Origin of the sequence: Flavobacterium sp. B183 (genome assembly GCF_023539155.1) — a bacterium.
Taxonomy (GTDB): domain Bacteria; phylum Bacteroidota; class Bacteroidia; order Flavobacteriales; family Flavobacteriaceae; genus Flavobacterium; species Flavobacterium tructae.
In genome coordinates this window covers 2824613-2882283 of sequence record NZ_CP097434.1, presented here as the reverse complement: position 1 = coordinate 2882283, position 57671 = coordinate 2824613, and the positions used below count along the sequence as shown (strand labels likewise).

Here is a 57671-nt window from a genome sequence, read left to right as displayed (position 1 = left end):
TCTTCTCATTCTTCTATAGTGTTAAAATTCAAATTAATCCGAAAAAATAAATACCGAGGCATTCTAATTACAAATTATTACTCCGTTTTAGGTTTTGAATCGGCCTGATAACTACTTTTAGGATCACTCATATTAACTTCCTTTGTTAATTTTCCTTTAAAGTAAAACTGCCACATCCCGGATTTCTTCCCTCTGGTAAATTTTCCTTTAGAAGCTACTACTCCATCAGAGTCATAAAAAACAGCATCACCATTGTATTCGTTATTTTTAAAAGTACTTTGTTCCAATAGAATTCCGTTTTGCCCGTACTTCTTATAAATACCCTCTTTCAAACCTTCTTTATAAGTCATTTCCTCAGCAATTTTAGAATCCGGATAATACACGATTCTCGCTCCCTCTAATTTTCCGGCTTTGTATTTTTCAAGCGTCATAATTGCTTTCGAAGCCTTATGATAGTATTTCCACTCACCTTCACGTGATTTTCCGATTTCCTTACCTTCGCTTACTTTATTTTTATTCTGATCGTAAAAAATAGTATAAGAACTTCCATCGTTTGCTGTAAAATCACGAGTTGCTACAACATCTCCTTTTTTAGTATCATCAAAAAATTTAAACACTCCGGTTTCTTTTCCGTGACTAAAAGTTCCTTCATAACGAGGACGTTTAGAAACTTCATAAATTCCTTTCCAAACTCCCTCTTTTTTTCCGTTAGAATCCAATTTATTGACCTCTTGCGCTACTGCAAAAAAGGTATTTAATAAAAGTAATCCGGCTATTATTTTTTTAGAAATCATATCTTTTATATTCTATTTTAAACTTTAACGATTCTGACTTTGATTAAGTATATTTCAGATATAAAAAAATCCCGAAGAATCGAGATTTTTTTATTGGTATTATTTCTTTTTATTCTGAGCTTTCGCAGCTTCTTGCTGTTCCATTACTTCCTGAAGACGTTGTTGAAACTTACTTTGCTTTTTAGGCTCTTTTAATTTGTTTTCCTGAATCTGAGCGTGAATTTTATCACTATCAACAATGTAATTTTTAATTACATACATGATTCCGATTGTAATTAAGTTCGAAATAAAGTTATACAAACTCAATCCGGCACCATAACTATTGAAGAAAATTAACATCATTAATGGCGAAACATAAATCATGATTTTCATCATTTTTGCCATATCCGGCATACCTTCTTGCTGAGGCGCTGCCATTTGCTGATCTCCGGATGTCATTTTCATGTAGAAGAAAATCGCAATTGCTGCCAAAATTGGGAACAAACTGATATGATCTCCATATAACGGAATATGGAATGGCAATTTTACCACCGAGTCAAAAGAAGACAAATCATCTGCCCAAAGGAAACCTTTTTGTCTTAACTCAAAAGCTGAAGGGAAGAACTGGAATGAAGCATACATAAAAGGAAGCTGAATCAACGCCGGAATACATCCTGCCATTGGGTTTACTCCTGCTTTGTTGTACAGTTTCATCGTTTCCTGTTGTTTTTTCATTGGGTCTTTTTTGAATTTTTCTCCCAATTCTGTAATCTCCGGACGTAAAACTTTCATTTTAGCCTGAGACAGGAATGACTTATAGGTAATTGGCGACATAGCCAATTTGATAATAATCGTAAAGATAATAATCGCAATTCCTAATGATAATCCAATTGTTGAGCTTAAAAATCCAAACAAAGGAATAAAAATCAATCGGTTAATCCAGCCAAAAATACCCCAACCTAATGGAATAATTTTTTCAAAATTCTTATCGTAAGATTTTAAAATTTTATAATCTGCCGGTCCAAAATACCAGCTCATTTTATAATCTATTTCTCCATTAGAGAAAGCCAAAGGAACATTCGCTCTAAACTGTTTTGTATAAACAGTATCTATTTTTTCGTCTTTTACTAAGTTTTGAGAAACAAGCTGTGACTTTTCAAAAGAAGTATTGGTTTGTAAAATTGTAGCAAAGAAATGTTGCTTAAATGCAATATAATCTACCTTTTCAGGTGTTTCTTCTTTATGATCGCCCTGACCTACATAACTTTCTTTACCATCCTTATAATTATAGTAAATTTCAGCATAACGGTTTTCATACGAAATACTCTTTTCGTTTCTGTACGTTTTTAAATCCCACTGTAAATCTAATGGCTTTCCAGTATTTAAAACTTTGTTTAATCCCTGAGAACGAACATCAAAACCAACTAAATAATCATTTGGTTTAAGAACATATTTGTATTCTAAGAATTCATTAGCACCTGCTTTCAAACGCATTGTTAAAATTTGATCTGCGCCATTTTTAGTTAGCGTAGGTTCAAAAAACAAATCTTTAGAATTTAAAGTTCTGTTATCAGCAGTTTGTAACTGAATGTTTAAATTAGCATTATTATCTTTAATCAATTCAACTAATTGTCCTGAATTTTTTTCAAACTTTTTGAACTCTTTCAACGTAGCTTCTACTATATACCCCCCTTTGTTAGCGATTTTAAGTTTAATCTTTTCGTTTTCAATAGTTGTAAAACCTTCTTTAGCAGAAGGCAGTGTAGCTGAATAAGCAAAACCACCTAATGTTTTTTGTAATTGTGCCAACTGCACTGTATCACCAGGAGTTGCAGCTGCAGCAACTGGTAAAACAGCTGTTTTAGTTTTATCCGCTTTCGCTTGTGCTTCTTGCTTGGCAATTAGTTCTTTTTTGGCTTTTTCAGCAGCAATCTCTTTATCAGAAGGCTGATTTTGGTACATAATCCAAATCAAAATTCCAAATATCAATACAAAACCAATGATTGAATTAAGATCAAATTTTTTTTCTTCCATTACAGTTTAAAAAGTTATTCGTTAAAAAGGTATTAGTGCTGAATTAGATTCAAACGTTACACTTTTCAGAATATTAATTATTATTTTTTATGCGCATTCACTGCAGCAGCCACAAAGTTTACAAAAATCGGATGTGGATTTGCTACTGTACTTTTGTATTCAGGATGGTATTGTACCCCAATGAAAAACGGATGATTTTCAAGTTCTACAATTTCTACCAAACCTGTATCCGGGTTTACCCCTGAAGCTTTTAAACCGGCATTTTGCAGTTCATCAGCATATTTGTTATTGTATTCATAACGATGACGGTGACGCTCTGAAATTGTTTTCTGTCCGTAGATTTTATACGCCAAAGTATCAGGCTTAATATCACATTTCCACGCTCCTAAACGCATAGTTCCGCCTTTATCTGTCACTGTTTTTTGCTCTTCCATCAAATTCACAACCGGATGAGGCGTTTTGTCGTTCATCTCAGTAGAATTCGCCTCTTTGTAACCTAGAATATTTCTTGAATATTCGATTACAGACATTTGCATTCCTAAACAAATTCCGAAAAACGGAATGTTGTTTTCACGTACATAACGAACGGCTTCGATTTTTCCTTCAATACCTCTTTCTCCAAAACCAGGAGCAACCAGAACTCCATCCAAACCTGCTAATTTTTCTACAATATTTTCAGCATTAATATGTTCTGAATGTATCGAAATTACATTTACTTTCGTTTCGTTTGCTGCACCAGCATGTATAAATGCTTCTAAAATAGATTTGTAACAATCTTGCATTTCTACATATTTCCCAACCAAACCAATATTTACGGTATGCTTTGGATTTTTCAGTCTTTTCAAAAACGTATTCCAATTTTTAAGATCCGGTAATGCTTTTTTAGGCAAATCTAATTTTTTCAAAGCCACTACATCTAATCCTTCTTCAAGCATTAAATTTGGAACTTCGTATATCGTTGAAGCATCAATAGACTGAATAACGGCTTCTTTCTTAACATTACAGAATAAAGCCAGTTTCTGACGCAGTTCCTGAGACAATTCATGCTCGGTTCTACAAACCAAAATATCTGCTTTGATTCCGCTTTCCATCAACGTTTTTACAGAGTGCTGTGTTGGTTTTGTTTTCAACTCACCCGCAGCAGCCAAATATGGAACCAATGTTAAATGAATAACGATTCCGTTATTTTCACCCAATTCCCAAACTAACTGACGAACAGATTCTATATAAGGTAATGATTCGATATCACCAACGGTTCCACCAATTTCAGTAATGACAATGTCATAATCGCCGGATTTACCCAACAATTGCATTCTGTCTTTGATTTCGTTTGTAATATGAGGAACTACCTGAACTGTTTTTCCTAAAAACTCTCCTCTTCTTTCTTTTTCGATTACAGAAAGATATACTCTTCCGGTTGTAACGTTATTCGCCTGAGAGGTAGGAACGTTCAAAAAACGTTCGTAATGACCTAAATCTAAATCTGTTTCAGCACCATCATCTGTTACATAACATTCTCCGTGCTCGTATGGATTCAACGTACCCGGATCCACATTGATATACGGATCAAATTTCTGAATAGTTGTACGGTATCCTCTTCCTTGTAACAATTTTGCTAAAGATGCCGCGATAATTCCTTTTCCTAACGAAGAAGTCACACCGCCTGTAACAAAAATATATTTTGTTTGATTCATTCTGTTGTTGTTTGTATGTAGTTGTGTAAAAAACTTGGCAAAAGTACAAATTTAATTAGATAATTTATCAATTAGAGAATGAGATAATTTGCAAATTTTTAATTAGAACGATTACATCATTTCGCAATCGGTATTTTTAACTTTTAATTGGGTATTTTTTTATGAATACTCCTAAATCGGTTTCGGGTATTGTTTTTTGATATTCCGAATTAATTCTTCCAGTCCATTCAACTTTAATTCATATACAAGTTGCAACTGTTGTCCCAATTCTCCTTTTGGAAACCCTTTGTTTTGATACCAAACGACATAATATTCGGGTAAATCAATTAAAAAATAACCTTCGTATTTTCCGAAAGGCATTTTGGTATGAGCTAATTTGATGAGAAGTTTTTTGTCTGATTCCATTTTTTTTAAGAAAAAAGAAGCAAGAGGAAAGAATATAGACTCATTCTCTTCTCTTGCTTCTTGTTGCGCAAAGCTATTATTATTTTTTTTCTTTTGCCAGAGATTAAAAAATAGTTTTCAGTCGCAATTTTCAGTCGCAAGACCTTAACCTCTTTTTAAAACGCACTGCCAAACTAACGATTAATAAAAAACAACTATTAGGGCAAATGATTTCGCCACGAATTCACGAATTATACTTAGAATAATTCGTGAATTCGTGGCGAATATAAAACTTAGTATCTCTGAGTCTTTGGGCCTCTAAAAAACCTTAGCACCTCAGAACCTTTGCTCCTTTGAACCTTAATAATGCCATCTCACAAAAGCTTCCATCGCAGCATAGGTGGCTAAACCTAACTGCTGATACAAAGCAGCTGTTTCCGCATTTCTGTCTTCGGCTCTTTGCCAAAATTCTCTGGCATCGGTTCCCTGGAAAACAACACCGTCTTTTTGAGACTGGTGCTTGAAGATTCCGTGACGTTTTGCCAAAACCTGATCGGGGCTCATTGGCACCGCCATTTCCACTTCGTCAATTCCCCATTCCTGCCATGCTCCACGGTACAACCACAACCAGCAATCGTCCATAAATGATTTTGGTTTCAGCGCTTTTACAGCTTCAAAAATAGCGTCCAGACATACTTTATGTGTTCCGTGTGGATCCGCTAAATCACCTGCTGCGTAAATTTGATGCGGTTTGATTTTTTCAATTAAATCCATCGTCAATTGAATATCTTCTTTTCCGATTGGTTTTTTCTCGATGGTTCCGGTTTCGTAGAATGGTAATTCCATAAAATGAATCTGATCATCGGATAAACCTACAAAATGACTGGTTGCTCTCGCCTCTCCTTTTCTGATTAATCCTTTGATGTAACGAACTTCAGGAATATCAATTTCGCTGTTCTTTTTATTGGTTAAGAAAGTCGCCGCTTTTTGGTAAATATTATCTGCCTCTTCGCTCTTGATTCCGAATTTTTCATTGTAATCAATTACGAATCTTGCAAAACGCAAAGCTTCATCATCGGCTACGGCAATATTCCCAGACGTTTGATACGCCACGTGTACTTCATGTCCCTGCTCTTGCAAACGCATAAAAGTTCCCCCCATACTGATGATATCGTCATCGGGATGCGGGCTAAAAATCAATACTCTCTTCTTAGCCGGTTCTGCTCTTTCCGGACGGTTGGTATCTTCCGCATTTGGCTTACCACCCGGCCATCCTGTGATTGTATTTTGAAGTTTGTTGAATATTTTAATGTTAATATCGTATGCAGGACCTGAATCAGCTAATAAATCGCTCATTCCGTTTTCGATATAATCAGCATCGGTAAGCATTAAGATTGGTTTTTTAAGCTGAAGTGCTAATCCTAAAACAGCTTTACGAGTCAGTTTATCCGTCCATATTACTTTTTCTACCAACCAAGGTTTGTTGATTCTGGTAAGTTTTGAAGAAGCTTCTTTGTCTAAAACAAATACCGCATTGTTATGCTCCTGTAAGAAGGAAGCCGGTACACGATTGGTTACTTCATCTTCTACCGATTTCTTTACAATATTTGATTTTCCTTCTCCCCAAGCCAGTAAAATTACCTGCTTGGCTTCCATAATCTTTTTTACCCCAAGTGTTATAGCTGTTCTTGGCGTATTACTCAATCCGAAGAAATCTTTACTTGCCGCAACTCTGGTAATATGATCTAAAGCCACTAAACGTGTTTTAGAGTTTTGTAACGATCCTGATTCGTTGAAACCAATATGTCCGTTACCTCCAATTCCAAGAATCTGCAAATCAATTCCGCCAAGAGCTTCAATCTTTGCCTCATAATCATGGCAATAATCTGCGATTTGTTCTTTGGTTAAAAGTCCGTCCGGAACGTGGTAATTTTCAGGTAAAATATCGACATGATCAAACAGCAATTCTTTCATAAAACGAACGTAACTGTTGATCGAATTTGGCTCCATTGGATAATATTCATCCAGGTTAAAACTAATTACATTTTTAAAGCTCAAGCCTTCTTCTTTGTGTAAACGAACCAATTCAGCATATAGTCCTTTTGGAGAAGATCCTGTTGCTAATCCTAAAATACAAGGTTTGTTTTCTTTTTGTTTGGATTGAATTAAAGCCGCAATTTCCTGAGCTACTTCTTTTGATGCATCGCCGGAATTTTCAAAAACGACCGTATTGATGTTTTCGAAACGTTTTTCGAACCCCGTTGCTTTGTCGATTTTACTTTTTAACATGATATAGTTTTTTAATTTTACTCGTTACATCTTACCACTTTCGATATTTATGTCCTTTTACTGCATAGAAAAGAATCATTAAATAGGATGGCAGCAGCATTAAATAAGCAATCTGATTTCCGCTTTTTGAAACTCCCACGGTACCATTTGCCGTATTTGCTGCATTTATATTTTCTGTGATCATTCCGTAGAACAAAGGAAAAATTGCTCCTCCGATGATCCCCATGATCAAAATTGCACTTCCAATTTTTGTATAACCTCCCAAATCCTCTAATGCCATCGGCCAGATTGCCGGCCAGCAAAGCGCGTTGGCCAAGCCTAATAATGCTACTAAAAGTATCACCACCGGTAAGTTTGGAATCCCAGGTAACTGAATCATTATTTTTGGCGAAATCAATACTATTGCCAACACTAAAATGACTCCCAAAACTCCGGATCCTTTCAAAGCTGTTACTTGTGAAAGGTATTTTGGAATTAATGTGATCCCTAATATATACCCTACTACCATTGCCGACATGGTAAAAGAAGTTAGTTTTAAATAAAAATTCCCTTCAGTTCCATATACGCCTAATTGTTTTCCGAATCCTCCAATAGAATCTCCAGCCAGAACTTCGGCTGCTAAATACAGCATCAAAGTGATTACTCCTAAAACCAATTGCGGGCGTCTGAAAGCATTTCTAATTTGCTTAAAAATACTCAGATGTGCTACATTTCCTTCTTCATCCAAATCAATTTCCGGAAGTGGAGACAGTTTTACCAAAAGTGCTAAAACCATTATAATCAATCCCATATAAAGATAGGGTCTTTGCAATTGTAATGCAAGTGAATTTAAAGCATTTGTTTTTGAAACGGCGTCTAAAACCGCAATCTTATCTGCTGTAAATTCCTGCATGTTAGACAGTACCAATGCCGTTAATATCAATGGCGCTACAAAACCTGCCAGTTTATTGGCAATACCCAGCACACTAATTCTGGCTGCTGCACTTTCTCTTGGTCCAATTACTACTACATAAGGATTGGAAGCTGTCTGCAAAATTGCCAGACCGGTTCCCATCACAAACAAAGCAATTAAAAACAGTAAAAAGGTTCGGCTTTCGGCGGCCGGATAAAACATAAATGCTCCGGCTGCAATGATTAATAATCCCAAAGAAATACCATTTTTATACCCTACCTTTTCAATGACCCAGGATGATGGAACTGCCATTACAAAATAGGCAATATAAAAAGCAAAAGTTACAAAATAGGCTTGAGAAGAAGACAACTCGCACGCTAATTCAAAAAAAGGAATTAAAGGTCCGTTTAACCAGGTGACAAATCCCAATATAAAAAACAATGCGGTAAGAATAATCATCGGAATGATTGAACTCCTCTTTTCTATATGTATTGCAGTCTCAATTTTTGACATAATTTTATCGGTTGATTGTTAATAGATTAGTTGTTTGATTCCTCTAAAATAACACCAACACTTTTTGCAAATATATCGCAATTTACCCGCAATTCAGTGCGTATTTTTTGCAATTTTAAAACAAAAGTAGTCTAATAAGTTATACTTATCTGTAAATTAGATATCAATATTTTGTTAATTTTTCCTAAATACTCCAGTCTAAAACCGGATAATATTGCTTCAAATACTCCTTCACATCAGCAATATCTTCTTTAGCAGTCAGATCCGGAACATGCTCTGAAAACGGAATACCTATCGTTGTATTTGGATTTTCTTTTACAGCATTTAACAGCACTGTAGGCAGCTCTTTTTCGTCACGCTCAGGATGAACGGGACAATTTTTCAAATGGGTATATAAAGTGCTTCCGTTGAATTTAAAAGCATTCATACTTACTCTGATTTTCCCTTCTACATCTTTATAGTCGGCTAAAACATCGGCTGAAGGTTTTTCTAAAATATCCAACAACTGATTGTTCTGATCTAATTTAGCAATGGCGAAACGCGAAATCCTTTCGGAAGGAAATTCCAAAGCATCGCGATCGTAAGCAATAAAAGCGTTTGGACTGTTGGCCTCTCTAAGCGCCAATAACGCTGCGGCCGAATACAAGTTGTCGCTGTTGCAAACCGAATACTGCTGCTTGTTTAATTCCGGAAACTGTTCTACCGCCTGAAACAAAGCATCTGCCGTACCAAAGGGTTTCACTCTGCCTTCGGGAATGTATTGCACAGCAAATGAAATAGTAAGCCCGTGAAAATCGTTATCGGTATTCTGACTGCCGTAAAACTCTTTAAAAAGCTCTCCCTGCTCGCCAATAATAATGTAGATGTTTTTATACCCTGCTTTTTTAGCATTCAGCAGAAGATAATCCAGCAAAGGTCTCCCGCTTGCCCCAACTCCAATTAACCCTTTACTTCTTTCATTTGCCTGCGCAATTTCTTCCGCAGATAAATTATTTGAAATGGCTTCTTTTTTCATGCGCGAGGATGCTCCACCCGCAAGAATAACTAAATTGTTATGCATATTTATATATTTTCATTTTGAATTTCCTTAAATCTATTTTAGGTCTGGAATTGTTTCAGGTTTCAGGTTTCATGTTTCAGGTTTCAGGTTCCCAAAACTCACCTATCACCTCTCACCTCTCACAACTTAAATCTCAACATTTTCAATAACCCTTACACCTGGATCAACAGCTACGGCATAGGCTTCCTGAGCTCCTGCTTCGAGAATGGCTTCGATCACCAGATCTTCTTTTTCCGGATTTGCGATAACGACTATACTTCCGCCTCCGCCTGAACCTACAATTTTTGCTCCGTAAGCACCAGCGCGCAAAGCAGCATTGACCATAGCGTCAATTCGGGGTACGGTAATTTTTAATAAATCACGTAAAACTTCATGATGCTGGTTCATCAATCCGCCTATTTTTTTAAGATCTAAAACCGGTTTTTCAAACTCTTTCAGAGCTTCTTTGGTATAATGATAGTTTTTTAATGCGGCTTCGAAGAAAGGAATCAATCGGTCCGGTAAACAACTTCTGTATCGGTCCAGGTCTTCTATTTTGGAAGCATGCAGATCAAAATCCGGGAAATTTTGCTTTACGATATCAATAGAAATTAAAGCATTTCCTTTTAATTCCCCCAACAAACCTATCGTTTCTTTTGGAACTCCCGAAACTCCTGTTATCAGGCCTTTCAAGCTCGTTCCTATTACTTTATACGAAAAGGGATCTTTGGTATTGATGTACACAATATTCCCCACCCCAATGCTAAAATGATCCATCATTCCACCCGGTTCTCCGTGTTCCAATACTTCAGATTCATAACCCAATTTGGAAATAAACTCAGGTGTAACTTCACGATCAATACCATAAGCATCGATCAAAAAACGAATCCATGCCATTAATAAAGCCGAAGAACTCGAGGTTCCGGAGTTTATTGGAATATCTCCCGTGATCGTAATGTCGTATCCAACGTTTGGCACACAGCCATACCTGCGCAATACGCGTAAGGAGGATGCAAAATAATCTCTGGGTTCTAATTTGTCGAAAGTGGCGTCAATATCAATGGTACGGGTCTCATTAATATCAATCATATTTAAAACAAAGGTCTGAGTCAGATTTTGTTCGGCAATTAGTTGTATATTCCGATCGATTGCACAGGCGATAACCGGCAATCCTAAATAATCCTGATGATCTCCAAAGAGACAGGTTCTGCCCGGGGCTAATGAGGTAATTTTTTTCACTTGAAAATTTTATAATAAAACACTGTAAAACAATAAATTACAATGAAAATTGGTTAAAAATTGGTTTTATTCTTTTGATTTTGATTCTACGAAACTATTGATTATATTTTTATAAAACAAGAAAAAACAAAAAAATGTGCTCGAACACACTATTAAAATGTTCTCGAGCACACTAATTAATTCTTACAGGATTTTTAAATAATCAAATCAAAGTTTCTATATTTGCCAATATGGATAAAAAGTACACCATTAAGGATATAGCAAAAATGGCCGGAGTTTCGAAAGGGACTGTCGACAGGGTTTTGCATAACAGAGGAAAAGTTTCTCCTACAGCACTGGACAAAATAAATGAAGTTTTAAACGTCATTAATTACGAACCGAACTTAATTGCACGAAATTTAAAGAACACCAAAGTTTACAGAATTTGTGTTTTGCTGCCTGATCCGGAAATTGACCCGTACTGGCTTCCTTGCATTAATGGAATCCAGGATGCTAAAACTGAATTTAAAGCGTATAGTGTTATTATTGAAACACACTTCTTTAATCCGGAAAGCACCAAATCGTTCTTAAGTGCTCATGATATCATTATCCAAAAATCGCCTGATGCTGTTTTAATTGCTCCATTATTTCACAAAGAAACAGTAGAAATTGTAAAGCAATATGACGATTTAAACATCATCGTAAATACATTCAACAACCAAATTGAAGGTGAATCTATAAAAAGTTTTGTTGGACAGGATTTACATAAAAGCGGTCGTGTAGCTGCCAGCCTAATGAATCTGATTTTGACAGAAGGACAGATCGCCATCATACACATTGACGAAAGCCTTAAGAATGCGGTACACATGCAGGAAAAAGAAAAAGGCTTTAAAAGTTACTTTGACGAGAAAAAGATTAGCGGTTTTTCACTCACTACTCTAAAACTAAAACATCAGAATGTAGAAACTAAATTTTCTGCGTTTTTAGACGAAAATCCAAATCTTAAAGGTATTTTTATCACGACCTCAAAAGCGTACCAAATTGCCTCTATACTGTCTACCGTAAAGGATAAAAAGATTGCGATTATCGGTTATGATTTAGTAGAAAAAAATGTGAATTTCCTGAATCAGGGATTGGTTCATTTTTTAATTCATCAAAATCAAAAAAGACAGGCTTACTTAGGGGTGAGCACTTTAGTTGAACACTTTTTATTCCGAAAAGATATTCCGGAAACGATTTTACTTCCGATAGATATTATTAATGTAGAAAATGCTTCTTTCTATGTTTCTTAAATAACGCTCCACTGTCGAAAAATTCCACAGAGTTACACAAAGATACACAAAAAATGTTTAAAAAAAACTTTGTGAAGCTTTGTGCTTACTTTGCGAAAAAACCATTACATCCTGTAAACCCCTATTCCATCAAAATAAATTTCCCGAAAGAAGAGGCAATATGAAAATTAGGAGTTTCGGTATCAGGATTCACCCAGGAAATCCAGGTGGGTTCATACTGTCGCTTTTCATTCTCCAAAAACTTAGCTCTAAAAACACCCGCTTCTATAGTATTGTTGTGTATTAAATTTAATTCTTTTAAGGATTTTATACTGATTCGTCCTTCAACTGTAAAAGAAATTTCATCTTTTGAGGTTTTGATTTCGAAATCGTTTTTAGGCCATTTCCATTCAAAATCAAATTCTTTGTTGGGACGCGCTCTAAAATCCATTAAACGCCCGGCGGTATCCATTTCCAGACAATAATAAGGATCTAAGGATTCGTTGGTTCTAAAAAACAATTCTACACGATCTGAATTTCCAATACTATCAAAACTATCGTCTTTTTGATCGATATAGATCCCGGTATCAAAAACTCTGAAATTAAAAAAGAAATTTTCAAGATCCCAGAGCGCTCTGAATTCTATTTTTAAAAGTGGATCACTTTTCCATGGCGAGCAAAAATCAGTTAAGCAATTTGCGTTTTCCCAAAATGGTACCGTAGAATTTTGCTCTTCTTTTTCCTGACTTTTATCTTGTAAAACTACCTGATATTCTTTCACTACTATTTATTTTTTATTTTGTTAATTTTTTAACATTTCAAAGTCTGAAAAGTTGCTTCAATTCTAATCTCCTTTATTTTTTTTGAATCATGAATGTAGGTTAAAATTTAATAAAATAAAATACTGTCTTTTTTAACTTAAATCAAAATAGAAACAGATTTTACGTCTTTAACAAACAAGAAACAAAGCAGACGATTAACCATTATTTTAACAATAATACATTCAATATATCAACACAATGCGATTTTATCAAAAATACATCAAAACAAAAAACATTATTTCTATCATTCATATTCGTTATAATCTCACAAATTTAAGTAAAAAAAAGTGTTTCAATTAAAAAAATGTGCTCGAGAACATAAAATTCATGTGTTCGAGCACATTTTTATTCATTTTTCTTGTTTTATAAAAATATAATCTATAGCTTCGTTTCATAATAATCTTAAAACCAAGTTAATTAATACATTTTTCAGTCGTTTTTCACCTCCCCAAAAAAACAGAAAAACTAAAAAAAATACCACATACAAAAAGAGTAAAACAGAACGGCAGTTGTTTTTAAACCATTTCGTCAGAAGATAAATTATAAATCAAAAATTATCTAATAAAAGAATTCCAAAAGCTTACAAACGAAAAAAAACAAATAAACATTAACCAAACTCAATTTTTAAGTATGAAATTTTTAACCAAAAAAAGACCAGAAGATTTTAGGCTAAAAAATCTTCCCGGTGCAGAGATTAAACTCACACTTTTTTTAGTATTCGTTTTTACCGTCCAGGTTTCAGCAGCCTCAACCGTAAGAATAAATCGCAGAACTGATATTGCATTCTTTTTTGAAAAAACAGTGAAGGGTAAAGTAACAGATCAAAACGGACTTCCTATCGCCGGAGCAAATGTTGTTGTAAAAGGAAGCCGCACCGGAGTACAGACAGATGCCGACGGTAGTTTTGCCATTACTGTTGCTGATAATGTAACGAAACTTATCATTTCCTACGTTGGTATGGAAGATCAGGAAGTAACTGTTGGAAGTTCGCCTTTAAAAATTGTTTTAAAAGAGGCAGGGCAAAAATTAGAAGAAATAGTTATAGGATACGGAAAAGCCAAGAAAAAAGACCTTACGGGTTCTGTAAGTTCTATCGGTAAAGACAATTTAAACTTAGGAGGTACTATCTCTAACGTTGGTCAGGCTCTGCAAGGGCGTGCTTCGGGAGTTCAGGTACAGCAAAACAGCTACGCTCCGGGAACCAATCCTTCGATTGTTATTAGAGGAGGAAATTCTCTTAACAATTCTAATTCGCCTTTGTATGTTGTCGACGGTTTCATTACCAGTACAGGAGCCTCTATAAGTCCGAACGACATTGAGAATATTCAAATTCTAAAAGACGCCTCCTCGACCGCTATTTATGGCTCGAGAGGTGCAAATGGGGTGATCCTGATTACGACTAAAAAAGGAAAATCAGGTAAAATGCAGATTGAAGCCGAAATCTCAGATGGTTTTCAAAGCATTATCAAGGAACCTTCTCTTATCAACGGACAGCAATATGCCGACATTCAAAATGCTATTGCGAAAGAGAATGGAAGACCTCCTGTTTTTTCTTCCGATTTCCCTGTTGCCAATACCAATTGGTTTAAGGCCGCAACACGCCCCGGAGAAGTAATAAACAGAACCATTACTTTTAGCGGAAGCGACAAAACCTCTAAATTTTTCCTTTCCGGAAACTACATCAAACAAACCGGAGCTATCGAAAATACTGATTTTAAAAGATACAGTGTGAGAATGGGAGGCGAAAAAAGATTTAATGACAAACTAAACGTTGGTACGAACATTTACGGAGCTGCCAGTGAGGGAAATAACAGTGATTTTGGAGATAATATTTTATCCCCGTTATTTTCTATCCAGACTGCCCCACCAACTATTCCAATTTACAATCCCGACGGGTCTTATTACAAATTTCAGGGAAAAGATAATGCTTTGGCACTTTTATTAGAACCAACCGATCATATCATCAACAGATTGGTTAACGGAAATATGTTCTTAGACTACGAAATCATTAAAGGACTTACCTATCATTTTGGAGCGGGTGCGGAATGGCAGGAAAATATTGAAGGAAGATACACACCAAGAACTTTGGTTGCAGGAGCTGCTTTAAAAGGATCAGGATCTGAAGAAAACAAAACTTATTTCAGATGGAGTACGGAGCAATACCTAACCTATAAATTCAATATTAACGAACATTCGATGAGTGCCATGATTGGTACGTCTAATCAAAAAGATACGTATGAATTTTTGAGAGCGGCCGGAACCGGTTTTTCTAACGATGCATTAACCTATCACAACCTTGACGCGGCAGCGGTTTATTTGAAACCTGAGACTGAAAAAATCGAAACAAAACTAACTTCCTATTTTGGAAGGCTAAATTATTCTTTCAGTGATCGATATCTGGCTGCATTTACCTTAAGAAAAGATGGTTCTTCCCGTTTTGGAAGCAATAACTCTTTCGGAATATTCCCTTCAGGAGCAGTAGCATGGAAAATATCTAACGAATCTTTTATGCAAAACTCCAAAACGGTCTCTGATCTTAAGTTAAGAGTTAGCTATGGAGTTACAGGAGCAGATGGTATTGGAGATTATGCCTTCATGCCAACCTTAAGAGCGTGGGGAGTAACTATTGGAGATGGAAATTTTGTTAATGGTACGGAACCTGCCAATTTAGCCAATAAGGACTTGAAATGGGAACAAACCACTCAGGCTGATATTGGGTTGGACATGGGATTTTTTAATGACAGAATAACCGCAACAATCGATGTGTATAAAAAAAGAACTACTGATGCCCTTATCAGAGTTCCTATTGGCGGATGGTGGGGTTTTAACACACAAACCATCAACTCCGGGGTGATTGATAACAAAGGTATTGAATTGGGAATTACCAGTACTAATTTCAGAAACGATCATTTCTTGTGGACCACCTCACTAAATGTGGCTTACAACAAACAAGAAGTAGTTTCACTTGCCGATAATGTGTCTATCATCAGTCAAAATACTTCTAATCCAAGCGGAACGGTTTCGGGACGCGAATTTACTAGACTGGAACCGGGCAGAGAAATGGGCGTTTTATATGGTTTTAAATATGCCGGAGTAATCAAAACCGGAGAAGTATATGCTCCGCAGCCTTTGTCTAAACCGGGTGATCCAAAATACGAAGACTTAGACGGAGACGGTGCAATTACCGTAAACGACAGAACTTACTTAGGCAATTCAACACCTCATTATACTCTTGGGCTTAACAATGATTTTAAAATTGGAAACTTCGATCTGAACATCTTTTTTCAGGGAGCTTTTGATTATTCGGTTTACAACATGACCCGAATGGTTGGAGAATCAACAACCAGTACAGATGCTTTAAACCGCTGGGTAGCCGGTACCAATGAAAATACGGATGTTCCAAGAGACGGCTATTACAAAAGTACTTACGGAAGTTATGTCAATTCAAAATTTGTAGAGGAAGCTTCTTACCTGCGCCTAAAAAACCTTTCGATCGGATATACTATTCCTGAAAGTGTTTTAAAACCACTCAAATTTGTAGATAATATCAGATTGTATGCCATTGGACAAAACTTACTGACGATCACGAATTATTCCGGAAATGATCCTGAGGTAAACGGACATTTCACCAACGATACAACCAAACAAAATCTGGGAGGAGGAATCGATTTCAATTCATTCCCGGCTTCACGCACCATCATTTTGGGTATTAAGGTTGCCATTCATTAGTCTAAAAGCTTTTTTAGTAACATAAAATTTATTAAAATGAAAAAATATACAATCATATTCCTCTTACTGACGGCAGGTTTGCAATTTTCATGCAATGACGATCTTGATCCTACCGTATACAGCAGTTTGACCGATACTAATGGATTTCAAACCAAATCGGATGCTATTGCTTCTATTAATTCTATTTATGGAAGACTAAAAGGCCCTTCTGTGGGAGACAACTTCTCGTATTGGGCAACAAGACACTTTGCTTTAACTGATATTGCTACAGATTTAGGACATTGCCAGTATGGCGGTGACCCGGGACAATTATCTTTAGGACTTTGGAATTCTGCCAACGGTCTGCTTCTGGAAGACTGGAATGCCATGTACAAACTGGTAGCCAACGCCAATTTTGCGATTTTTAATATTTCAAAAATGAGCGGCATTACAGAAGCAGAAAAAACTCAGTTTATAGCCGAGGCCAAATTTTTAAGAGCTTCTGCTTATATGGATTTAACAGACGCGTGGGGACCTGTTATCCTTGTAACAGAAGCCAACTTAGACAATCCAAACTATCTGGAACAGACACCTCCTTCTCCTGTTGAAACCATAGAAACTCTTTTAATTAAAGATTTGAATGATGCCGCTGCTGTTTTACCGGTGAACTACAAGAAAAATGCAATCTATGAGAGTAATGATGTAGGGCGTGCTACGAAAGGTGCAGCTTTAACGTTATTGGCAAAATTATATTTGCGAAATCATGACTGGCAAAAAGTAGCCTCGCTTACACAACAAGTTATGAACCTCAACGAATACAGCCTGTTTCCTACTTATTTGGGGCTTTTTAAAGAAAGTAACAAATGGTGCAGCGAAAACATCTTTTCTTCTCTGAGTGATGCCAATGTAAACGGAACGGAACTTCTGAACCACTTTGGTCCTATCGATCATCCGGTTGTCGAAAACAGATGGCAGTATTATACCGTAAACTGGGACTTCTACAATACTTTTGGAAATGAAGACGATCGAAAAAAATGCTTCTTCCCGGAGTTTATGGGTACTGATAAATTGCTTCACAAACAAGCACCTTCCTTAGGAGCACAGCCACCAAAAGGAGAGTTTTATATGCCTGACGTATCGACTCGAAAATATGCCGATGATGAAACTACTACTTATTATGATGGTCACAGCGTAAACATATTGCGTTATGCTGATGTATTGCTGAGCAGAGCCGAAGCCTTAAACGAAATAAGCGGCCCGACTGCCGAAGCCATAGACCTCATCAATCAGGTAAAAGGAAGGTCACATGCTAAACTGTTGGTTTTATCCGATTATAATAAAACTTCGTTACGAGATGCTATTTTACAGGAAAGAGGATGGGAATTGTTCTATGAAGGAAAGCGCCGTCAGGACTTAATCCGAATGAATAAGTTTGATGTTCTGGTAAATGCCTATCACGTAAGAGTTGGAGAAACCGCACCTATCACCATGCCTAAAAACAAATATTACACCTATCCGCAAAGTCAGGTCGACTTAAATCCGAACCTGAGTAATGCCGACAGATAATGAAAAACAGATCGGGAACAAACGTTATTTTCACGTTCTGTTCCTGATTTTTAAGTATTAATAGTATGATCCCGGAAAACGTTGAACTACAATATAAATAAACTTGATACAACTTTTCTGTTTCCTAAAAGACCCCTTTCAGATGATTAAAAATGTAATAGTAAAAGGAATTTTTATTTGGATACTGCTAATTGTGGTAAGCTGTTCTAAAAAACAGGGAACTCCTGTAACGAACATCAATATTGGCATTCATGGCAACAACGAATTGAAAATTCAGATCGATGTGACCACGAATGAAAATGTTCAGGTCTATGCCGAGTATTGGCCTGCTCAAAAAGACACAAAAAATAGAATAAGCTCTCCAGTTTCAAAAGCTGGTTTGTCTCATTCTTTAGTCCTTTGCAACATTACTCCTGAAACTCAATATCATTTTCAGTTAATCACGAGCAATGGGAAAGAAAAAGACAGCAGTAAAATATATACCTTCAAATCTAGAAAATTACCGGAATGGCTGCAAAAGCAATTCAAAGCCAACTGTCCGAAACCTGAACTGGTGCCGGAAAATTTCAAAAAAGGATTTATGCTTTTGGCCAAAAGAGAAACTCCGGGCGTTGCTTATATTGTAGATTATAAAGGCAACTTAAGATGGTATCATACCGTTGAAGGAACCGGGTTTAAAGTAACTCATTTTACCAAAGAACAAAGCATTATTGCTATTCTGGGAAAAAATGACGAACCCACAAGTTATGGAAGTGAAATTCTCGAAATCAACTTGCAAGGCGATACGCTAACCCATATCAAAAAAGGACAAGGCGATCTGAAACAGGTGATTCATCACGAAATCATTAAAAAATCGGCCAATGAAATTGTGACTTTATTTGTCGATCAAAGAATAACCGATCTAAGTTCTATTGGCGGAAAACAAAAAGATACGATTAATGGCGACGGGATTCTGATTTTGGACAAAAAAGGAAAACAACTCTGGAAATGGAGCGTTTTTGACGATTTAGACCCCATGAAAGACAAAAAACTACTCAAAACCAAGAAAGACTGGATGCATGCCAACAGTTTAAACTATGATAAAGACGGTAATTTCCTGATCTCGTTTTACAACAACGGTCAAATCTGGAAAATAGATGCCAGAACCGGAAAGGTACTCTGGAAATTAGGGAGAGGAGGAAATCTTAAAATGTCACAAGACAGCGATTTCTCTCAGGCACACGCCGCCCACATCAATCCCGAAGGCAGTCTGATGTTTTTTGATAACGGAGTCGACAAAAAGCAATCTTCTGTTTTTGCACTTAAAGTAGATGAAAAAGGCAAAACCGTAAAACTGGATTTCCACATACTATTACCAAAAGACGTTTACAACGACAGAATGGGAAGTGCTTATATGATAAATAAAGAACTCATTTTGGCTTGTTGTTCCAAAAGGCATATTACGGTTTTGACCAATAAAAAAGGAGTTTTACTGTGGGCATTAGAATCTGAAATTCCGCCTTATCGGGTGCAATTCATTTCTGAAGAAAACTTAAAACCGTTTCTGTTGAATTAAAGGCAGTCTTTAAAAAATAAAAAACATGAAAAAAATAATCCTTATTGGTCTGTTTGCAACATTGCCAATTGTTGTTTTCAATTCGTGCAATACTACCAACTCGCAGACTTTAGCAAACAAAACTACCGACGATGATTCGTATATTACCATTGACACCTCAAAAATTCCGGACGATCCATTTGGAGAATCCGTTCGTTATGGAAGAGAGTTAATGCTAAAAACCGCATATTATATTGGTCCAAACGGAATCAAAGGAAAATATTTAGGCAACAAAATGAATTGTACCAACTGTCATCAGGATGCAGGAACAAAACCTCACGCCTTTAATTTAATGGCATCACACGACAATTATCCGCAGTATCGCGGACGTGAAAATAAAGTTCTTACCCTGGCCGAAAGGGTTAATAATTGTATCATGCGCCCGCATTCCGGGAAACCGCTTCCGCTGGACAGCAAAGAAATGGTCGCTTTTTTATCCTACTTTAAATGGATCAGCAAATTTGTTCCGAAAGATGGCGATTTTAAAGGCGCTAAAAATCTGGAAATTGAATTTCCTGATGTAGCCGCAAGCCCCGAACGAGGAAAGACCCTTTTTATCGAAAATTGTGCCCGCTGCCACGGAAACAACGGAGAAGGTCAGTACAATGCCGATCAATCAGGCTACACCTACCCACCGCTTTGGGGACAATACGGATATCAGCCCGGTTCAAGCATGCACAGAGTAATCAAACAAGCACAATGGCTAAAAAGCAATATGCCATACGATAAAGTCAGTCCGGGGAAACCGTATCTCACCGACTTGCAGGCACTCGATATTGCGGCCTATGTAAATGATGATTCCGTACACGACAGACCGAACCCCAAAACATTTGATTACCCTAATAAAATGGGGAAACCAATTGACTATGCACACAGTCCTTTCAGTGATAACTTCTCAGAAAAACAACACAAATACGGCCCCTATAAACCCATAATTGCCTATTGGAAAAAAAATGGCTGGAAAGCGGTATATTAGTATGGTTAATCGGTTAATCGTTTAATCGTTTAATCGTTTAATCGTTTAATTGTTTATTGTTTATTGTTTATTGTTTATTGTTTATCGTTTATTGTCCGAAACCTATAACTCTAAAATATAAACCGTTTGTAGCTTATCCTCTATAACTCAAAACTAATAACTAATAACTAATAACTCAAAACCCACAACTCACATAATAAAACAATGAAAACAAACCTAAAAAACAAACCTATTTTGAATAGATTATTGATGCTGTGCCTATTCGTTTTCAGCATTTCGTTAACCGCACAAATAAAATACTCAGACGGTAACGACAGCTGGAACCCGAATGTATTAGGAAACCATCGTGTTGCAGTAAGCTTTACCGGTACCGGAGATGTTGCCAAAACCACGATCGAATGGCGCAGAAGAGACGAAAAACCCGAACTGAAAAAGATCATTGTTCAGGATGCTTCAGGCAAAACCATTCAAAACATAAAAACAACTGACATCAACAGAGAAAATGGTACTATTTTCTTCGAACCAATTTCAGGCAAAGGAACGTATTATGTGTATTATATGCCCTACATCGACGAAGGTGACGCTAACTATCCAAAAGGAGTTTACGCTAAACCAGAAGATAAAGCAGACGTACAATGGCTTGCTAAAATCAAATCCAATTTAGCTGACAATTGTACGGTTACCGAAATTCAGAGTGTCAATGCTTTCAATAGTTTTTATCCGATGGAAGTAATCGCAACTGCGGCCGAAACTAAAGATCTTATCGCCAAAAACGGCGGCAGTTCCTTCCTGGTTTTCCCAGAAGACCGCTTGTATTCTATTCGAATGAAAAATGATTTACCACAAAGATGGATTCAAAAAGGTGTTCAAAATACCTTTTCGGACACAGCGCTAAGAGGTGAATATCTGGCTTTTCAACTGGGCGTTTATGCCTTGCAGAATCTAGACAACGTAAAAGTTACCTTTTCGAATTTAATCAGTTCTACCGGAGCCATCATCGAATCGAAAGACATTAACTGTATCAATACTGACGGAACAAAATACGACGGAGCTATTTTTACCAATACCGTTTCGGTTTCTAAAGGAAAAGTACAAGCCCTATGGTGCGGCATCAATGTCCCGGAAACTGCGGCGGCAGGAACCTACAGCGGTAAAGCTACCGTAATTGCTGATGGAAAATCAAAAGACATTGTGCTTCAGATAAAAGTAACCAATGAAATTACTAAAAACGGTGGCATCGATTCTCCTGAGAAAATGACACGTTTGAAATGGCTGAATTCTACTCTGGCACAGGAAAATACGGTTATTGCTCCTTACACTCCATTAACAGTAAAAGATACAGAAATCTCCTTATTGGGCAGAAAATTAGTTTTGGGTTCCAATGGTTTTCCAACACAAATTCAAACTTATTTCACACCCGAAATGACAACAGTTGGTTCAAAAGCCAATGACATTTTAAGTGCTCCGTTAGCTTTTCATTTTTTGGATGCCACAGGAAAAGAGTCTCTACAGTGGAAAAACACAGGCCTTAAATTTCTGAAAAAAGAAAGCGGAACCGTTTCCTGGGAAAGTACTTCTACATCAAAATCACTTCAGATGGATGTACATGCTTCCTTAGAATTTGATGGCTTTTTAACGTACACCGTAAAAATCACGGCACTTGAAGATGCTGTTTTTAACGATATCAATTTCCAAATGCCAATTCAGCCCTCTTCTGCAAAATACATGATGGGATTAGGTCAAAAAGGAGGCGATCGTCCTGCCAATTTTGACTGGAAATGGGATGTTGCGCACAAAAATCAGGATGGGGCCTGGATTGGAAATGTAAATTCAGGATTGCAATTTTCTTTACGCGATGAAAAATACAGCCGTCCGTTAAACACCAATTTTTACCTGCAAAAACCTTTGTTGCTTCCAACTTCCTGGGGGAACGAAAATAAAGGAGGAATTACCATCACTCCTAATTCAAAATCGGTTTTAGTGAATGCGTACAGCGGCGCCCGAAACATGAAAAAAGGAGATGTTTTGTATTATAATTTCAATTTACTAATCACGCCTTTCCACACCATAAATACCGATTTTCAGTGGGATACTAAGTTTTATCACAAATACAGTGATATCGATACGATTGCCAAAACAGGAGCAACAGTAATTAATATTCACCATGCCAATGCCATCAATCCGTACATCAATTATCCTTTCATTGAATTTAAAAAAATGAAAAGTTATATCGATGAAGCACATGAAAAAGGATTAAAAGTAAAAATCTACAATACCGTCAGAGAAGTTTCAAACAAAGCTTACGAAACTTTTGCCTTAAGAAGTTTAGGACATGAAATTTACTCTCCAGGTAAAGGAGGAGGATTCTCCTGGCTGCAGGAACATGTGGGAGACGATTATATTGCCGCATGGTTTGTACCTGAAATTAAAGACGCTGCAATTGTAAACAGTGGAATGAACCGTTGGCACAACTATTATGTAGAAGGAATGAACTGGCTGACACAAAATGTGGGTATCGATGGTGTTTATCTTGATGATGTTGCTTTTGACAGAATTACCATGAAACGAATCAAAAGAGTCCTTACCAAAGACGGACACCCTGGAATTATTGACCTCCACAGTGCTAATCAGTACAACAAAAGTGACGGATTTAACAACAGCGCCAATTTATACATGGAGCACTTTCCGTACATCAACAAACTATGGTTTGGAGAGTATTTTGATTACGAAAAAAACAATCCTGATTTTTTCCTGACCGAAGTAAGCGGAATTCCTTTCGGATTAATGGGTGAAATGCTTCAGGACGGAGGAAACCCGTGGCGAGGAATGGTTTACGGAATGACCAACAGAATGCCATGGAGCCACAATGCCGACCCAAGACCTATCTGGAAATTATGGGATACTTTTGGAATTAAAGGTTCTGAAATGATTGGGTACTGGAGCGAAAACTGTCCGGTAAAAACGGCTAACGACAAAGTACTGGCAACGGTTTACAAAAAAAACGGAACTGCTTTAATTTCTATCGCAAGCTGGGCCGATACGGATGTAAAAGTGAAACTAAATATCGACTGGAAAAAATTAGGAATCAATCCGGCAAAAGCAACTATAACTGCCCCTGAAATTCTGAATTTCCAACCGGCACAAACCTTCACAGCAAAAGACGAAATACCGGTATTAAAAGGAAAAGGCTGGTTATTAATTGTTAAGTAAGGGAAATCTGAGATGTAAAATGTGAGATGACTTCAATTTCATGACGATTATATGCCTTGTTTGTCATTACGAGGAACGAGGAATCACAATGGTAATTCGACAAAGATTGGCGACATTCTGTACGGAGTTTCCTGTGTGATTCCTCGTACCTCGGAATGACAAGATTGCGCAAACAACAAATAACAAACAACAAACCATAAACCATAAACCATAAATAGCTCTCCACATGAAACTTAGACCCTTTTTATCCGTTTTACTTTTTGGAAGCCTGTTTGTCAACGCACAAAATAAACCCACCATAAAAGAATACAAAAAAGTATTCACCACTTACCCGTTTTCAGACCCTGATCCCATTCCGAAACCGGATACAAAAGTATATCCGTATTTCCGATTTGACGGTTTTACGGATAAACCTGTACAAAAAGAATGGAAAGTAATCGAACTGGAAAATGATTACATCAAACTCATGATCCTTCCTGAAATTGGCGGAAAAGTTTGGTCGGCTGTGGAGAAATCAACCGGAAAGGACTTTATTTACAACAATCATGTGATTAAATTCAGAGATATTGCCATGCGCGGCCCCTGGACAAGCGGTGGTGTCGAGGGTAATTATGGCATCATCGGACACACTCCCAACTGTGCTACTCCCGTTGATTATATCACGCTCACCAGAGCAGACGGAAGTGTAAGTTGTGTGATTGGCGTATTGGATCTGCTAACGCGAACATCCTGGAAACTGGACATCAATTTACCCAAAGACAAAGCGTATTTCACCACAAATTCCTTCTGGTTCAATTCGACCGAAACCGAGCAGCCTTATTATACCTGGATGAATACCGGTATAAAAGCTGCTGAAAGTCTACAGTTTATTTACCCGGGACAAAGTTATATCGGACACAATGGCGAACATAATTCATGGCCCATTGACAAAGAAAATGGTAAAGATCTGTCGTTCTATAAAAACAATGATTTTGGAGGTTACAAATCGTATCATGTCTTTGGAAAATACGACGATTTCTTTGGAGGATATTACCATGACGAAGATTTCGGAATGGGAAGATATGGCAATCACGACGACAAACCCGGTAAAAAAATATGGATCTGGGGACTGTCTCAGCAAGGAATGATCTGGGAAAAATTATTAACCGATACCGACGGTCAATATGTAGAAGTTCAAAGTGGAAGACTGTTCAATCAGGCAAGTGAAGGCAGCAGTTTAACCCCTTTCAAGCAGCGCTCCTTCGCCCCTTATCAAACGGATTTATGGACCGAATACTGGTTTCCGGTGAAACAAACCAAAGGATTTGTAAAAGCTAATAATTATGGCACCGTAAATGTGAAAAACGAAAACGGCTGGTTGAAAATCTATTTTTCTCCGCTTCAAAAACTAAACGAAAAACTGGAAGTCTTTGACAATGGCAAAAAAATCTATTCCAAAGATATTTCAGTAAATACACTACAATCCTTCAAAGATTCTATTCAGATTGCTGTTGATCCAAACCAATTAAAACTAACACTTGGCGAAAATAAACTCGTGTGGAATTCGGCTCCGGAAGATGGAAATCTGAATCGTCCGCTGGAAATTCCAAAAGATTTTGACCATAACTCGGTGTACGGATTGTACCTGCAGGGAAAAAACTACCTTAGTTTTAAAGATTATATCAAAGCAGAAGAAAAATTAACCGCCTGTCTTCAAAAAGATCCCAACTACGCCCCTGCTCTTGCTGATTTAGCGATTTTACAAATTCGTAAATTCCAATACCGCGAAGCTGTCCTTTCATCAAGTAAAGCTTTGTCTATTGATACCTATCATCCTGCTGCCAATTATTATTACGGATTAGCTAACCTTCATTTAGGCAATACTACCGATGCCAAAGATGGTTTTGATATCGCAGCAGCAAGCGTTGAATTCCGAAGTTCTGCTTATACCGCTTTAAGCAAAATTTACTTTAGGGAAAACGATCTTCCAAAAGCAGCTGAATATGCCGAAAAAAGTTTACGGAACAATCAGGATAATTTAGAAAGTCTGCAATTACTTGCCGTATTATCTCGTCTGCAAAATAATAAAAGTAGAGCAGTCGAAATTCTCAATACGATAAATAACGTTGATCCTCTCAATCATTTTGTTGGTTTTGAAAAATATCTTTGGGATTTGTCCGAGGCATCAAAACAGCATTTTACGGCTTTGATTCAAAACGAAATGCCACAGCAAACGTATCTGGAGTTAGGAATATGGTATACACAATTAGGTCGTAAAGAAGAAGCTTTAAAAGTACTTTCACTTGCCCTTCCAAATGCTGAAATTGTATATTGGAAAGCTTATTTAGAAAACAAAGTGGTTGATTTAAGCAAACTCCAACCCGACAATAGTTTTCCTTTCCGTGGAGAAACAGCACAAATTCTGGAAAAACTAATCAAAACGAACAATCAGTGGCAATTGAAATATCATTTGGCTTTAATCGAATGGAATCGCGATAATGTTTCAAAAGCAAAAGAGTTGTTTTTGCAATGCGCCAATCTGCCTATTGATCCTGCTTTCTATGGAGCCAAAGCTTCGTTATTTAAAAATGATCCCCAATTGGTTCTGTCCAGTCTGCAGCAAGCGATTAAAATAGACGGTCAAAGCTGGAGATATCCTAAACTTTTAACCGAATACTACATTGCCCAAAAACAATTTGATAAAGCACTGGCAACCGCAGCACCTTTCTATAAAAAACATCCTCAAAATTATTTAATGGGAATGCTGTATGCCAAAACACTGCTCCTGAACAAAAAATACGCTGTTGCCGATGCTTTCCTGACCCAACTGGAAATCCTTCCCTTTGAAGGCGCTACTGCAGGACGTCAATTGTATCATGAAGCAAAACTAATGCAGGCTTTGGCCGAAATGAAAAACAAGCAATACAAAAAAGCATTACAATTGATTTCGGACGCCAAATTATGGCCGGAAAATTTAGGAGTTGGAAAACCCTATGACGAAGATATTGATGAAAGGCTGGAAAGCTGGCTGAATTATCAATGTTACATGAGCTTAGGTGATGCTGACAAAGCCAAAAGCGCTTTACAAAACATTATTGCTTTTAACCCAAAAGTTGACAATACGGTTATGAATTTTCTTCCGGCTAACCAACTCATTACGGCCTGGGCAATCGAAAAAACTTCTTCGGAACAAAAAGCAGAGGAATGGCTGCAAAAACAAGCCAAGTTATATCCTGACAACAAAATTGTACAATGGACTTTTGAAACGTATCGTAAAAAACAATCCAATATTTTAACCGAAGAGGAGAAAGACGGTGAAGTTCGAATTATAGAAAAACTATAAAAATACTTCGGTTAAAATTGTATTTTTCGAAATAAAAATACGAGTTTTATGGCGACTGAAATGTCAATTTAAAACGTTCTTAGCTCCATTTCAAGTTTAAAACAATAAAAGGCCTATCCGTGACTAATAACAAGGTGGTAAAATTAGCCACTGATTATGAAGATTCGCACAGATTTTATACGCAATTATTAAAGCAATCTGTGGAAATCTTTCTAATCTGTGGCAAAAAAATATTCCTAATACACCTTAAGGACAATCATAAACAATAATCAATCAAAATAATCATTCTAAAAACCAAAAAATGAACAAACAATTTTTAAAGTATTCTCTTTTTAGTCTTTTCCTTGTTGCCGGGCAAAATGCGATGGCCCAAAACAACGATCAGACCAAAAACCCATTATCTGTTTATCAGGTTACCCCATTAAAAGTAAATGACCTTGTGCACACCAAACTGGACGTATCTTTTGATTACGGAAAACGTTATTTATACGGAAAAGGATGGCTGACTTTAAAACCTCATTTTTATGATACCGATTCTCTTAGACTGGATGCCAAAGGAATGGATTTCAAAACTATTGCTATGGTTGATGGAAAAAAGACAATTCCGTTAAAGTACACCTACGACAATGAACAGCTTTTGATCACCCTAAACAGAAAATATAAAAGCACCGAAAAATACATCATTTTCATTGATTATACCGCAAAGCCGGACGAACTTAAAGTGAAAGGAAGTCTTGCCATAACAGATGCAAAAGGTTTGTATTTCATCAACCCTGATGGAAAAGGCGACAAACCGATTCAAATCTGGACACAGGGTGAAACAGAGGCCTCATCAGCTTGGTTTCCAACCATTGATAAGCCCAATCAGAAAACAACTTCTGAAATTTCCATGACTGTTGATGCCAAATACACTTCGCTTTCAAACGGAAAACTAATCTCCCAAAAAGTGAATAAAAATGGTACGCGTACTGATACCTGGAAAATGGATCTGCCACATTCACCCTACCTTTTTATGATGGCTGTAGGTGATTTTAAAATTTACAAAGATTCTTATAACGGACAAGAAGTAAGCTATTACCTGGAGCCAAAGTATGCGCCATACGCCAAACAAATTTTTGGAAAAACTCCGGACATGATGAAGTTTTACGGCAAAATGCTTGGGGTAGAATATCCATGGGGAAAATATGCTCAGATTGTAGCAAGAGACTACGTTTCGGGTGCCATGGAAAACACTTCGGCAACCTTACACGGCGAGCACGTGCAAAAAACCGAAAGAGAGTTATTAGACGACAATCAGGAAAGTACTATTGCACACGAACTTTTTCATCAGTGGTTTGGTGATTATGTAACTGCCGAATCCTGGTCGAACTTAACCATGAACGAATCTTTTGCCACTTTTGGTGAAGTACTTTGGCACGGTCACGATGAAGGGCAGGATGCCGAAGACCGCTCTCGTTATGAAAAACTGCAAAACTGTCTGCGTTCTTCCAAAGACGGAGTTAGTCCGCCACTGGCGCGTTTTCACTACGGAAACAAAGAAGATATGTTTGACAACATTAGCTATTCTAAAGGTTCAATCATCTTGTATGCTTTAAAAAATCAAATGGGTGACGAAGCCTTCTTTAAATCTTTAAATAAATATCTGACGACCAATGCATTCAAAACAGGAGAAAGCCACCAATTGCGTCTCGCAATGGAAGAAGTAACCGGAAAAGACTGGAGTCCGTATTTCAACCAATGGTACTTTCAGGGCGGAAATCCGATTCTAAATATTGAATACGGTTATGCCGATGGAAAAGCAACAATGGCTGTAAAACAAGTTCAGGAAAGCTCGGTACAGACCTTTACACTTCCGTTAAAAGTTGATTTTTATGTTAATGGAACCAAAGTCAGAAAAGATATTTTAATTGACAAAAGAGAGCAGAATTTCAGTTTTGACCTGCCTTCAAAACCGGATTTCATCGATCTTGATCCGGACAAAATCTTAGTAGGTAAAGTCATTGACAACAAAAAGATATCCGACTACCTGTATCAGTACAAAAATGTCCCTACATACTACAACCGAATTGAAGCGATAAAGTTTGCGGCAAAAGATAAAAGTCATGAGGCACAGCTGATTCTTTTGGCTGGTTTACAAGATCAGAGAGACGATTTAAGAACCCGCAGTATCCGTGCCATTGATTTGGCAGACAATTCTATAAAAGAAGCTGCGCTTAAAACCCTATTGAACATTGCCCAAAATGATAAAAAAACTTATGCGAGAGCTTCAGCCATTATCAAACTTGCCGGAACGGGTGATGCCGCTTACAAAAATTTAATGATTGAAAGTACTAAAAACCAATCTTACAATGTGGCCGCCGCAGGAATCTTAGGATTGTCGAAATATGCCCCGGAAGAGGCCGATAAAATAAAAGCAGCTTTAGACGAAGATACCAGAAATCACATAACGCCTTTGCTTAAAGAATTTAACAATCAAAAGTAAGTAACTAATATCTGAATGGTTAACCTTACTTAAAATAAAAAGAAACAAGGTTTTATAATTAGTACTTAAAAATATTGTTTCTATGCCTCTCTGATTGGATTAGAGAGGCTTTTTTTGTTTAAGAGCTAGAAGGACTAGATATTTCTATTTGTTACAACTTCTATTCTCACTCTTTTATTTTCCCTTATTTTAATTGTTTTTAAGAACCAATCTACTTCTCTTTATTGTACCTACTTCCATCTGTATAAACTTTCGGATAAATGCTTTATTTGAAAGATTTCTTTTATCATCCTGCTTTAATTTAATCACAAATCATTTGACAAAAAAGGTATAAAAGTGTCCCCTCTACTCTCCAAATTGGATTCATTATTCTTCCTGTTTTTCGAAATGGTAACTTCGAAAAAATTACCCTTTCAATTTCTAAAATTGCATTCAAAATCGCTTCCACATCCTGCTCTTTTTTATCCTTAAACTAAAGACCGTTTTTTACCCAAAAAACACAACTTTTCTTCGCAGAAATTAATCCTCAAAAAACAAAATCCCCACAGGAACGCACTTACAGAATAACAGTAGAAAACTTACTTTATTAGCAACATAAAGGGGTGGTAATTACGAAATTCACAAAATTAAACACAACTCTTTTTAATAACTTAAAAATAGAATATTTACATTTTGACAATATAAATATTGAACTATTCTTTTTCGGTCCATTTATTTTAACAAAACGCTACTTTTTTAGTTTAAAAAAAACGTTTTGTGCAATTTTATGTGCTCGAGAACACAAATTTCGTGTGTTCGAGCACATTTTTTGTGTTTTTTCTTGGTTAATAAAAATATAATCAATAGTTTCGTCAAGTAGTTAAAATATCACATAAGATTTTTCCTTCTTTAAAAAACCTTTTTAGAGTAAAAAAGAATAAAAAATCAACATAATAATTACAACAAAAAATAACCTGACAAAAACAATCATTAACCAAACCCAAAAACAAGAGTATGAAAAATGCACTCTCAAAAAACCCTAAGAATTTAAGGTTGCAGACAGTACTTGAAAAAAGCATAAAGGCAACACTGTTTTCATTGTTGTCCGTGACTTTTCAAATTACGACCGCAGCTCCTTCAAAAGAAATCTCATTAAACAAAACCAGCTTACTAGCCTTTCAAAAAATGGTGAAAGGTAAAGTTGTAGACGATAAAGGAATTCCAATTCCTGGTGTAAATGTTATCATAAAAGGATCTAAGACCGGTGTTCAGACCGATATCGATGGAAGCTTTGCTATTGAAGTACCCAATGCCAATACAATTTTAGTATTTTCTTTCTTAGGAATGCAGGATCAGGAACTCCCTGCTGGAAATGGCACAGTGAAAGTAGTCATGAAAGAAGCCGGACAACAAATGGATGAAGTTGTTGTGGTAGGATACAGTAAAGTAAAAAAAGAGAGCTTAACCGGATCTTTGCAAACTTTAGACAATAAAAAATTATTGGATGTTACCACTCCTAACGTCGAAAACTTACTGGCAGGAAAAGCAACCGGAGTTTTTGTAAGTACAAGCGGTGGTCAGCCTGGAGGTGCGTCAAAAGTAGTTATCAGAGGTAGAAGTACCGTAAATGGAAGCACCGACCCTCTTTGGGTAGTAGACGGTGTTATAGTTGGAAACAGTTCTCCAACGATGAACCCTTCTGATATCGAAACTTTAACCGTTCTTAAAGATGCAGCTTCTACGGCAGTTTATGGTTCACAAGGTGCCAATGGTGTAGTTGTAGTAACTACGAAAAGCGGTAAAGCAGGTAAGGCAACCATCAACTTCTCTGCAAAAACAGCTTTGGCTACCATAAATTCAGGGAATTTTAAAATCATGAACGGATCTGAATTGTATGACTTATACGATTCTTTCCCAAACAAACAAATTTTTCAAAATGCTTCATGGTGGACTCCTGAATTAAGAAACAAAAACTACGATTGGTGGAAAAATGCTACTCAAACCGGTATTGCTCAGGATTACAACCTGTCAATCAGTGGTGGCGGTGATAACTTTAAAAGTTATGTTTCCTTAGGAGTTTATGATGAAACAGGTGCTATCATTGGCTATGATTACAAAAGATATAATGGTTTGATGAAATTTGAATACAAACCAAATACCTGGTTAACTATAAGACCACAAATAAACTTAACAAAAGAAACAACTTACGACAAACAGCATTCTGTTGGAGATATCTATCGTAATCTTCCATGGGATAGCCCTTATTTGCCAGACGGAACGTTGGTAGGAAATGCACCAAACCCAACCTGGGTAAACACCACCGGATCAAACTACCTGTATGATTTACAATGGAATTTTTCTGAATCTGAAGATTATAATGTACGTTCAAATCTTGACTTCGATGTCAAATTCACCAAATGGCTGACTTTTGCATCGGTAAACAACTATATTTTTGGTAATGCAAATTCAACTTCATATTCTGATCCGCGATCTTCATCAGGATTAGCTGTGAAAGGTAGAATTACGGATAACTTCAGTACGTTTAACAGAATTTATACCAACCAGTTATTAAAATTCAACACTAAAATTGACAAACACGACATCAACGCGATTGCCGGTTATGAGTGGAATGAATACAGCTCGAAATACAGTAATGCTACTGCTACAGGATTGCCTCCGGGGATCATTGTAACAGATCCGGCTGCAAAACCTGAAAAAGTAGAAGGAAACAGATCCGAGTGGGCGGTACAATCTTTACTGTCAAACGTTAACTATTCTTATGACAACAGGTATTTAGCGCAATTCTCTTTCCGTCGTGACGGAGCCTCTAACTTTGGAAAAAATGCACAATATGGTAATTTCTTCTCCATCAGTGGTGGATGGAATATTCACAATGAAGCTTTCTTTAAAGTAAACTGGATCAACAACTTAAAACTAAGAGCCAGTTATGGTTCAGTTGGAAATCGTCCAAACAGTTTATACGGACACCTGCCATTATATTCTTTCTCACAAAGTTACGACGAGAATCCGGGAGCTCTTATTTCGCAATTGGCTAATCCTGATTTAAGCTGGGAGAAAACATTTACTACTGGTGTAGGTTTAGATTTAAGAATTTTCGACAGAGTAAACATTACATTTGATTACTACAATAAAAATACATCCGACTTATTGTATTACGTACCACTTCCGGGAGTTATTGGTGTAACTGGTATCTGGAGAAACGTTGGAGCTGTAAACAATAGAGGTTTTGAGACTTCTATCAATGTAGATATCATTAAAACCGAAAACCTAAGATGGTCATTTGATGCTAACATAGGCGTAAACAAAAACAAAGTAACGGCACTTTACGGTGATCGTCAGGAAATTATTGTAGGAGACGGTAGTGGTGCTGCAGGATCTGCTTCAAAATTACTAAAACCTGGTACTGATGTAGACAGCTGGTACTTAACAGAATGGGCTGGTGTTGACCCTGCAAACGGAAAACCACAATGGTTCACTACTAATGCTTCCGGAGAACGTGTAAAAACAAATGATTATGCGGATGCTTCAAAAAACCGAAAAACAATCGGAACTTATACTCCGGACTTTTTTGGAGGATTCTCTACCAGTTTAAACTATAGAAACTTTGATTTTGCAGCTGTTTTCAGCTACTCTGTTGGAGGACAAATTTACAACTACGCCCGATCAGAATTTGATTCAGATGGTGCTTATACCGACAGAAATCAAATGAATCTGCACAGTGGATGGAGTCGTTGGGAAAAACCGGGTGATATTGCAACACATCCTCAGGCTATCTATGATAATACCAGTCAATCTAATAAAGCTTCTTCCCGTTATCTTGAAACAGGTACCTACTTAAAAATGAGAAGCCTTTCTTTCGGTTACAACCTACCGCTTAAAAACATAAGCATCGCCAATTTAAGATTATTTGTAGCAGGAGAAAACTTATTCACCATCTCACACTTTTCAGGTGTAAATCCTGAGTTATCGCCAAATTACAACAGTTCAACCGGACAATACGTAATTTCTGGAGTGGCTACACAAGTATATCCGCAAACCAGAAGAATAACTCTTGGACTTAATCTAACACTTTAAAAAGAAACAAAACATGAAAAAGATATTAATATTAGGTATCGCAATTAGTTTACTGTCCTCATGTGAGTTAGACAGAGAGCCATTTGGATCATATACACAAGACAAAATACAACAGGACAAAGAAGCTTCAATCGAAGTTTTACTTAACGGATGTTACGCACAATTAAAAGGCTGGTCGGATGTCATGCACCGTGTAGGGGAATATCCGGGAGACAACATCATGATTAGAGGAACTTCTACTGACTCTTTTTATTCTTTTATCTCCTACCAGCACATTCCTGATAACGGCAGATTATCTACTTTTTGGAACAATGGTTATAAAATCGTTTCACAGTCAAGTGATTTGATCAAAATTATCTCTGAAGGAGAAAGCCCGGCTGTTGATCAGCAATTAGGAGAAGCCTACTATTTAAGAGGTATGATCTATTTTTACCTTTGCCGTACTTACGGAAGACCCTATGCTCAATCACCTGAAACCAATTTAGGTGTGCCAATTGTAAATGGTTTACCAGCAGATGTTGCTAACCTGAGACTTCCGGATCGCTCTACTGTAAAAGCAACTTACGAACAGGCTATCAATGACTTGAAAAAAGCAGAAGCCCTTATGACCGTAGGAAAAGCAGCTACTTATGCAACCAAAGAGGCTGCACAAGCTATGCTTTCAAGAGTATACTTGTACATGAGTGGTACCTATGAAACTCCAAATCAGGAATATGCAACGCTTTCTATTGATTATGCCAAAAAAGTAATCATGAGTGGTAGATACAGCTTACTAAGCCGTGCAAACTTTATGAAATACAACACTTATGCACCCGATTCTGCAGAACAAACCGAAACTATTTTTGCTATAAAAAGAGTTGCTTCAGAATATTCCGGATTTGATCATTATTATGGTATTGGAGGAATGTATGCCAACATTCAGGGACAAGGATGGGGAGAAATGTATGCCAGTGGAGAATACCTTGACTTATTGAGAAAATCAGGACTGAAAAAAGATGCTCGTTGGGCTTTTATTGATCCGCAATATACCAAAGATGCCAGTGGAAATAAAACAGAAGCTTTCCGTTTTGTAACAGATGTTTTCAATGCGGCTGGTACGCAAACCGGATACAATTATGTGCAACAGCCTTTAAAAACAAAAGCTGATGGATCGTACTTTATTACCATTGGAACCACAGATTACAACCTTACCGTTGTAAATGCAGCCGATAACCAATACTCTATCGTATACCAAGGCAAAACCTATACAGGTGAGAAAGACTATATGATGCTTTTAAACCGTGTATATCCAATGTTTTACATCACAAAATGTTCTTTACAAAATAATGATTCACACCTGCACTCGCCTATCATCTCGAGATTAGCAGAAATGTACCTGAACATGGCCGAAGCTTATGCTAAAAAAGGAGATTATACCAATGCTTTAACCAACCTGAACATTATTCGTGAAAGAGCAATTGTTGGCGGAGGATATGCTTCTTTAAACAGCACAAACGCGGTACAGCGTATCGATGAAGAGCGTCAGTTAGAATTGGCTTTTGAAGCACATCGTGGTTACGACGTTTACAGAAACGGTCAAACGATGACACGCCGTTACCCTGGCCCTCATTTACCAATGAATGACGTTCCGGCTACAAGCCCTCGTGTGGTGCAATACATTCCACAATCAGAGATTAATGCTTACCCTGGGACTTTAACACAAAACCCATAGTTTTTTATTTTATTGTTTGTTTTGAAGCCTCTCTAATTTGGTCAATTAGAGAGGCTACTTTAAAAAAGAAGAATACATTTATAATAACTTAATCGCAACAAATGAAAAAAATAATATACCTGTTTTTTGCTTCTTTTCTAGTTTCGGTTTCCTGCGTTGGCAGCAATGATGATGTAACATCGGAAAATGAAACCATAGAAAATCCAAAGACAACAATTTCTCTGCCGCTTGGTGGAAATGCGTATAGTTCTAAACATTTAGACGGAAAAAATACCATTACCGACAATGGCATCGAAAACTGGACAGATTCCAACGAGTTTTTCACCGCCTATTTCAGAATTTCCAAACCCGGAACCTTTCAAATTACGGTAGAAGAATCTGTTGAAGTGTATGGAAAATCCGAACTCGAATTTTCGATTAATAATGAATCTAAAAAAGTAAACTTCACCACTTCAAAAAAGGCCGTTATCGCAGGAACCTGGAACCTTAAAAAAGAAGGATATATTGCTGTTAAAATAAAAGGAATCAGTAAAACCGGCGATCGTTTCCCGTCTATTAGTCGTCTAACGATTGCAAGTGCTGATTTTGACGGTAAAATCTCTTACGTACCCAACAACGAAGGCGACTTCTATCATTGGGGACGTCGCGGACCTTCTGTTCATTTAAACTATCAGACTCCCGAAAACACCAACACCGAGTGGTATTACAATGAAATTACCGTTCCTCAAAACGAAGACAAAATCGGGTCTTATTTTATGGCAAATGGTTTTGGCGAAGGTTACTTCGGAATTCAGGTAAACTCAGCTACCGAAAGAAGAATTTTATTCTCGGTATGGAGCCCGTTTACAACTGACGATCCTAACAGTATTCCTGAAACTCATAAAATTAAACTGCTGAAAAAAGGCGAAAATGTGCACACAGGCGAATTTGGTAACGAAGGCTCAGGAGGACAAAGCTACCTTAAATACAACTGGAAAGCAGGAAACACCTACAAGTTTTTACTTCGAGGACTGCCTGTCGGTAATAACACCACCACATATACCGCTTACTTTTACGCTCCCGAATTGAATAAATGGTTATTGATTGCCAGTTTTAATCGTCCTCAAACCAATACCTATTTGAAAAGATTTCATTCCTTTCTGGAAAATTTCATCCCGGAACAGGGAGATCTGTCCCGCAAAGTCCTTTTCAACAATCAATGGGTTTGCGACGACAAAGGCAACTGGTTCGAAATTAATTCAGTACGCTTTACAAACGACAACACAGGAGCAAAAGAATACAGAATGGATTTTGCCGGAGGAACTGAAAATGGTTTCTTTTATCTAAAAAACGGAGGCTTTTTTAATGACTATACCACGCCAAAAACTATTTTTACAAAACCATTAACGAATAAAAAACCGGAGATCAATTTTAATACATTACCCTAAAATACCTCACAACAATAATCCCCGATAATCGGATTTTAGATTATCAATCATTTCAAATCAAAATAATACATTATGAAAACTAGTATTTTAAAATTCATGTTAGCCGCCTGTATTCTGTTTGGAGGAACAAACGCATCGGCACAAATGATTAAAACCAAAACACCTGCCCGTGCAAAAGGTCAAACCGATGTTTTGCGTTTGGCAACAACACCACTACCTACCGTTCGTGTTGCCTTTATAGGTCTCGGAATGCGTGGTCCGGGAGCAGTAGAGCGCATGACACATATTCCGGGTGTAGAAATTGTCGCTTTATGCGATATGACACAGGAAAATACTTCTAAAGCAAACGAAACTTTAACCAAAGCCGGATTTCCTAAAGCTCAGGAATTTTACGGTGACGAAAATGCCTGGAGAAAAGTGACGGCTTTACCAAATGTTGATTTAGTATATGTTGCCACCGATTGGAAACACCATGCTATCATTGGTGTACAAGCGATGAAAGACGGTAAACACGTAGCCATAGAAGTTCCGGGAGCAATGACAATGGAAGAAATCTGGCAGCTTATTGATACTTCTGAGAAAACTCGTAAACACTGTATGCAACTTGAAAACTGTGTATACGATTTCTTCGAACTTACTACCTTAAACATGGCACAGCAAGGTCTATTTGGAGAAATTCTTCATGCCGAAGGATCTTACATCCACGGACTTCAGCCTTTCTGGGGAGAATACTGGAACAACTGGAGAATGGATTACAACATCAAACACCGTGGCGACATTTATGCTACTCACGGTATGGGACCCGCTTGTCAGGCTCTAAACATTCACCGTGGTGACAAAATGAACTTTTTAGTTTCTATGGATACGAAAGCGGTTGGAAATCCGGCATACATCAAAGAAAAATCAGGAAAAGAAATCAAAGATTTCAGAAATGGAGATCACACCATGACTATGATTCGTACGGAAAACGGAAAAACAATCCAAATCCAGCACGATGTTACCTCTCCTCGTCCGTACAGCAGAATGTACCAATTAAGCGGTACAAAAGGTTTTGCTAACAAATACCCGTTAGAAGGATATGCATTAGACGGTAAGGAATTAGGTGATGATGTAAAACCAAATCATGAAAAATTAAGCGCACACTCTTTTGTTCCTGCAGATGTGAAAAAAGCATTAATGGAAAAATACAAACACCCGATTGTAAAAAACATCGAAGAGCAGGCTAAAAAAGTGGGCGGTCACGGCGGAATGGATTTCGTAATGGATTACCGTTTGATTTACTGTCTACAAAAAGGACTTCCGTTAGATATGGACGTTTACGACTTAGCCGAATGGTCTTGTTTAGGTCCATTAACAGAGATTTCTCTTGACAACGGTTCTGCTCCTGTAGAAATTCCGGATTTCACGCGTGGCGGATGGAACAAGTTGAAAAAATTAGAATTTTCAGAATAAAAATTTATTGGTTAGTTAGTAGAAACAAGAGGGCGCGATTTATAGTGCTCTCTTGTTCATTATAGTCAACACTAATTTGAATTAAAGATGAAAAAAATATACCTTACCTTTCTGTTTCTTTCTCTTAGCCTTTGCGCAACAGCCCAAGAGAAACAAAGTTTTGCTATTGCCAATGGAAATTTCCTGCTCAACGGAAAACCCATACAAATTCATTCCGGTGAAATGCACTACTCCCGCATTCCACAGCCTTATTGGCGCCATCGCTTAAAAATGATGAAAGCAATGGGTTTAAATGCGGTCGCCACGTATGTATTTTGGAATTATCATGAAACGGCACCCGGAATCTGGGACTTCAAAACCGGAAATAAAAACCTGGCCGAATACATCAAAACAGCTCAGGAAGAGGGTTTATTCGTGATTTTACGCCCGGGGCCGTATGTGTGTGCCGAGTGGGAATTTGGAGGTTATCCCTGGTTTTTACAAAATGTTCGTGATATGGTTATTCGTGGAAACAACAAAGCTTATCTGAGCGCAACTAAAGCCTATTTTACCGAACTGTACAATCAGGTTAAGAATTTACAAATCACCAAAGGAGGCCCGATTATTATGGTTCAGGGGGAGAATGAATTTGGCTCGTATGTCGCACAACGCAAAGATGTTCCTCTTGAAGAACATAAAAAATACAGTGCGGCCGTTTTTCAACAATTGAAAGACATTGGTTTCGAAGTTCCGTTTTTTACTTCAGACGGAAGCTGGTTATTTGAAGGCGGAGCTTTACCGGGTGCTCTCCCAACGGCAAATGGAGAGAGCGATATTACAAAACTAAAAAACGTGGTCAACCAATTCAATAACGGGCAAGGTCCGTATATGGTTGCTGAATTTTATCCGGGTTGGCTGGATCATTGGGCTGAACCTTTTCCAACACAAACTCCTCAGGAAACTGTTGACCAAACACAAAAATATTTAGACCATCAGGTTTCATTCAACTACTATATGGTTCACGGAGGAACTAATTTTGGCTTTACTTCCGGAGCCAATTACGACAAAGAGCATGACATTCAGCCCGACATGACTTCTTACGATTATGATGCTCCCATTAGCGAGGCAGGTTGGGCAACCCCAAAATACAATGCGTTAAGAGCCATCCTCAAAACCAATGAAACTCCACCTGTTCCGGCAAAAATGCCCGTGATCACTATTCCGAACATAGCACTAACAAAGGCTATTGACTTAGCCGATTTAAAGTCTAAAATCCCTCCTGTAACGGCAGACAATCCTTTAACTTTTGAACAGCTCAATCAGGGAGACGGTTATGTTTGGTACAGCAAAAGATTTACACAGCCTATTAGCGGGAAACTGGAACTAAAAGGCCTACGTGATTATGCCATAGTGTATGTCAACGGAAAAAAAGTAGCAGAATTGAACCGCTATTACAAAAAATACGATTGTGAAATTGAAGTTCCCTTTAACGCAACACTAGATATTCTGGTAGAGAATATGGGGCGTATTAACTACGGTTCTCAAATTAATGCCAACAATAAAGGAATCATTAGCCCTGTAATAATCAATGGCGAAACCATTACCGGAAACTGGAAAATGTACCCGTTACCAATGGCTCAGGAACCGGATGTAACGGCTTACAAAAACTCAGGAAAAATCGACCGTCCTACGGTATATCAGGGAACCTTTAATCTGAGTAAAACCGGAGACACCTTCCTGGACATGCGCGACTGGGGCAAAGGAATTGTTTTTGTAAACGGAATCAACATTGGGCGTTACTGGAGCGTTGGTCCACAACAAACACTATATGTTCCGGGTTGCTGGCTTAAAAAAGGTAAAAACACCATTCAGATTTTCGAACAAAAAAACGGAAAAATTCAGAAGGAGGTAAAAACAATTAGCACTCCGATTTTAGAAGATTTAAAACCCGAAAACGGACAATAATACCAGAAAACATTAGAGTAAAATAGAAATAAAATTGATATAAAATTCTCTGTCAAAAAAAATCCCAAACTCCAACAAAAATTGGAATTTGGGATTTAAAATTTTAAAATATTGGATTTTAAATTACTTCCAGTTAAAAGTAATTTTCTTTTCAATTTCAGGGTTCAGACTTAAAAACACCGGACATGTCATTGCAGCGCGTTCCAAAATGGTTTTGCTTTTCTCATCGGCATCCCCTTTCATTTCAAAAGCAATTTCGATGGCTCCAATACGTCTCGGTTCTGCATTCATAATCTTCGTTACTTCGGCAGTTGAATCGACTAAATTTACATTCAGGTCACGGGCTTTAATTCCCATAATCGTCATCATACAACTTGCTAAAGCATTGGCAACAGTATCTGTGGGAGAAAAAGCTTCTCCTTTTCCGTTATTGTCTACAGGCGCATCCGAAATGATTTCACTTCCGGATTGCACATGGATTGATTTTGTTCTTAAATCGCCTAAATAGGTTACTTTTGATGTCATTAATTTGCTACTTTTAAAGTTAAATCATTATCGTAATATAAGATGTAAACACCTTTGTTTGCGTGTCCTCCATCCTCTTTTTTGTAAAATTGAAATTTGTTGTCAACTTGTTCAGTTGTCATTAAATCGGCTGTTTCCTGATAGGTTTTTCCCTGAACCAAACGCATCATGGTATCAAAAGTAACATCAAATCCTCTTGTAGCATAGGTATTTGGATTTACTTTATTTTTCAATCGGTACTCTTTTTCAAAAATCAAAACAGACTGTTCATCACTATCACGAGTAACGGACGGATACATCAATTTCAACTTAATTAAACTGTCAAAACTAATCTCGTCTGAATCCAGCGTATTGTTTGGCTCTAAAACTACCAACTGTATCTGACAGGTTTTTTGAGCATCTGTCAAAGCTTTTATAGTCGTTCTAACCATTGCTGTATTGGCCGATTCCATAACGACATAGTTCATTCTGTTAGGCAATAACAAACTTTTTAAATTCGCCACATCCAGAGCTCCGGTTTCAGTCAGATTAGCAAACACAACTCCTTTTTGGTTTTGTTTGATATAACTGATCACTGATTCTTTCTTTTTGTCTACAACTGCAACGATGTTTCCATTCTTCCCTCTCATATAATCAAAAACGGCATTTCGCACCACATCGTTTGATGGAATCGTCTGATACAAATTATCAATTGGGTTGGCTTTGTCTTTTGATAATGGAGAAATCACAGGAATATTATACAAACGCAATGTATTGGCAGTAGATTCGGCATTACTTTGATAAAAAGGTCCCACTACAGCATTGGCATCCTGCAATTTATTCTGAGCCATTAAACCTGAAACATTAGAACTATTTTTTGTCTCCTGAGAATCATAAATTGCAACATCGATTGGCAACTTTAAAGTTCTTGCTGAATCGATTGCCATCAAAGCTCCCGAATAAAAATCAAGCGTCATGTTCAAAAATTTATCGCTCTTAATTCTACTGGCAGCACTGATAGTATCCCCCTGCATTTTCGCTAAATTGAATGGCAATAATAAAACTAATTTCTTACGTTCGTTCTCCCCTCTTTTTTTAGTCAGTTCCACCACTTCCGGATTCGCGGAAACAGTTTCAGATTTAACTTTATCTACCACTTTAATTCCTGCTGTATTTTCAGCTGGCTTTTCAATGGTCTTTTCAATAGTTTTTTCAACTTCTTTTTCAGCAGGTTGTTGGTGTACGATAATTGGTGTTGGCGCCACGTATCCTGCCGGAACTTTTAAAACCATTCCCTCTTTTACACCTTCAGAAAGTGCCGGATTTAAGGCCGTTAATTCTTCCTGAGTAATATGGAAAGTATGCGTTAAACTATAAAAAGTTTCTTTTGGTTTCACCTGATACTCCATATAAGAAGTTGCTTTTTTCGAAGTTTCCACTGCTTTTTTTGTTTCAGCCGGTTTTACAACAGCAGCCGCAGACGGAGCAGAAGTTTCTACTTTAGGAGCAGTTCCTTTGATCGTCAGACGATAACCAACTGGAAGGTTTGAAACAATTTCAGGGTTACGTTTTTCTAATTCTTCAATAGTCATTCCATATTGTTTTGCAATTGAAAATTTAGTTTCTTTTGCTACCACATCATGGTAAACATACTTTTCCGGTGCTGCCGACTTCGGTTTCACTGAAGTTGAAACAGTTGTTTTCACCGCACTTCCTTTTGACGGAATCTCAAGAGTTTGTCCAATCTGCAAACCATCTTTCACCAAAAAAGGATTAGCTGCTTTTAAAGCTTCATCCGTAACATTATATTTTTTCTCAATGCCAAACAAAGTTTCTTTTGGCTGTACTTCATGCGTAATTGTTTTTCCTGAATTTGAACTTTTCACCGGAGCAACATCATTTTTAACTGCTGTTTTAGCACCGCTTGTCGGAATCAATAAAACGGTATTGGGTTTTACTCCATTTCTGGCATCCGGATTTAGGGAATAAATATCATAAGGCGTAACCTTAAATTTAACAGCAATCTGGTTAATAGTTTCTCCGCTTGAAACCGTATATTTAACCACCTTTTCTTGTGAAAATGCGGAACTGGTTGCAAAAAAAATCAGAGACAATAATGTTGAATAATATTTCATAATAAAGCTTAAAACAATTTAATTCCTAATTCAAAAACAAGTTACAAAATTCTCTGTAAAACAAAATCCCTGCCACTTGTTTTTTCTGCATTGCTTATTCTCTAAGATCAATCTCGACCTTAGCAATACTCACCTCTTTATATAACTCATCTTCCTCTTTTTTCTTGCATTGATATAGTACTTCTTCCATATTTTGGTACTTATCGGAGTACACATAGTACGAAAGACTATTAATATTAAAAAAGAAACTGGCGTTAAAATCGCCGGAATCAATGAGTTTCGTAATGAGCTTATCCCTTAGCGTTGCGTCTGTAAATATACCCAAAACTAAGTAATAGCCGTTTGAAACTTCGCGAAGATTATCAAAAACTTCCACCTTTATCGTTTTGTCCCTTTTAAGCGGATTTTCCTTTAACTCCTGTTTCATTTCTTCCGATGAGATAATTTTTGAATCGCCAATGAATCCGTTTTTTTTCTGATTTTTAATCGCCTGATCCTGATACTTTTTCAATTTCAGCAAAGCCACTTTATCATCAAAATTTCGGGCTTCCATACTATAGTAGGAGGCTTTACTGATATGTCTCTTCACTTCGATCTTCTTCTGATTATCCAGTGAGTCAATTTTAGCAATCAAGAGCTGATTCTTAGCGTCACCCTGCTCCTGCTCTATTTTGTACTGCTTTATTTCTTCCAATGAAAGACGTTGTTGCAATGAAGCCGGATTATTATTTTTTTCGCTTTCGCGGATTTTCTTCTTGTATTCCTGGTTTTCGGCTACAGCGATTTTTTCGACTTTATTCATTAAACCGGCATAGACTTTTCGGTTTTCTGCCAACTCTTTTTTTAACTGAGACGATAATTCATTCGTTTTCCCAATACTTTCGTAAGATTGTTTTTCCAGTCTTTTTGATTCGTCAACATTTAAAATATCCAGTCTTTTCAAATCGACCAGATCATCATTCATCGTACGAACCAGCGAATCCAGTTTCGCCATTAAAACATCCTGCACATTTTTATTAGCTTCCAGTACCAATCGCAATTTTTCAACTGAATTTTCTTTTGAGCCATTCATGTCATTCAGATTGATTTTCAAATCATTAATTTTTATAATTTTCTGATTCATTTCTTTCTGAACAACCAAACGGTCTTTCAAATCTTCCAATTCGACTGTTTTGGCTTTTGTTTTTTCCACCACTACCTGCTTTTCGGCCAGAGCAATCATCAGTTCTTCGCTTTCATTTGTCGGCTTTACACCTTTTGTATTAATGGCCAGCTTATTTCCAACAATCAGTCCGTTTACGATTTCAGGATTCTGCGATTCCAGCTGATCAATCGAAATTCCATATTTTTTAGCGATCGAAAACTTCGTTTCTTTAGGCTCGACCACATGAAAAACAGTTTCCTGATTGATGACACGAACTCGTCCGTCTAAAGTTTTTCGTTTATTCGGAATCGCAATAGTCTGTCCAACTTGTAGTCCATTTTGAAGAAGATTTTTATTTCCATTTTCCAAATCCAAAACCGAAACATTATACTGTCTCGCAATACTAAATAAAGATTCTTTTGCCACAACCTGATGGCTGACTTTTGAAGAAATTGTACTTTCAGTTTGAGAAAGATCTCCGGAACCTTGCGGAATAATTAGTTGCTGACCAATCTGAAGTCCGTTGGTAAGAATCGCCTGATTGGCATTCTGAAGAGCTTCCACCGAAATGTTATACTGTTTTGCTAAACCAAAAAGAGTTTCTTTTGCGCCAACAACATGAATAATCTGCTGACTGGAATTTGGTTTTTCAGAGGAATGAACAGGAATCTTGATCGTCTGATCGTCTTTGATTCCGTTTTGTGATTCGGGGTTAAGTTTGTAAATTTCTTCTACTGAAACCTTGTACTTTTGGGCAATAAAGTAAGCAGTTTCCCCCTTTTGAATCCGATGCTCAATAATTGAATCTTGCGCAGTTATTTTGTTAAAAGACAAAACAAACACAAGAGAAATCGTTAAAAATTCTCTCATAAATAGTAGGTTTAAAAAATTAAGGCGTTACAAATGTAACGCCTTAATTTTAAAAAATAGTACTATTCCCACTCAATTGTTGCTGGTGGTTTTGAGCTGATATCGTAAACCACACGATTCACGCCTTTTACTTTATTGATAATATCGTTAGACACTTTCATTAAGAAATCATACGGTAAATGAACCCAGTCGGCCGTCATACCATCTGTTGATTCTACAGCTCTTAGCGCTACTACTTTTTCGTAAGTACGCTCATCGCCCATTACACCAACACTGTTTACCGGAAGCAAGATTGCTCCTGCCTGCCAAACTTTGTCATACAATCCCCATGATTTTAATCCGTCAATAAAAACGGCATCCACATCTTGTAGAATCTGAACTTTTTCCGGAGTAATATCTCCTAAAATTCTAATTGATAATCCTGGTCCCGGGAAAGGGTGTCTTCCTAATAATTCAGGATCTATTCCTAAAGTAGCTCCCACTCTTCGAACTTCGTCTTTGAACAACATTCGAAGTGGTTCTACAATTTTTAATTTCATATAATCCGGCAATCCACCTACGTTATGGTGCGACTTGATCGTTGCCGATGGTCCTTTTACCGAAACTGACTCAATAACATCAGGATAAATAGTTCCCTGCGCCAGCCATTTTACATCTTCGATTAAATGCGATTCATCATCAAAAACTTCGATAAATACACGGCCAATTGTTTTACGTTTGGTTTCAGGATCACTGATTCCTGCTAATTCTGACAGAAAACGATCGCCTGCATCTACTCCTTTTACGTTCAATCCCATTCCTTTGTATTGATTCAATACATTTTCGAATTCGTTTTTACGCAAAAGTCCATTATTAACAAAAACGCAATATAAATTTTGTCCAATTGCTTTGTTTAATAGCACTGCAGCAACAGTAGAATCTACTCCTCCTGACAATCCTAAAACCACTTTATCATTTCCTAATTTCTCTTTTAACTCCGCTACCATTTCTTCTACGAAAGCTCCTGGTGTAAAGTTTTGAGGAACATCAGCGATATCTACTAAAAAGTTTTTCAGCATTTTTGATCCATCAGTAGAGTGAAAAACTTCAGGATGGTATTGAATAGCATAAGTAGTTTCACCTTCAATTTTATAAGCAGCAAATTCTACATCATGTGTGCTTGCTAATTTTACAGCATTGGTTGGTAAAGCTTTGATACTATCACTATGGCTCATCCAAACCTGGCTGTTTTCAGAAACTCCGTTGAAGAAAACTTCATTCTCTTTAATATAAGACAAATTAGCTCTTCCATATTCTCTGGTGTTCGAAGCTGCTACTTCACCTCCACTAAAATGAGCTAAGTATTGTGCTCCGTAACAAACTGCTAACATTGGAAGCTTGCCTCGAATTTGAGATAAATCAGGATGTGGAGCATCTTCTGCACGAACAGAAAAAGGACTTCCTCCTAAAATTACGGCTTTATAAGGTGATAAATCACTAGGAAAGTGATTGTAAGGGAAAATTTCGCAGAATATATTTAATTCGCGAACTCTACGCGCAATAAGCTGAGTATATTGCGATCCGAAATCTAAAATAAGTACGTTGTGTTGCATGCGCAAAAGTACTTTTTATATTCGAATTTGAAAAATCAGAACGCCGAAAAAATAAATATTTTTTTTCAACGTTCTGATTTTAGAGGCGCAAAGACTCAAAGCAACAAAGATTCGAAGGTTTACTAAAATTAAGAAAAACATTTGCTTTGTTCCTATGAACCTTTGCATCTTTGAACCTGTAAATAAAAAAATCCAAAAACCAATTTATTTCGTACGTAACGAAAAACCCAAATTAAAATTCAACTATGAAATCAAAATTAATTGCCCTTTCTCTCTTTTTGTCTTTGTTTTTAAGCTCTTGTGATGCTGTAGATAATTTATTGACTTTTACGATTTCAAACGAAACTTCGATCCAGATAAAGAGTACTTCCCCTATCAATTTACCTTCGGAAATTATCACTCCGGATGTCACTACAAATTCTTCTGCCGAGTTTGAGAACAATAAAACCAAAGCCAGTTTAGTAAAAGATGTTAAACTGAAATCGCTTAAACTAATGATTACAAATCCAACCGATAAAACATTTACGTTTTTAAAATCGGTTCATTTGTATATTTCTACGACAGATTCTGATGAAATAGAACTTGCTTATCAGGATAATATCAATACCTCCACCAACAGCATCGATTTGATTTGTACCGATGCAAGACTGGATCAATACATTAAAGCAGATAAATACAAAATCAGAACAAAAGTTACTTTGAAAGAAACGCTTACTAAAGATGTAACTGTAAAAGCAGAAATGAAGTTTAGAGTGACTGCGGATCCATTTTAGAAAAAAGGTTCTGAGGTTCTGAGATACTAAGGTTCTAAGTTCTTTTTAGAAAGACTTGGAACCTTAGTTGCTTAATCCCTTAAAATCTCAAAAAAACTGCTTTGAGGTTACCCCAATAATCACGTAGTTATTATTTATTAAAAACTTAGAACCTTAGCATCTCAGAACCTTAGTACCTTAAAAAACTATTCTTTTGTCACAACAATCGAAGCCTTAAATCCCGCGGCAAGGTTATCCCAGTAATCATTGGTTACCAATTGTCCTTTATCATCATAAACCTGGATTTCTGCAGTGTTTCCGCCCAATGTACCGATATTTAAAGCTTCAAAATCTAATTTATTAAACCCTGCTGCAAGGTTTATTTTTACTTCTTTAAAATTGGACCCCAATAGTATCTGACTGGCAATTACGGCATCATTTGATGAAACTTTGACCAAATCGCCATCGATGGCTCCGAAGTCTCTTAATTTTACAATGAAATATTGTGATTTTGTTCTAAAATCTCCCAAAGAGATATTTCTTTTTATTAATGTTCCGCGTCCTTCTTTCAAACCGACATCTCTTAAAGCTTTGTCTAAATCTTTCTCCATTTTGGGCACGTAACGATCTCCCGGATTGGCAAAATCAGTTTCGGTAGACATGGTGAACTTACTTTTCTCTGCCCCAATCTGAAATTGAGATTTTGGAGTAATACTGGTATTGTCAAAAACATTAGGTGTTTTAATCCCCGGCATGTCCAGATTTTCACCCTGAGGGTCTTTTATTTCCGGAATTGGAGTCTTTTTGGGTTTTGCCCCAAATTTAGGTGCTGCAATGGGCTTGAATTTAGTTCCAAATTCCTTTTGCGCCGATACGGTAACAGCAGTAAAAAATAATATGAAGAATAAAATGTGTTTCATTGAAAAAGTATTATCGAATCGGCTTTTATGTTTGCTTTAAAACGGGATCTGGAATCACAAAAATAGCATAATATAGTTAAGCACTACAACTTTAAGACTTTTATAACACTATATTATGCCTTTTTTTGGAATCAAAAAACCTGCCAAAAACTGCAAATTCTAAATCCCAAACTCAAAATTCCAAATTCCAAATTCTAATATTGCAAATCAATCGGGGGACTTCTGAAACTATGTAAATGTTATTTTTTTAATATTCGAAAAACATCGTTTTGATAATTAGCAACTTATTCCTAACTTCAATCTTTCAAAGAGAGATACTAAAAATTAAACTCATATCGTAAATCGGACACCTCGGAACTTCGATTATTTTTCAATTTAGAATAATAAATCAAAAAACACACCTCTGTTCTGACTGTTTAAAACATCTGTCGAAATAGCTAATTTATTAAATTTTCAATCCATGGATTATATTGATTATTACAAAGTATTAGAAATCACAAAATCTGCAACTGAAGCTGAAATCAAAAAGGCGTATCGAAAACTGGCGCGAAAATACCATCCTGATTTAAACCCCAATGACAAGGAAGCGGAGAAAAAATTCAAAGAAATAAATGAGGCTAACGAAGTTTTAAGTAATCCCGAAAATCGTAAAAAATACGACAAGTACGGAAAAGACTGGAAACATGCCGACGAGTTTGAAAAAGCAGGTTACGATCCTAATCAACAGCAATATTCCCGACAACAGCAAGGCAATCAAGGCTACACTGATTTTGGTGGCGGAAACTTTTCCGAAAGTGATTTCTCTGATTTCTTCAATTCTATGTACGGCTCTTCAGGGAGAAGTTCCAGAGGTCAGGCAAAATACAGAGGTCAGGATTTTAATGCCGAATTACAGTTAGATTTAGCATCCGCTTACACGACTCACAAGCAGAATCTAAGTGTTAATGGAAAAAATATCCGAATCACCATTCCGGCCGGAGTCGAAAACGGACAGATTATTAAAATTCCAAATCATGGTGCACCCGGCGCAAATGGTGGTCCAAATGGCGATTTATACATCACTTTTTTAATTGATAATGATTCCGATTTTAAGCGGGAAGGCCATAATTTATATGCCGATGTTGAACTGGATTTATACACCGCTATTTTAGGAGGAGAAATTTTCGTAAAGACTTTTGACGGAAAAGTAAAAATAAAAGTCCCGGCCGAAACTCAGCCCGGAACTAAAATAAAATTAAAAGGCAAAGGCTTTCCGGTATACAAAAAAGAAAATCAGTTTGGTGATTTATACATTACTTACACTATAAAAATCCCAACCCAACTGTCTGCCAAAGAAAAAGAATTATTTGAAGAACTAGCTAAACTAAGAAATCATGAGCAGTAAAAACTTAATCCATATTAAACAATTTTGCGTGTATCACGAAATTGAGAACACCTTTATAACGGAGTTGCATAATTACGGTTTGGTAAAAATTATACTACTTGAAGAAGACGAATATTTCCAACCGGAACAATTACCAACTGTTGAGAAAATGATACGTCTTCATTATGATTTGAAAATTAATCTTGAAGGCCTGGATGTAATCGCAAACTTATTGAGCAAAATCGAAGGATTGCAGCAAGACCTTACTGCTACCCAAAATAAACTTCGTCTCTACGAACAGCATCAAATCGAGTAAAGAACAATTTGACGCTTTAAAATATCACAAAAAAGAAGGAATTCCGAAATGATTTCAATTCAATCGTACTCTTTTTCATTGGCATATTTTATAAATTGCGACTCTATTAACCAATCCGAATTTGCCTTAAAAACAAAGAAGTAAATTCAATAAACCAAAAGAAATGAAAAGAGAAAACATCTTAACAGGATCTCCTTGGGAAGACAAAATGGGATATTGTCGTGCCGTAAGAATTGGCAACATCATTGAAGTTTCAGGAACTGTAGCTATTGTTGATGGTGAAAAAGTAAAAGCTAATGACGCTTATGCTCAAACCTACAACATCCTGGAACGTGTTGAAAAAGTTTTAGAAGATTTAAATGTTGGAATGAAAGATGTGATCAGAACGCGAATTTTCACTACTGATATTTCGACTTTCGAAGAAGTAGCAAGAGCGCATTCTTCCTTTTTTAAAGATGTAAAACCAACAACCGGGTTCTATGAAATCAGCAAACTGGTTGCTCCCGAATATTTAGTTGAAATTGAATTTACGGCTGTTGTTCAATAATTTTTCGGGCCGAATTTCACGACTTTTTCTATTTTAACAATTTATAACGTTAAAAAATGTTTTAATTCGATAAAATTCGTGAAATTCGTGGCGAAAATTTTTCTTACAATATTTAATGACCTCTCAAAGACTACAAGAACTACTACTGACCACTTTCAAATGGATTTTAATATGCGTTTTGATCGGTATTTTGTCCGGATCTGCTTCTGCACTTTTCTTAGTTTCCCTTGAATGGGTTACGCAATTTAGAATTCAGCACGACTGGCTAATCTGGCTTTTACCTTTTGGTGGATTATTAGTAGGATTTAGTTATCATTACTGGGGAGAATCTGTTGTAAAAGGCAATAATTTATTGCTCGAAGAATACGAAACCCCAAAAAAAGTCATTCCTTTTAAAATGGCTCCTCTAGTGCTTTTAGGAACCTTACTAACCCATTTATTTGGAGGTTCGGCAGGACGTGAAGGCACAGCAGTACAAATGGGCGGTGCTATCGCCGATCAATTTACAAAGCTTTTCAATTTGGATAATACCGAACGCAGAGTTCTCATTATCCTCGGAATCAGTGCCGGTTTCGCCTCTGTTTTTGGAACTCCGCTTGCAGGAGCGATTTTTGCCTTGGAGGTTCTGTATTTCAGTAAAATTAATTTCAAAAGTATTCTTCTCTCCTTCTTAGTCGCTTATGCTGCTTACTTCACTGTCGAATTCTGGCAGGTAAAACATACCCATTACAACATTCCCGTTGTTCCTGAAATTAGTCTAACCACTTTATGTTATGTACTTTTAATCGGTCTTTTGTCCGGTTTTGCAGCTCTGCTTTTCTCGAGAAGCACCCATTTCTGGGGTTCCCTTTTCTCCAAAAACATCAAATATCCTCCACTCCGTCCTTTTATTGGCGGAATTGTTTTGTCTATTGCCATTGCTGGTTTCGGACTCACAAAATTCTCTGGTTTGGGAGTTCCGGTAATTGTCGATTCCTTTACAAATGCTAATCTCTGGTACGATTTTCTGCTTAAAATTCTATTCACCGGATTTACTCTCGGCGCAGGATTTAAAGGTGGCGAAGTCACTCCATTGTTCTTTGTAGGAGCAACTTTAGGGAGTGCTTTGTCTCTGGTGATTCCATTACCCATTGCTTTTTTAGCGGGTTTGGGATTTGTCGCAGTGTTTTCAGGAGCCACACACACTCCTATTGCCTGTACCATTATGGGAATGGAACTTTTTGGAATTCAGCCTGGATTGTTCATCGCCATTGCATGCGTTATAGCGTATTTCTCCTCCGGTTCTGTTGGAATTTACAAATCACAAATTGTAAAAGGAGCTAAGTATAAGTTGTATCAGAGACTACAGCGAAAAGAACTGGAAAACCTCTAGTACGCTATAAGCTATAAGCTTTACGCTTTAGGCTTTCGACTTTGGACTTTGGACTTTAGACTTTGAACTTTCGACTTTCGACTTTGGACTTTGGACTTTGAACTCAGCACAATTAACTTATAAAAAATGATTTCAGCATTACATTAAAAAAATGTAAATTCGCACACTATGAAAATACAAGACATTCAAGCGATACAATTATTACTCGCAACCCCAAAGAAAATTGCCATCATTCCTCATAGAGGACCTGACGGTGATGCTATGGGTTCAACCTTAGGGTTATACCATTTTTTATTAAAAAACAATCATCAGCCAACAGTAATTGCTCCTAATGATTTTCCTAATTTTTTAGCCTGGCTTCCAGGTTCTGAAACGGTTAAAATATTTGAAAAAGATACTGAAAACTGTACCAAAATATTAGAAGAAGCTGAGCTTATTTTTACACTGGATTTTAATGCTTTTCATCGTACAGGTGAGATGGAACATACTCTTGCGAAGCTAACCGCTCCGTTTATTATGATCGACCATCATCAGAAACCGGATGATTATGCGCTTTATACTTACTCTGACACTTCGTTTGGATCTACCTGTGAAATGGTCTATAATTTTATTTCTTTCTTAGGCAAAAAAGAAGATTTAGACAAAACCATCGCCACTTGTATCTACACAGGAATATTAACGGATTCCGGCTCGTTCCGCTTTCCGGGAACAACAGGAAATACACACCGTATCATTGCTGAACTAATCGATTTAGGTGTCGAAAATACTCAAATACCCGTTTTGTTGTTCGACAACAGTTCTTACAGCCGTTTGCAATTGTTAGGACGTGCATTACAAAACATGAAAGTTCTGGAAGAACACAAAACCTCTTATACTTCGCTTACTCAGGACGAACTGGACGCATTCCAATATGTAAAAGGCGACACAGAAGGTATTGTTAATTACGGATTAAGTATAAAAGGTATTGTTTTTACTGCTATTTTTATCGAAAATAAAGACGAGAAAATCATTAAAATCTCTTTCCGTTCACAAGGAGGTTTTGACGTAAACCAGTTTGCCAGAGATCATTTTAATGGTGGCGGACACAGTAATGCAGCGGGAGGAAAATCAGAGACTTCAATGGAAGAAACTTTGAAAAAATTTGAAGATTTAGTAAACAAATTAGAAATATAACCCAAATATGAACTACTTAAAACGAAGCAGTTGCGCCCTACTTTTTGCTGTTTTATTGGTTAGCTGTAAACAACATGAAGATGCCAGAAGACCTATTTCTCAGGCCTCCGGCACTTTTATGAAAAAATCAGCCGATCGAAATAAAAAATTAGTAGCCAATGAAGAGGATGTTATTAAAAAAATAATCAAAAGCAATCCGAAAACAAAATACTACGCCACCCGAAAAGGATACTGGCTGTATTATGATGAACGAAATGAAACTGATCTCCAGACTCCTAAAAAAGGAGATATCGCTTATTTTAACCTGGAAGTAAAAGATATCAATGGCAAAATAATCTATTCTGAAGCCGATCTTGGTCCGCAGACCTATTATGTAGACAAACAAGACATCATGATGGGATTACGCGACGGTATAAAAATGATGCATAAAAACGAAACCGTGACTTTCTTATTCCCTTCGCATATCGCCTACGGATATCACGGAGACAATAAAAAAATAGGACCCAATCAATCCTTAATGTGCACTGTTACACTTCGCAACTTTGTACCGGATCCAGCTGCTAATCCAACAACTACAGCGGCACAAACCCCTAAAACAACAGCTCCTAAAACTGTAGCTCAAACTAAAAAAGATACCTTAAACCCATAAAAACAACCTTTTAAAAATGAAAAAAAGTATTCTACTAGTATTACTTGCCGTTAGTTCATTATTCTCTTGTAAAGACGAACACAGCAACCTGCCTGATGGTTTATATGCGGATATTGAAACCAATAAAGGACACATTATTGTTGAATTGGATTATAAAAAAGCACCTGTTACAGTAGCTAATTTTGTAACCTTAGCTGAAGGTAAAAGCGAGTTTGTTACTAAAGATTACCTAAAAGGAAAACCTTTTTACGACGGATTGAAATTTCACAGAGTAATTGAAAATTTTATGATTCAGACCGGAGATCCTGAAGGAACTGGTTCAGGTGATGCAGGATACCGATTTAAAGATGAGATCACCGATTTAAAATTTGACAAAGCCGGTGTTTTAGCAATGGCAAACAATGGTCCGGCTACAAACAGCAGTCAGTTCTTCATCACACATGTTGAGACTCCATGGTTAGACGGAAAACACACTATTTTTGGTCATGTGGTTGAAAAAGGACAGGAAGTTGTTAATCAGATCAAACAAGACGATAAAATTGTTTCGGTTAAAATTATCAGAAACGGTGAAGCTGCCAAAAAATTTGACGCTATAAAAGTATTTCACGATTATTTCTCTGAAATTGCTAAAGAAAAAGGGAAATATGCAGGCGTACAAAAAGAAAAAGTAGCGTATTTAGCCTCTATCAAACCTAAAGCGACCAAAACCAATTCAGGGTTAGAATTTGTAATCACTGAAAAAGGAACAGGTAAAAAACCGGCTACAGGAGCTCAATTGTATATCAATTACTCCGGTTTCTTAGAAGATGGTACTTTATTTGATTCAAGCGTAGAAGAAGTTAATAAAGCTTTCGGAAAATTTGATGCTGCAAGAGCCGAAGCACACGGATACCAGCCAATTCCTTTCCAGGCAGGTCGTAAAGACGGAATGATTCCTGGTTTTATTGAAGGAATTGAACAACTTTCATTTGGAGACAAAGCAGTACTTTTTATTCCTGCACATTTAGCTTACGGAGCAACAGGTGCTGGCGGAGTAATTCCACCAAATGCTAATATTATTTTCGAAATTCAATTATTAGAAAAACCACAATAATTTTTTTTAAAGAAAAACCATCATAGACTTAAATTCGGAACAACATGAAGTTTAAATTTCTATTTTTATTTTGCCTGGCAGTTGTAAATATTCAGGCTCAGGCTACCAAAAAACCAGTTGCTAAAGCAAAGCCAAAAACGGCAGCGACAGCAGCAAAAATAGCCCCTAAAGCCAATCCTGGCGAAGGTATTTTTGCTACAATAGCCACCACAAAAGGAGATATTGTGGTTTCTTTAGAATATGTAAAAACACCAGTAACTGTGGCTAACTTTATCTCGTTGGCAGAAGGAACGAACCCAAACGTTAAAGTGGAAAAACTTAAAGGTAAACCTTTTTACGACGGATTGAAATTTCACCGAGTAATCAATGATTTCATGATTCAGGGTGGAGATCCTGACGGAAATGGTTCAGGAGGTCCGGGATATGCATTTAAAGATGAATTTGTAGAAGATTTAAAATTTGAAAAAGGCGGAGTTCTGGCAATGGCCAATTCTGGTCCGGCTACAAACGGAAGTCAGTTTTTTATCACACACAAAGATACACCATGGTTAAATGGTAAACATACTATTTTTGGTCATGTGGTTTCAGGAATGGACAATGTAAATAAAATTGTTCAGGACGATATCATGACAAAAATTACCATTACACGCAAAGGTGCTGCAGCCAAAAAATTTGATCCTGTAAAAGTAATTGCTGAAGATGCTAAAGCTCAGGAGGCAAAAAAAGCAGAATCTCAAAAAGTAATCACTCAAAAAGCAGCTTATTTTGCCGCTACAAAAGCGAAAGCTACTACAACAGCTTCCGGTTTAAAATATGTTGTTACACAAAAAGGAACAGGCGTTAAAGGAGCTGAAGGATCTAACATTTACTTTCACTATGCAGGATATTTTGAAGATGGAAATCTTTTTGACAGCAGTATCTCTACCGTAGCAAAGGCTTACGGTAAATACGATGCCAACCGCGATGCCCAAAAAGGATACAAAGCGTTCCCTTTTGTTGTAGGTAAAAAAGACGGAATGATTCCTGGCTTTATTGAAGCTTTAGACATGATGACAGATGGAGAAAAAGCTATATTCTTCCTTCCTTCTAATCTGGCTTACGGAGAAAAAGGTGCGGGAGGTGTAATTCCGCCAAACGCCACTTTAATCTTTGAAATCGAAACTTATAAAGAACAGCCAGTAAAGTAATTCAAAGTACCTTACCGGACTTAAAAGCAACCACCACGATGTATTTCATGGTGGTTTTTTATTTTATACCATCCTGTCAAATCTTCAATTTTAAACCTCACAAAAAGAACGAAATAAACGCAATCACAACGTTTCTCAATATTTTCTATTAAATCCTAAACAAAATAGCTTACCTTTGCCGGCTTAAATTTTTTAAAATAAACAGATTAAGATGTCACAAAACAATGTATTAAAAGGAGTATTTTTAGTAGCCTTAGGAGCTACAACTTATGGAATGTTAGCCACTTTCGTAAAAATGGCCTACACAGAAGGATATACTACTGCCGAAGTAACTACCTCTCAATTTGTATTAGGAATCATTGGTATTTTACTAATCAATACATTCCAAAAACTAAAACATAAAGACAATGTTGTGAAAGCAACTCCAAAAAACATATTCAGCTTAATGCTTGCCGGTACTTCATTAGGAATGACGAGTTTGTTTTATTATTTGGCAGTAAAATACATCCCTGTTTCAATTGGTATCGTTTTACTAATGCAAACAGTCTGGATAGGAGTTTTACTTGAAATGATCTTAGAAAAGAAATTACCTTCCAAACAAAAAGTTTTTTCAGTATTTATCGTTCTTATTGGTACTGTTTTAGCCACTAATATTCTACACAACGAAATCGAACTGGACTGGAGAGGACTTGTGTGGGGAATGTTAGCCGCTGCTTCTTTCACCACTACTATGTTTACAGCCAATCGTGTCGCAACCGAAATATCGTCGGCACAACGTAGTTTGTACATGCTGTTTGGAGGTGCCATTATCGTATTTTCATTTGCCTTGGTAACACAGGTTACTCCTTTTAACCTTGCTATTTTTGCAAAATGGGGAATCATATTGGCTTTATTTGGAACTATCATTCCTCCAATGTTAATGAATCTTGGATTTCCATTAACTGGAATTGGTCTTGGAAGTATCGTTTCTGCCCTTGAGTTGCCAGTTTCAGTAACTATGGCCTACGTTTTATTAAATGAAGAAGTAATTCTTTCACAATGGATTGGAATTATTCTGATCATTTTAGCCATTGTTATTATGAATGTAAATTTCAAACGCAAGAACAGCTAATTTAGAAACACTCTAAAAAAAAGCCTCTTGTAGTGCAATAATTGTTAATTTTTTTATAAATTCGTGATAAACAATCCTATTTATCATGAATTTACCCTGGCATTTATATTTAATGGCTTCGCTTTATATTATTGCCGGATTAAATCATTTCAGAAAACCGGGAATGTACCTTAAGATCATTCCCTCGTTTTTTTCAAATCCTAAATTAATAAATATTTTAAGTGGTGGTGCCGAGGTCATCTTCGGCATACTCCTCCTGATTCCTGTTACCTCTCATTTTGGTGCATGGGGAATTATAGCTACTTTAATTGCTGTATTCCCTTCCAATCTCTATATGTATCAGAATAAAAAAGCAAGTTTTGGTTTACCCAAGTGGATTTTGTTTATACGCTTGCCCATTCAGATTGTTTTGATTTTGTGGGCATACCAATATACTTTTTAACAATCAACTATTAATTAAAACTATTTATTATGAAAAAATTATTTGCAGAGTTTTTTGGAACTTTTTGGCTGGTTTTTGGAGGTTGTGGAAGCGCAATTTTTGCAGCC

General features: G+C 36.9%; 39 protein-coding genes (1 of these 39 cut by a window edge). 25 read left to right on the top strand and 14 right to left on the bottom strand.

Annotated features, from left to right (window positions below; genetic code table 11):
* Window positions 1-77: 77 nt before the first annotated feature.
* The 8 genes from M4I44_RS12180 to M4I44_RS12145 all read right to left on the bottom strand — a co-directional run bounded on the left by M4I44_RS12180 (window position 78) and on the right by M4I44_RS12145 (window position 10857).
* Complete coding sequence (locus M4I44_RS12180; protein WP_249964859.1) at window positions 78-794, bottom strand: toxin-antitoxin system YwqK family antitoxin; 717 nt, start codon at window positions 792-794, stop codon at window positions 78-80.
* A gap of 99 nt (window positions 795-893) precedes the next feature.
* A complete protein-coding gene (gene yidC / locus M4I44_RS12175; protein WP_089078141.1) occupies window positions 894-2807 on the bottom strand; it encodes a membrane protein insertase YidC in 1914 nt (637 codons plus the stop codon).
* An 80-nt stretch (window positions 2808-2887) separates the two neighbouring features.
* Complete coding sequence (locus tag M4I44_RS12170) at window positions 2888-4501, bottom strand: CTP synthase (protein ID WP_017497342.1); 1614 nt, start codon at window positions 4499-4501, stop codon at window positions 2888-2890.
* 171 nt (window positions 4502-4672) lie between these two features.
* Window positions 4673-4906: a DUF3820 family protein gene (locus tag M4I44_RS12165; protein WP_249964858.1), complete on the bottom strand. Its 234-nt coding sequence runs from the start codon at window positions 4904-4906 to the stop codon at window positions 4673-4675.
* Window positions 4907-5245: 339 nt separating this feature from the next.
* Window positions 5246-7174 (bottom strand): glucosamine-6-phosphate deaminase, encoded by a 1929-nt coding sequence (gene nagB, locus M4I44_RS12160; RefSeq protein ID WP_017497340.1) that lies wholly within the window; start codon window positions 7172-7174, stop codon window positions 5246-5248.
* 31 nt (window positions 7175-7205) lie between these two features.
* Window positions 7206-8579 (bottom strand): sugar MFS transporter, encoded by a 1374-nt coding sequence (locus M4I44_RS12155; RefSeq protein ID WP_070906848.1) that lies wholly within the window; start codon window positions 8577-8579, stop codon window positions 7206-7208.
* A 184-nt stretch (window positions 8580-8763) separates the two neighbouring features.
* Window positions 8764-9639, bottom strand: coding sequence for a sugar phosphate nucleotidyltransferase (locus tag M4I44_RS12150; protein ID WP_249964857.1), 876 nt, complete (start codon window positions 9637-9639; stop codon window positions 8764-8766).
* A 126-nt stretch (window positions 9640-9765) separates the two neighbouring features.
* Complete coding sequence (locus M4I44_RS12145; RefSeq protein ID WP_070906850.1) at window positions 9766-10857, bottom strand: mevalonate kinase; 1092 nt, start codon at window positions 10855-10857, stop codon at window positions 9766-9768.
* Window positions 10858-11087: 230 nt separating this feature from the next.
* On the opposite strand from M4I44_RS12145, the gene M4I44_RS12140 reads away from it, so the two are divergent.
* Window positions 11088-12128, top strand: a complete 1041-nt coding sequence (locus tag M4I44_RS12140) for a LacI family DNA-binding transcriptional regulator (protein ID WP_070906851.1) — start codon at window positions 11088-11090, stop codon at window positions 12126-12128.
* Window positions 12129-12249: 121 nt separating this feature from the next.
* Here M4I44_RS12140 and M4I44_RS12135 read toward each other — a convergent pair whose 3' ends face one another.
* Window positions 12250-12888, bottom strand: coding sequence for a sugar-binding protein (locus tag M4I44_RS12135; RefSeq protein WP_249964856.1), 639 nt, complete (start codon window positions 12886-12888; stop codon window positions 12250-12252).
* A gap of 670 nt (window positions 12889-13558) precedes the next feature.
* Between M4I44_RS12135 and M4I44_RS12130 the strand changes: the two genes are divergently transcribed.
* From M4I44_RS12130 to M4I44_RS12075, 12 genes are all read left to right on the top strand, one after another.
* Window positions 13559-16657, top strand: a complete 3099-nt coding sequence (locus M4I44_RS12130; RefSeq protein ID WP_249964855.1) for a TonB-dependent receptor — start codon at window positions 13559-13561, stop codon at window positions 16655-16657.
* A 36-nt stretch (window positions 16658-16693) separates the two neighbouring features.
* A complete protein-coding gene (locus tag M4I44_RS12125; RefSeq protein WP_089075996.1) occupies window positions 16694-18202 on the top strand; it encodes a RagB/SusD family nutrient uptake outer membrane protein in 1509 nt (502 codons plus the stop codon).
* A gap of 142 nt (window positions 18203-18344) precedes the next feature.
* A complete protein-coding gene (locus M4I44_RS12120) occupies window positions 18345-19757 on the top strand; it encodes an aryl-sulfate sulfotransferase (protein WP_249964854.1) in 1413 nt (470 codons plus the stop codon).
* Between the two features lie 25 nt (window positions 19758-19782).
* Window positions 19783-20772 carry a c-type cytochrome gene (locus tag M4I44_RS12115; protein WP_249964853.1) on the top strand — a complete coding sequence of 330 codons (990 nt, stop codon included), beginning with the start codon at window positions 19783-19785 and terminating at the stop codon, window positions 20770-20772.
* A 204-nt stretch (window positions 20773-20976) separates the two neighbouring features.
* The gene (locus M4I44_RS12110) at window positions 20977-23982 is read left to right on the top strand and encodes a glycoside hydrolase domain-containing protein (RefSeq protein WP_249964852.1); all 3006 of its coding nucleotides are present in this window, start codon (window positions 20977-20979) and stop codon (window positions 23980-23982) included.
* Between the two features lie 226 nt (window positions 23983-24208).
* The gene (locus tag M4I44_RS12105) at window positions 24209-27304 is read left to right on the top strand and encodes a DUF5107 domain-containing protein (protein WP_249964851.1); all 3096 of its coding nucleotides are present in this window, start codon (window positions 24209-24211) and stop codon (window positions 27302-27304) included.
* 301 nt (window positions 27305-27605) lie between these two features.
* Complete coding sequence (locus M4I44_RS12100) at window positions 27606-29786, top strand: M1 family metallopeptidase (RefSeq protein WP_249964850.1); 2181 nt, start codon at window positions 27606-27608, stop codon at window positions 29784-29786.
* 993 nt (window positions 29787-30779) lie between these two features.
* Window positions 30780-33860, top strand: a complete 3081-nt coding sequence (locus tag M4I44_RS12095) for a TonB-dependent receptor (protein ID WP_249964849.1) — start codon at window positions 30780-30782, stop codon at window positions 33858-33860.
* Between the two features lie 13 nt (window positions 33861-33873).
* Window positions 33874-35571: a RagB/SusD family nutrient uptake outer membrane protein gene (locus M4I44_RS12090; protein ID WP_017497325.1), complete on the top strand. Its 1698-nt coding sequence runs from the start codon at window positions 33874-33876 to the stop codon at window positions 35569-35571.
* A 101-nt stretch (window positions 35572-35672) separates the two neighbouring features.
* Window positions 35673-36998 (top strand): DUF3472 domain-containing protein, encoded by a 1326-nt coding sequence (locus M4I44_RS12085; RefSeq protein WP_249964848.1) that lies wholly within the window; start codon window positions 35673-35675, stop codon window positions 36996-36998.
* 96 nt (window positions 36999-37094) lie between these two features.
* Window positions 37095-38450 (top strand): Gfo/Idh/MocA family protein, encoded by a 1356-nt coding sequence (locus M4I44_RS12080; RefSeq protein WP_198288053.1) that lies wholly within the window; start codon window positions 37095-37097, stop codon window positions 38448-38450.
* An 87-nt stretch (window positions 38451-38537) separates the two neighbouring features.
* Window positions 38538-40394, top strand: coding sequence for a beta-galactosidase (locus M4I44_RS12075; protein WP_249964847.1), 1857 nt, complete (start codon window positions 38538-38540; stop codon window positions 40392-40394).
* A 123-nt stretch (window positions 40395-40517) separates the two neighbouring features.
* On the opposite strand, the gene M4I44_RS12070 is transcribed toward M4I44_RS12075, so the two are convergent.
* The 4 genes from M4I44_RS12070 to guaA all read right to left on the bottom strand — a co-directional run bounded on the left by M4I44_RS12070 (window position 40518) and on the right by guaA (window position 46639).
* Window positions 40518-40919 (bottom strand): OsmC family protein, encoded by a 402-nt coding sequence (locus M4I44_RS12070; RefSeq protein WP_017497321.1) that lies wholly within the window; start codon window positions 40917-40919, stop codon window positions 40518-40520.
* Complete coding sequence (locus tag M4I44_RS12065) at window positions 40919-43033, bottom strand: LysM peptidoglycan-binding domain-containing protein (RefSeq protein ID WP_249964846.1); 2115 nt, start codon at window positions 43031-43033, stop codon at window positions 40919-40921. The genes M4I44_RS12070 and M4I44_RS12065 overlap by 1 nt, the downstream gene beginning before the upstream one ends.
* 94 nt (window positions 43034-43127) lie before the next feature.
* Window positions 43128-45047 (bottom strand): LysM peptidoglycan-binding domain-containing protein, encoded by a 1920-nt coding sequence (locus M4I44_RS12060; RefSeq protein ID WP_249964845.1) that lies wholly within the window; start codon window positions 45045-45047, stop codon window positions 43128-43130.
* Between the two features lie 62 nt (window positions 45048-45109).
* Window positions 45110-46639: a glutamine-hydrolyzing GMP synthase gene (gene guaA, locus M4I44_RS12055; protein WP_017497318.1), complete on the bottom strand. Its 1530-nt coding sequence runs from the start codon at window positions 46637-46639 to the stop codon at window positions 45110-45112.
* A gap of 245 nt (window positions 46640-46884) precedes the next feature.
* Here guaA and M4I44_RS12050 point away from each other — a divergent pair, with 245 nt between their 5' ends.
* Complete coding sequence (locus tag M4I44_RS12050; protein WP_249964844.1) at window positions 46885-47412, top strand: hypothetical protein; 528 nt, start codon at window positions 46885-46887, stop codon at window positions 47410-47412.
* Window positions 47413-47597: 185 nt separating this feature from the next.
* Here M4I44_RS12050 and M4I44_RS12045 read toward each other — a convergent pair whose 3' ends face one another.
* Window positions 47598-48311 (bottom strand): hypothetical protein, encoded by a 714-nt coding sequence (locus tag M4I44_RS12045; RefSeq protein ID WP_249964843.1) that lies wholly within the window; start codon window positions 48309-48311, stop codon window positions 47598-47600.
* A gap of 460 nt (window positions 48312-48771) precedes the next feature.
* On the opposite strand from M4I44_RS12045, the gene M4I44_RS12040 reads away from it, so the two are divergent.
* From M4I44_RS12040 to aqpZ, 11 genes are all read left to right on the top strand, one after another.
* On the top strand, window positions 48772-49695 hold the full coding sequence (locus M4I44_RS12040) for a DnaJ C-terminal domain-containing protein (RefSeq protein WP_249964842.1): 924 nt from the start codon (window positions 48772-48774) through the stop codon (window positions 49693-49695).
* Complete coding sequence (locus tag M4I44_RS12035) at window positions 49685-49990, top strand: chaperone modulator CbpM (protein WP_017497313.1); 306 nt, start codon at window positions 49685-49687, stop codon at window positions 49988-49990. Before M4I44_RS12040 ends, M4I44_RS12035 begins: the two co-directional genes overlap by 11 nt.
* Window positions 49991-50153: 163 nt before the next feature.
* Window positions 50154-50537, top strand: a complete 384-nt coding sequence (locus M4I44_RS12030; protein ID WP_017497312.1) for a RidA family protein — start codon at window positions 50154-50156, stop codon at window positions 50535-50537.
* 115 nt (window positions 50538-50652) lie between these two features.
* Window positions 50653-51909 carry a voltage-gated chloride channel family protein gene (locus tag M4I44_RS12025; RefSeq protein WP_249964841.1) on the top strand — a complete coding sequence of 419 codons (1257 nt, stop codon included), beginning with the start codon at window positions 50653-50655 and terminating at the stop codon, window positions 51907-51909.
* A gap of 168 nt (window positions 51910-52077) precedes the next feature.
* Window positions 52078-53082 carry a bifunctional oligoribonuclease/PAP phosphatase NrnA gene (locus M4I44_RS12020; protein ID WP_249964840.1) on the top strand — a complete coding sequence of 335 codons (1005 nt, stop codon included), beginning with the start codon at window positions 52078-52080 and terminating at the stop codon, window positions 53080-53082.
* A gap of 7 nt (window positions 53083-53089) precedes the next feature.
* Window positions 53090-53731, top strand: coding sequence for a gliding motility-associated peptidyl-prolyl isomerase GldI (gene gldI, locus M4I44_RS12015; RefSeq protein ID WP_017497309.1), 642 nt, complete (start codon window positions 53090-53092; stop codon window positions 53729-53731).
* 16 nt (window positions 53732-53747) lie between these two features.
* Window positions 53748-54824: a peptidylprolyl isomerase gene (locus tag M4I44_RS12010; RefSeq protein ID WP_017497308.1), complete on the top strand. Its 1077-nt coding sequence runs from the start codon at window positions 53748-53750 to the stop codon at window positions 54822-54824.
* A gap of 44 nt (window positions 54825-54868) precedes the next feature.
* Window positions 54869-56011, top strand: a complete 1143-nt coding sequence (locus tag M4I44_RS12005) for a peptidylprolyl isomerase (RefSeq protein WP_249964839.1) — start codon at window positions 54869-54871, stop codon at window positions 56009-56011.
* 211 nt (window positions 56012-56222) lie between these two features.
* A complete protein-coding gene (locus M4I44_RS12000; RefSeq protein ID WP_070906878.1) occupies window positions 56223-57122 on the top strand; it encodes an EamA family transporter in 900 nt (299 codons plus the stop codon).
* Between the two features lie 85 nt (window positions 57123-57207).
* Complete coding sequence (locus tag M4I44_RS11995) at window positions 57208-57564, top strand: hypothetical protein (RefSeq protein WP_017497305.1); 357 nt, start codon at window positions 57208-57210, stop codon at window positions 57562-57564.
* A 29-nt stretch (window positions 57565-57593) separates the two neighbouring features.
* Window positions 57594-57671, top strand: the 5' end (the start) of a protein-coding gene (gene aqpZ / locus M4I44_RS11990) for an aquaporin Z (protein WP_249964838.1). 630 nt of this gene lie beyond the right edge of the window; only the first 78 of its 708 coding nucleotides appear in the window; its start codon is at window positions 57594-57596; its stop codon lies off the right edge, out of view.

What these genes read in the sequence shown, in the direction of transcription:
- M4I44_RS12180 (WP_249964859.1), bottom strand. Translation starts at nt 794, where the DNA reads ATGATTTCTAAAAAAATAATAGCCGGATTACTTTTATTAAATACCTTT.
- yidC (WP_089078141.1), bottom strand. Translation starts at nt 2,807, where the DNA reads ATGGAAGAAAAAAAATTTGATCTTAATTCAATCATTGGTTTTGTATTG.
- M4I44_RS12170 (WP_017497342.1), bottom strand. Translation starts at nt 4,501, where the DNA reads ATGAATCAAACAAAATATATTTTTGTTACAGGCGGTGTGACTTCTTCG.
- M4I44_RS12165 (WP_249964858.1), bottom strand. Translation starts at nt 4,906, where the DNA reads ATGGAATCAGACAAAAAACTTCTCATCAAATTAGCTCATACCAAAATG.
- nagB (WP_017497340.1), bottom strand. Translation starts at nt 7,174, where the DNA reads ATGTTAAAAAGTAAAATCGACAAAGCAACGGGGTTCGAAAAACGTTTC.
- M4I44_RS12155 (WP_070906848.1), bottom strand. Translation starts at nt 8,579, where the DNA reads ATGTCAAAAATTGAGACTGCAATACATATAGAAAAGAGGAGTTCAATC.
- M4I44_RS12150 (WP_249964857.1), bottom strand. Translation starts at nt 9,639, where the DNA reads ATGCATAACAATTTAGTTATTCTTGCGGGTGGAGCATCCTCGCGCATG.
- M4I44_RS12140 (WP_070906851.1), top strand. Translation starts at nt 11,088, where the DNA reads ATGGATAAAAAGTACACCATTAAGGATATAGCAAAAATGGCCGGAGTT.
- M4I44_RS12130 (WP_249964855.1), top strand. Translation starts at nt 13,559, where the DNA reads ATGAAATTTTTAACCAAAAAAAGACCAGAAGATTTTAGGCTAAAAAAT.
- M4I44_RS12125 (WP_089075996.1), top strand. Translation starts at nt 16,694, where the DNA reads ATGAAAAAATATACAATCATATTCCTCTTACTGACGGCAGGTTTGCAA.
- M4I44_RS12120 (WP_249964854.1), top strand. Translation starts at nt 18,345, where the DNA reads ATGATTAAAAATGTAATAGTAAAAGGAATTTTTATTTGGATACTGCTA.
- M4I44_RS12115 (WP_249964853.1), top strand. Translation starts at nt 19,783, where the DNA reads ATGAAAAAAATAATCCTTATTGGTCTGTTTGCAACATTGCCAATTGTT.
- M4I44_RS12110 (WP_249964852.1), top strand. Translation starts at nt 20,977, where the DNA reads ATGAAAACAAACCTAAAAAACAAACCTATTTTGAATAGATTATTGATG.
- M4I44_RS12105 (WP_249964851.1), top strand. Translation starts at nt 24,209, where the DNA reads ATGAAACTTAGACCCTTTTTATCCGTTTTACTTTTTGGAAGCCTGTTT.
- M4I44_RS12100 (WP_249964850.1), top strand. Translation starts at nt 27,606, where the DNA reads ATGAACAAACAATTTTTAAAGTATTCTCTTTTTAGTCTTTTCCTTGTT.
- M4I44_RS12095 (WP_249964849.1), top strand. Translation starts at nt 30,780, where the DNA reads ATGAAAAATGCACTCTCAAAAAACCCTAAGAATTTAAGGTTGCAGACA.
- M4I44_RS12090 (WP_017497325.1), top strand. Translation starts at nt 33,874, where the DNA reads ATGAAAAAGATATTAATATTAGGTATCGCAATTAGTTTACTGTCCTCA.
- M4I44_RS12085 (WP_249964848.1), top strand. Translation starts at nt 35,673, where the DNA reads ATGAAAAAAATAATATACCTGTTTTTTGCTTCTTTTCTAGTTTCGGTT.
- M4I44_RS12080 (WP_198288053.1), top strand. Translation starts at nt 37,095, where the DNA reads ATGTTAGCCGCCTGTATTCTGTTTGGAGGAACAAACGCATCGGCACAA.
- M4I44_RS12075 (WP_249964847.1), top strand. Translation starts at nt 38,538, where the DNA reads ATGAAAAAAATATACCTTACCTTTCTGTTTCTTTCTCTTAGCCTTTGC.
- M4I44_RS12070 (WP_017497321.1), bottom strand. Translation starts at nt 40,919, where the DNA reads ATGACATCAAAAGTAACCTATTTAGGCGATTTAAGAACAAAATCAATC.
- M4I44_RS12065 (WP_249964846.1), bottom strand. Translation starts at nt 43,033, where the DNA reads ATGAAATATTATTCAACATTATTGTCTCTGATTTTTTTTGCAACCAGT.
- M4I44_RS12060 (WP_249964845.1), bottom strand. Translation starts at nt 45,047, where the DNA reads ATGAGAGAATTTTTAACGATTTCTCTTGTGTTTGTTTTGTCTTTTAAC.
- guaA (WP_017497318.1), bottom strand. Translation starts at nt 46,639, where the DNA reads ATGCAACACAACGTACTTATTTTAGATTTCGGATCGCAATATACTCAG.
- M4I44_RS12050 (WP_249964844.1), top strand. Translation starts at nt 46,885, where the DNA reads ATGAAATCAAAATTAATTGCCCTTTCTCTCTTTTTGTCTTTGTTTTTA.
- M4I44_RS12045 (WP_249964843.1), bottom strand. Translation starts at nt 48,311, where the DNA reads ATGAAACACATTTTATTCTTCATATTATTTTTTACTGCTGTTACCGTA.
- M4I44_RS12040 (WP_249964842.1), top strand. Translation starts at nt 48,772, where the DNA reads ATGGATTATATTGATTATTACAAAGTATTAGAAATCACAAAATCTGCA.
- M4I44_RS12035 (WP_017497313.1), top strand. Translation starts at nt 49,685, where the DNA reads ATGAGCAGTAAAAACTTAATCCATATTAAACAATTTTGCGTGTATCAC.
- M4I44_RS12030 (WP_017497312.1), top strand. Translation starts at nt 50,154, where the DNA reads ATGAAAAGAGAAAACATCTTAACAGGATCTCCTTGGGAAGACAAAATG.
- M4I44_RS12025 (WP_249964841.1), top strand. Translation starts at nt 50,653, where the DNA reads ATGACCTCTCAAAGACTACAAGAACTACTACTGACCACTTTCAAATGG.
- M4I44_RS12020 (WP_249964840.1), top strand. Translation starts at nt 52,078, where the DNA reads ATGAAAATACAAGACATTCAAGCGATACAATTATTACTCGCAACCCCA.
- gldI (WP_017497309.1), top strand. Translation starts at nt 53,090, where the DNA reads ATGAACTACTTAAAACGAAGCAGTTGCGCCCTACTTTTTGCTGTTTTA.
- M4I44_RS12010 (WP_017497308.1), top strand. Translation starts at nt 53,748, where the DNA reads ATGAAAAAAAGTATTCTACTAGTATTACTTGCCGTTAGTTCATTATTC.
- M4I44_RS12005 (WP_249964839.1), top strand. Translation starts at nt 54,869, where the DNA reads ATGAAGTTTAAATTTCTATTTTTATTTTGCCTGGCAGTTGTAAATATT.
- M4I44_RS12000 (WP_070906878.1), top strand. Translation starts at nt 56,223, where the DNA reads ATGTCACAAAACAATGTATTAAAAGGAGTATTTTTAGTAGCCTTAGGA.
- M4I44_RS11995 (WP_017497305.1), top strand. Translation starts at nt 57,208, where the DNA reads ATGAATTTACCCTGGCATTTATATTTAATGGCTTCGCTTTATATTATT.